Origin of the sequence: Actinacidiphila glaucinigra, from assembly GCF_035918135.1 — a bacterium.
Lineage (GTDB): Bacteria > Actinomycetota > Actinomycetes > Streptomycetales > Streptomycetaceae > Actinacidiphila > Actinacidiphila glaucinigra.
In genome coordinates this window covers 919,816-977,486 of the sequence record NZ_CP109144.1, presented here as the reverse complement: position 1 = coordinate 977,486, position 57,671 = coordinate 919,816, and the positions used below count along the sequence as shown (strand labels likewise).

Annotated in this window: 33 protein-coding genes (2 of these 33 only partly in view); 17 read left to right on the top strand and 16 right to left on the bottom strand. The window is 73.7% G+C overall.

Annotation, left to right across the window (positions count from 1 at the left end; genetic code table 11):
- Positions 1-209: the end of an MFS transporter gene (locus tag OIE69_RS04170; RefSeq protein WP_326570559.1), read on the top strand. 1,525 nt of this gene lie to the left of the window's left edge; 209 of the gene's 1,734 nt are visible here — the last part of the coding sequence; its start codon lies off the left edge, out of view; the stop codon is at positions 207-209.
- A gap of 47 nt (positions 210-256) precedes the next feature.
- On the opposite strand, the gene OIE69_RS04165 is transcribed toward OIE69_RS04170, so the two are convergent.
- Complete coding sequence (locus OIE69_RS04165) at positions 257-1,243, bottom strand: ArsR/SmtB family transcription factor (protein ID WP_326570558.1); 987 nt, start codon at positions 1,241-1,243, stop codon at positions 257-259.
- 158 nt (positions 1,244-1,401) lie between these two features.
- On the opposite strand from OIE69_RS04165, the gene OIE69_RS04160 reads away from it, so the two are divergent.
- Positions 1,402-2,826 (top strand): alpha/beta fold hydrolase, encoded by a 1,425-nt coding sequence (locus tag OIE69_RS04160; protein ID WP_326570557.1) that lies wholly within the window; start codon positions 1,402-1,404, stop codon positions 2,824-2,826.
- 148 nt (positions 2,827-2,974) lie between these two features.
- Here the strand turns inward: OIE69_RS04160 and OIE69_RS04155 are convergent, their stop codons facing one another.
- From OIE69_RS04155 to OIE69_RS04145, 3 genes are all read right to left on the bottom strand, one after another.
- Positions 2,975-3,313 carry a hypothetical protein gene (locus OIE69_RS04155; RefSeq protein ID WP_326570556.1) on the bottom strand — a complete coding sequence of 113 codons (339 nt, stop codon included), beginning with the start codon at positions 3,311-3,313 and terminating at the stop codon, positions 2,975-2,977.
- A gap of 142 nt (positions 3,314-3,455) precedes the next feature.
- Entirely contained in the window at positions 3,456-4,454 is a 999-nt protein-coding gene (gene gap / locus OIE69_RS04150; protein WP_326570555.1) for a type I glyceraldehyde-3-phosphate dehydrogenase, read from the bottom strand.
- A gap of 125 nt (positions 4,455-4,579) precedes the next feature.
- Entirely contained in the window at positions 4,580-5,530 is a 951-nt protein-coding gene (locus OIE69_RS04145) for a GlxA family transcriptional regulator (protein ID WP_326570554.1), read from the bottom strand.
- Between the two features lie 219 nt (positions 5,531-5,749).
- Here OIE69_RS04145 and OIE69_RS04140 point away from each other — a divergent pair, with 219 nt between their 5' ends.
- Both OIE69_RS04140 and OIE69_RS04135 read left to right on the top strand, forming a co-directional pair.
- The gene (locus tag OIE69_RS04140) at positions 5,750-6,544 is read left to right on the top strand and encodes an SGNH/GDSL hydrolase family protein (RefSeq protein ID WP_392567455.1); all 795 of its coding nucleotides are present in this window, start codon (positions 5,750-5,752) and stop codon (positions 6,542-6,544) included.
- 331 nt (positions 6,545-6,875) lie between these two features.
- Positions 6,876-9,071: a TIGR03767 family metallophosphoesterase gene (locus tag OIE69_RS04135; protein WP_326570553.1), complete on the top strand. Its 2,196-nt coding sequence runs from the start codon at positions 6,876-6,878 to the stop codon at positions 9,069-9,071.
- 167 nt (positions 9,072-9,238) lie between these two features.
- On the opposite strand, the gene OIE69_RS04130 is transcribed toward OIE69_RS04135, so the two are convergent.
- Positions 9,239-13,045, bottom strand: a complete 3,807-nt coding sequence (locus tag OIE69_RS04130) for a GH92 family glycosyl hydrolase (RefSeq protein WP_326570552.1) — start codon at positions 13,043-13,045, stop codon at positions 9,239-9,241.
- A 582-nt stretch (positions 13,046-13,627) separates the two neighbouring features.
- Here OIE69_RS04130 and OIE69_RS04125 point away from each other — a divergent pair.
- Positions 13,628-14,170 (top strand): hypothetical protein, encoded by a 543-nt coding sequence (locus OIE69_RS04125; RefSeq protein WP_326570551.1) that lies wholly within the window; start codon positions 13,628-13,630, stop codon positions 14,168-14,170.
- A 76-nt stretch (positions 14,171-14,246) separates the two neighbouring features.
- Here the strand turns inward: OIE69_RS04125 and OIE69_RS04120 are convergent, their stop codons facing one another.
- Entirely contained in the window at positions 14,247-16,283 is a 2,037-nt protein-coding gene (locus OIE69_RS04120) for a S9 family peptidase (protein WP_326570550.1), read from the bottom strand.
- Positions 16,284-16,565: 282 nt separating this feature from the next.
- Here OIE69_RS04120 and OIE69_RS04115 point away from each other — a divergent pair, with 282 nt between their 5' ends.
- From OIE69_RS04115 to OIE69_RS04095, 5 genes are all read left to right on the top strand, one after another.
- The gene (locus OIE69_RS04115; RefSeq protein ID WP_326570549.1) at positions 16,566-18,071 is read left to right on the top strand and encodes an FG-GAP repeat protein; all 1,506 of its coding nucleotides are present in this window, start codon (positions 16,566-16,568) and stop codon (positions 18,069-18,071) included.
- A gap of 147 nt (positions 18,072-18,218) precedes the next feature.
- On the top strand, positions 18,219-19,103 hold the full coding sequence (locus OIE69_RS04110) for a hypothetical protein (protein WP_326570548.1): 885 nt from the start codon (positions 18,219-18,221) through the stop codon (positions 19,101-19,103).
- Complete coding sequence (locus tag OIE69_RS04105) at positions 19,100-19,321, top strand: hypothetical protein (RefSeq protein WP_326570547.1); 222 nt, start codon at positions 19,100-19,102, stop codon at positions 19,319-19,321. The genes OIE69_RS04110 and OIE69_RS04105 overlap by 4 nt, the downstream gene beginning before the upstream one ends.
- Positions 19,322-19,667: 346 nt before the next feature.
- Positions 19,668-20,864 carry a phosphatidylinositol-specific phospholipase C1-like protein gene (locus tag OIE69_RS04100; protein ID WP_326570546.1) on the top strand — a complete coding sequence of 399 codons (1,197 nt, stop codon included), beginning with the start codon at positions 19,668-19,670 and terminating at the stop codon, positions 20,862-20,864.
- A 77-nt stretch (positions 20,865-20,941) separates the two neighbouring features.
- On the top strand, positions 20,942-21,235 hold the full coding sequence (locus OIE69_RS04095; protein ID WP_326580967.1) for a DUF5959 family protein: 294 nt from the start codon (positions 20,942-20,944) through the stop codon (positions 21,233-21,235).
- A gap of 365 nt (positions 21,236-21,600) precedes the next feature.
- Here the strand turns inward: OIE69_RS04095 and OIE69_RS04090 are convergent, their stop codons facing one another.
- Positions 21,601-22,572, bottom strand: coding sequence for an SDR family NAD(P)-dependent oxidoreductase (locus tag OIE69_RS04090; RefSeq protein WP_326570545.1), 972 nt, complete (start codon positions 22,570-22,572; stop codon positions 21,601-21,603).
- 219 nt (positions 22,573-22,791) lie between these two features.
- Here OIE69_RS04090 and OIE69_RS04085 point away from each other — a divergent pair, with 219 nt between their 5' ends.
- On the top strand, positions 22,792-23,367 hold the full coding sequence (locus OIE69_RS04085; protein ID WP_326570544.1) for a TetR/AcrR family transcriptional regulator: 576 nt from the start codon (positions 22,792-22,794) through the stop codon (positions 23,365-23,367).
- A gap of 29 nt (positions 23,368-23,396) precedes the next feature.
- Here OIE69_RS04085 and OIE69_RS04080 read toward each other — a convergent pair whose 3' ends face one another.
- The 3 genes from OIE69_RS04080 to OIE69_RS04070 form a co-directional block, all read right to left on the bottom strand.
- The gene (locus OIE69_RS04080; RefSeq protein ID WP_326570543.1) at positions 23,397-23,789 is read right to left on the bottom strand and encodes a hypothetical protein; all 393 of its coding nucleotides are present in this window, start codon (positions 23,787-23,789) and stop codon (positions 23,397-23,399) included.
- Between the two features lie 207 nt (positions 23,790-23,996).
- Positions 23,997-24,716 carry an FAD binding domain-containing protein gene (locus tag OIE69_RS04075; protein WP_326570542.1) on the bottom strand — a complete coding sequence of 240 codons (720 nt, stop codon included), beginning with the start codon at positions 24,714-24,716 and terminating at the stop codon, positions 23,997-23,999.
- A 194-nt stretch (positions 24,717-24,910) separates the two neighbouring features.
- The gene (locus OIE69_RS04070; RefSeq protein WP_326570541.1) at positions 24,911-25,732 is read right to left on the bottom strand and encodes a siderophore-interacting protein; all 822 of its coding nucleotides are present in this window, start codon (positions 25,730-25,732) and stop codon (positions 24,911-24,913) included.
- Positions 25,733-25,810: 78 nt separating this feature from the next.
- On the opposite strand from OIE69_RS04070, the gene OIE69_RS04065 reads away from it, so the two are divergent.
- From OIE69_RS04065 to OIE69_RS04055, 3 genes are read left to right on the top strand one after another with little or no spacing between them, the layout of a single operon-like run.
- Entirely contained in the window at positions 25,811-26,683 is an 873-nt protein-coding gene (locus OIE69_RS04065) for an ABC transporter ATP-binding protein (RefSeq protein WP_326570540.1), read from the top strand.
- Positions 26,680-27,645 carry an iron-siderophore ABC transporter substrate-binding protein gene (locus OIE69_RS04060; RefSeq protein ID WP_326570539.1) on the top strand — a complete coding sequence of 322 codons (966 nt, stop codon included), beginning with the start codon at positions 26,680-26,682 and terminating at the stop codon, positions 27,643-27,645. The genes OIE69_RS04065 and OIE69_RS04060 overlap by 4 nt, the downstream gene beginning before the upstream one ends.
- 5 nt (positions 27,646-27,650) lie before the next feature.
- Entirely contained in the window at positions 27,651-29,717 is a 2,067-nt protein-coding gene (locus OIE69_RS04055) for an iron ABC transporter permease (RefSeq protein WP_326570538.1), read from the top strand.
- Between the two features lie 46 nt (positions 29,718-29,763).
- On the opposite strand, the gene OIE69_RS04050 is transcribed toward OIE69_RS04055, so the two are convergent.
- Entirely contained in the window at positions 29,764-30,459 is a 696-nt protein-coding gene (locus OIE69_RS04050; protein WP_326570537.1) for a hypothetical protein, read from the bottom strand.
- Positions 30,460-30,779: 320 nt separating this feature from the next.
- Positions 30,780-32,123 (bottom strand): lysine N(6)-hydroxylase/L-ornithine N(5)-oxygenase family protein, encoded by a 1,344-nt coding sequence (locus OIE69_RS04045; RefSeq protein WP_326570536.1) that lies wholly within the window; start codon positions 32,121-32,123, stop codon positions 30,780-30,782.
- A gap of 82 nt (positions 32,124-32,205) precedes the next feature.
- Between OIE69_RS04045 and OIE69_RS04040 the strand changes: the two genes are divergently transcribed.
- Together OIE69_RS04040 and argB are read left to right on the top strand one after the other, a co-directional pair.
- Positions 32,206-33,153, top strand: a complete 948-nt coding sequence (locus OIE69_RS04040) for a methionyl-tRNA formyltransferase (RefSeq protein WP_326570535.1) — start codon at positions 32,206-32,208, stop codon at positions 33,151-33,153.
- Positions 33,150-34,010 carry an acetylglutamate kinase gene (gene argB / locus OIE69_RS04035; RefSeq protein ID WP_326570534.1) on the top strand — a complete coding sequence of 287 codons (861 nt, stop codon included), beginning with the start codon at positions 33,150-33,152 and terminating at the stop codon, positions 34,008-34,010. Before OIE69_RS04040 ends, argB begins: the two co-directional genes overlap by 4 nt.
- Before the next feature lie 246 nt (positions 34,011-34,256).
- Here the strand turns inward: argB and OIE69_RS04030 are convergent, their stop codons facing one another.
- From OIE69_RS04030 to OIE69_RS04015, 4 genes are all read right to left on the bottom strand, one after another.
- Positions 34,257-34,514 carry a hypothetical protein gene (locus tag OIE69_RS04030; protein ID WP_326570533.1) on the bottom strand — a complete coding sequence of 86 codons (258 nt, stop codon included), beginning with the start codon at positions 34,512-34,514 and terminating at the stop codon, positions 34,257-34,259.
- Between the two features lie 405 nt (positions 34,515-34,919).
- Positions 34,920-35,777 (bottom strand): ABC transporter ATP-binding protein, encoded by an 858-nt coding sequence (locus tag OIE69_RS04025; RefSeq protein ID WP_326570532.1) that lies wholly within the window; start codon positions 35,775-35,777, stop codon positions 34,920-34,922.
- 4 nt (positions 35,778-35,781) lie between these two features.
- Positions 35,782-36,843 carry a FecCD family ABC transporter permease gene (locus tag OIE69_RS04020; RefSeq protein WP_326570531.1) on the bottom strand — a complete coding sequence of 354 codons (1,062 nt, stop codon included), beginning with the start codon at positions 36,841-36,843 and terminating at the stop codon, positions 35,782-35,784.
- Between the two features lie 2 nt (positions 36,844-36,845).
- Entirely contained in the window at positions 36,846-37,811 is a 966-nt protein-coding gene (locus OIE69_RS04015) for a FecCD family ABC transporter permease (RefSeq protein WP_326580965.1), read from the bottom strand.
- Positions 37,812-38,072: 261 nt separating this feature from the next.
- Here OIE69_RS04015 and OIE69_RS04010 point away from each other — a divergent pair, with 261 nt between their 5' ends.
- A protein-coding gene (locus OIE69_RS04010) for a non-ribosomal peptide synthase/polyketide synthase (RefSeq protein WP_326580963.1) crosses the window boundary here: on the top strand, positions 38,073-57,671 show its 5' portion. It continues 2,268 nt past the right edge of the window; 19,599 of the gene's 21,867 nt are visible here — the first part of the coding sequence; its start codon is at positions 38,073-38,075; its stop codon lies beyond the right edge, outside the window.

Sequence of the window (57,671 nt, the reverse complement as noted above, 5' to 3'; positions counted from 1 at the left end):
CCCTCATCGACCGCCGCGGCCGGCAGGCCGGCGCGACGCTCTCCGCGGAGGACGGCAGCTACGCGCTCGCCGTCCCGGCCGCAGGCCCGTACGTGCTCGCCGCCCTCGCCACGGGGCACGGCCCCCTCGCCTCGGCGGCCACGCACGCCGGGGACGAGCGGCTGGTCGACCTCGACCTCGCGCTGCCCGGGGAGACCGTCCCGGCGTGACCGGTGCGTGCCCCCGGCCCGCCGTGGCGCGGGTCGGGGCGCCGGGATCAGTTCCTGCCCGTCAGACGTGATCCGGCGGGTGTACGCCGGTACAGCACCGTCCGTCCCGACCGGGTACGGGTCACGAGCCCGGCCCGGTGCAGCACGCCCAGGTGGTACGAGACCGTCGCCGCACTGAGGAAGTGGCGCGCCGCGAGCTGCGTGGTGGACGCCGGCCGCGCCAGCGCCCCGAGGAGCCCCGCGCGGGTGGGACCGAGCAGCCCGGCCAGCTCGGCCGAGGGGGGCACCGGTGCGACGGGCCGGTCCCGCACCGGATAGGCCACCATCGGCGGCCGCCGTCCGCCGGGCACCGGGTCCACGACCACCGCCGGCCCCGTCGCCACCAGCGACGGCACCACGATCACCAGGGGAACGGGGATCCCCACCGTGAAGCGGCTGTCGACGCGCAGCGTGCCGCCGGCCCACCGGATCCCCGGGTGCAGCGAGTTGAACAGCCCCGCGGCGCCCTGCCGGGCCAGCACCCCCGCGCAGCGGTCGACCTCCGCGTCGAGCGCGGCCTTCGCGTCGGGCCAGTGCGGGGCGAAGGCGAGTTCCCAGTACCGCCGCAGCTCCTCCGCGACCTGCCGGGCGACGTGTCCGCCGCCCCGCGTCATCGCGCGCCGCACTCCGGGCGGCAGCTCCGCTCCGGCCAGCCCGTTGCAGGGGCGGCCGTTGCGCAATGCCTCCAGCTCGTCGAGGACGCGGCCGGGCGGCGTGGCACGGACCCGGTCCAGTTCCTCCTCGACGGTGGGCGAGGGGCCGGACGGATGCGGGCTGAGGAAGTCCGGCAGGTAGCCGCCGCCGTCGAGCGCCAGTTCGGACAGCAGCGGCAGCCGTGCGCGGCGCAGCACACGGCGGGCGCGGGCCACCCAAGGATCGGCCTCCGGGTCCGGGCGCAGGCCCCAGGGCAGCAATGTCGCCGCGACCTCGTGCAACGGCGAGACGGCGAAGTGGGAGCGTGCCAGCCCGGCCGCGTCCACGGTGAGTTCGATCATCCTTCTGCCTGCCGCCCCTTACCCCGGGTTGCTTTCGAACGTGCTCGAATCGTGGCACGGAGTCTCGCCGCGGCGAGCCCTGTTGGCACAGTCTGATGGCCGACGGACGACAGGGGCACGGAGAACGCCGGAAGGCGGGGGTGCGTGTGATGCGGGCGATGCGCAGGGCCGGAAAGGCACGGGGGGCGCGGAGGTCCGGAGCACGCGCCGCGGTGGCGCTGGCCGCCGCCGGCCTGCTGATGGTGTCGGGCACCTGTACGTCGTCGGCCCAGGACCGGGGCGCCGCGGGGCCGTCCGGGGGGAGCGGGGGGCTCTCCGGCACCGCGGCGTGCCCCGGCCTGGAGGGCTTCAGTTGCGCCACGCTGACGGTTCCGCTCGACCACAGCGGCGCGGTGCGGGGCCGGCTGGGCCTGAAGGTCGCCATGGGGGACAACGCGAACGCTCCCAAAGGCGTCCTGCTGTTCCTGACGGGCGGCCCCGGGCAGCCGGGCGTCCCCTTCGTGGAACGGATCGCCAAGGCCATGGAGCCGGTGCTCAAGGACTACCGCCTCGTCATGATCGACCAGCGCGGCACCGGCGGCAACGCCCTGCAGTGCCCCGAACTGCAGGCGCAGATGGGGTCGTCCGACCTCACACCGCCCACCGCGGACGCGGTGCGGGACTGCGCCGCTGCCATCGGCACCGACCGCCGCTTCTACAGCACCGGCGACACGGTCGCCGACCTGGAACTGCTCCGCCGCGCGATGGGCGTGCGGAAGCTGACCCTCGACGGGGTCTCGTACGGCACGTACACCGCCGAGCGGTACGCACTCGCCCACCCAGGGCGCGTTGCCCGGATGGTGCTGGACTCGGTGGTGCCGCAGACCGGTTACGACCCGATGGACCTCGCCGCCATGCGGGCCGCGCCGCGCGTGCTGACGGCGGCGTGCGAGAGCATCGGCTGCACCACCGACCCGGCGGCCGACCTCGCCGAGGTCGTGGACACCTACGACAACGGCGTCGACGTGCTGGACGCCCTGACCACCTGGGAGTTCGTCGACCCGGACTACGCGGAGATGATCGACGCCCTCCACCAGGCCGCCGAGGGGGACCCCGGACTGCTGGGCGGCCTCATCCAGGGTGTACGGCAGGGCAGCGCGGCGAGCGCGGAGGAACTCAGCCAGGGACTCCACGCCTCGACGCTGTGCCTCGACGGCCGCTACCCCTGGGGCCGGTCGGACGCCCCGGTCGCCGGCCGCCGCGCCGCGCTGGAGAAGGCGGGCGCCGAACTCACCCCGGCCGACCACGGCCCCTTCGACGCCGCCACGGCGACCGGCCTCGGCTCCATGCTCAGCTGCCTCGACTGGCCCCGCACCCCCGCCCCGCCCCTGCCCGCCGCGCACCGCCGCCTCCCCGGCGTCCCGGTGCTGCTGCTCGGCGGCGACCGGGACCTGTCGACACCCGTGGAATGGGTGTACGACCAGAAGAAGCTGACCCCGTGGGCCCGGGTCGTCGTGGTCGCCGGCGCCGCCCACTCCGTCCAGAGCCGCGCGGCGAGCGACGAGGGCCGCCGGGCGGTCCACGACTTCCTGCTCGGTCGCTGACGGCCGCGCGGGCCGTCCCCGGCGCCGCGTCCGGCAATCCGGATGCGGCGCCGCGGCGGTCCGTGGTCCGTGGCTTCCGCACCCGATGACCGAGCCGTCGTCGCGCGAGCGCAGCGCGTGCGGGCGGTGGCGGGCGGGGCGGGGCCGCTCAGCCGTGGGGGTGGTCCGGGGCGCCGTCGACCCGGCGGGAGCCGCGGGCGTCGTCCATCCAGGCCGGGCGCGTCCGGAGGAAGGAGAGGTCCTCGGCGAACGGGTCGGCCGCGTCGCGGAGACGTTCGCCCTCTTCGGTGGTGAGCCGGGTGTACCAGGTCGTCAGATCGCCGCCGCCGCCGGTCCAGTCGGGGTACTCGTTGAAGCGGTGGAACCAGAAGGCCCGGCAGGCCGAGCAGCGCAGCAGGGACTCCTGGTCGTGGTGGGACTCGTACAGTGTCCGCACCCAGGCGAGTTCGGGTCCGGCGCAGCAGTCGATGAAGATCGGGGTCGCCACGGCGCGTGATCCTATCCCCCGGCGCGGGACCCCCGCGGAGCGATCCGTACTTCCCCCGCCCTCCGCGGGATCACCCTCGCCGGCCTTCTCCCGACCGGGGGCGGCCCGGGGCCGGCACCCTCGGGCGGCCCCCCGCCGACGGTCAGGCGCGGGCGAGGAGTTCGAGGGTGTCGACGACGCGGTTGGAGAAGCCCCACTCGTTGTCGTACCAGGCCACGACCTTGATGTGGCGGCCCTCGACGCGGGTGAGGGCGGCGTCGAAGATCGACGAGGCCGGGTGGCCGGTGATGTCGCTGGAGACCAGCGGCTCGGTGGCGTAGTCGAGGACGCCCTTCAGCTTGCCCTCGGCGGCGGTGCGGTAGGCGTCCAGCACCTGCTCGAGGGTCACCTCGCGGGAGACCGTGGTGTTGAGCTCCACGATCGAGCCCACCGGCACGGGCACACGGATCGAGTCGCCCGAGAGCTTGCCGTCGAGGTTCGGCAGCACCTTGCCGATGGCCTTGGCGGCCCCGGTGGTGGTGGGGACGATGTTCACGCCGGCGGCACGGGCGCGGCGCATGTCGCGGTGCGGGCCGTCCTGGAGGTTCTGCTCCTGGGTGTAGGCGTGCACCGTGGTCATGAAGCCGTGTTCGATGCCGGCCAGGTCGTCCAGCACGGACGCGAGCGGGGCCAGGGCGTTCGTGGTGCACGAGGCGTTCGACACGATGACGTGCCGGGCCGGGTCGTACTCGTCGGTGTTGACGCCGTACGCGAGGGTGACGTCCGCGCCGTCGGAGGGGGCGCTCACCAGGACCCGCCTGGCACCGGCGTCCAGGTGCGCGCGGGCGGCCTCCGCCGAGGTGAAGCGGCCGGTGGACTCCAGCACGACGTCGACGCCGAGTTCGGCCCACGGCAGCTTGGCCGGTTCGCGCTCGGCGAGCACCTTGATCCGGTGGCCGTCGACGACCAGATCGGATCCGTCCACCTCGACGGTGCGGCCCAGCCGGCCGAGGGAGCTGTCGAACTTGAGCAGGTGCGCGAGGGACTCGGGCGCGGTGAGGTCGTTGACGGCGACCACTTCGAGGTCGCTGCCCCGCTCGACGAGGGCGCGGAGGGTGTTGCGTCCGATGCGGCCGAATCCGTTGACGGCGATGCGGGTCATGGGGGGTTCCTTTCGTTGCCGTCTCCATGCTCCGCAGCGGGGCGCCGCTTCGGCAGTGGCCTGAACGACAGCATGCGCAAGGATCTCGCCGGACCTTTCGCCATCGCCCGCAAGGATCCCGCCACTCAGGCGGAGAAGGTGTTCCGGTACTCCGTGGGGGAGGTGCCGAGGATGCGGTGGAAGTGCAGGCGCAGGTTCGCGCCGGTGCCGAGGCCGACGCGGTCGGCGATCTGCTCCACGCCCAGGTCGGTGCGTTCCAGGAGTTCGCGGGCGAGGTCGACGCGGGCGCGGAGCACCCACTGCATCGGCGTGTAGCCGGTGTCCTCCACGAACCGCCGTGAGAAGGTGCGCGCCGACACCCGGGCGTTGCGGGCGAGGGCGTCGAGCGTGAGCGGTTCGGCGAGGTGCGCCAGCGCCCACTCGCGCGTGCTCGCGAACAGGTCGCCGAGCGGCTCGGGCACGCTCCGGGGGACGTACTGGGCCTGACCCCCGCTGCGGTAGGGCGCCGCCACCAGCCTCCGCGCCACGTGGTTGGACAGGCCGACACCGTGGTCGCGTCGCACCAGGTGCAGGCACAGGTCGATGCCGGACGCCGCTCCGGCCGAGGTGAGCACGTCGCCCTCGTCCACGAACAGCACGTTCTCGTCCACCCGTACCAGCGGATGCCGCTCGGCGAGGGCCTTGGTGTAGTGCCAGTGCGTCGTGGCCCGCTTGCCGTCGAGCAGGCCGGTCGCCGCCAGCGCGAACGCCCCGGTGGAGATGGCCGCGAGGCGGGTCCCGCGTTCGTGGGCCGCCATCAGCGCGCCGACGACGGCCGCCGGAGGTGCGGTGCCGGCGGGCTCCCGGTAGCCGGGGATGAAGACGGTGTCGGCGTCCTCGAAGGCCTCCAGGCCCTCCGCCACGTGGTACGACAGCCCGTCCCCGCCGGTCACCGGGCCGGGTGCGGCACCGCACACCCGCACCTCGTAGGGCATGCTCGGCCGGCTGGAGAACACCTGCGCCGGGATCCCGACGTCGAGCGGCTTGGCGCCCTCCAGCACGAGTACGACGACCTGGTGGTTCTTCCCGCGGCTCAACGGGCCTCCTCCTGCTCTCCCGCCCGGTGGCGTGTCCGGGCGCTACCGCAAGCATCCTGCCATCGGCCGCCCGGCGCCGCTCCGGCCGTGGGACGGCGGTGAGCCGAACACGGGATCTACGCGCGAAGAAATTTTAACATTCCATTGTCATGGACACTTCCCTGCGGGCCGGTTCCGGGGTTACCAAGTGGTAGTCAGTTTCCCGTCCAGGGAGGTTCCGTGAGACGCACCACGTCGTTGTCGGCCCTGACCACCCTGATCGTCACCCTGGCCTTCGGCCTGTTGTGGACCACCCCGGCACACGCCGCCGGGCCCGCCTACGTCGCGCTGGGGGACTCGTACTCCGCAGGCAACGGCGCGGGCAACTACGACAGCGCGAGCGGCAGTTGCCACCGGAGTTTCAGCGCCTACCCGTACCTGTGGAAGAACGCCCACGCCCCCTCCTCCTTCGCCGACACCTCCTGCTCGGGTGCGGTGACCACGGACGTGACGAACGGCCAGCTCGGCCCGCTGAACGCATCCACCGGTCTGGTCTCGCTCACCATCGGCGGCAACGACGCGGGCTTCTCCGACGTCATGACGACCTGCGTGGTGGGCTCCGACACCGACTGCGTCAACCGGGTCAACCAGTCGGAGACCTACGCCCGCAACACCCTCCCCGCCCGGCTGGACGCCACCTACAACGCGATCCGCGCCAAGGCCCCCAACGCCAAGGTCGTCGTCCTCGGTTATCCCCGCGTGTACACCCTGAACGTCCTGTGCGTCGGACTCTCCGACACCAAGCACCGCAAGATCGACGAGGCCGCGGACGTCCTCGACGGTGTCATCGCCGCCCGGGCCGCGGCCCACGGCTTCGTCTTCGGCGACGTCCGGGGGACCTTCAACAGCCATGAACTCTGCTCGGGCGACGACTGGCTGCACTCCCTGGTCGTCTCGCCGAGCTGGGAGTCCTACCATCCCACCGCCAAGGGCCACTCGAGCGGCTACTACCCCGTTCTGAACGCCAACAGCTGACCGCCCGCCTCCCCGCACCCCGGTGGGCCGGCCCGGTCCGGCCCCCTCCGGCGACCCCGTACGGCCGCGCCTCAAGGCCCGTACGGGGTCGCGTCGTTGCCCTCACCGGCCACCACCGGTCGCTGGATGAGTGACAAAGTGGATGAGTGGCTGTACCACTCCTTGCGGACCGGACCCTCCCTTTGCCAGGCTTGGCGGGCCCGGTCCCGCGCTCCACGACCGGGTGTTTCGCGTGCCTCCCTCGTCCCCCCTCGCCATGCCGTGCTGCCCGCGCACGGCGGCTGACGACCGAACAGGATGCGGAATGTCTCTGACGCGCCGAAGAATGCTGATGGCGACCGCCGTGAGCGTGGTGACCGCCGCCGTCGCCCCGGGCGGCCTCGCCGGCCTCGCGGCCGCCGCCCCACGGACCGCCGCCGCCGACGGTTCCGTACCGGGCCTGTCGACCGTGGACCGCACGCTGCTGCGCGGCCCGGACCTCGGGTCCGGCTACCGCGGGATCGTCGCGGGGCCCGGCGAACCCCACCTCGTCCGCAAGGACCTGGCCAACGTCACCGCGCCCACGGTGACCCGGTCGCTGATCGCCTTCGCCCAGATGTCCGACCTGCACATCGTCGACGACCAGTCACCGCTGCGCGTCGAGTGCCTCGACCGGCTCGCCGACTACGGCCCCCCGCACTACAACTCCTATCCCACCGAGTCCGCCTACCGCGCGCACGAGTTCCTCTCGACCCAGACGACCGACGCGATGTGCCGTGCCGTCCGGCAGATCGGGCGCGGGCCGCGGACCGGCGCCTCGCTGGCCTTCACCGTCGTCACCGGCGACGCCGTCGACAACTGCCAGTACAACGAGACCCGCTGGTACATCGACCTGCTGGACGGCAACACCGTCACCCCCGACTCCGGCAACCCCGCCCTCGACGAGAGCGTCGGCAGCGGGCGGTTCGGCACCGACGTTCACTACTGGCACCCGCAGGCCCGGCAGAGCCCCGCCGACAACAACGAACTGGCCGGCTTCCCCCTCGTGACCGGTCTGCTCACCGCCGCCCGCAGGCCCTTCACCGCGGGCGGGCTGCGCATGCCCTGGTACGCCGCCTACGGCAACCACGACGGCCTCGTCCAGGGCAACGTCGCACCGGACGTCCTGCCGTTCGACCCGCTCAAGGGCATCGCCACCGGCTCGACGAAGATCACCCAGATCGAGGGCGTCCCCGACGTCTTCGACAACGGGCCCGCCTACTACATCGAGCTGCTGACGGACATCATCACCGGCGACTTCACCCTCGACACCGAGAAGGTCACCGCCGACCCCGCGCGACGCCTGCTGGAGCGGCGCGAGTTCGTCGCCGAGCACTTCCGCACCACCGGCACCCCCGCCGGGCACGGCTTCACCTCCGGCAGCGACCGGGCCTACTACGCCATACCCTCCGGCCCCTCCGACCTCGTCCAGGTCCTCGTCCTCGACACCACCAACGCGGCCGGAGGCGCGGACGGCGCCCTCGACGAGGCGCAGTGGGAGTGGCTGGACGCGCAGCTGAGGGCGAACAGCTCCCGCTACGAGACGGACCGCCCCAACGGCACGGGCCCCGGCACGGTCGTCACGCAGCCCGGGGTCAAGGACAAACTGATCGTCGTCTGCTGCCACCACACGCTCGACTCGATGGACAACACCGACGACGACTCCCCGTACAGCGGTGCCGACCTGCGCGACAAGCTGCTGCGCTTCCCGAACGTCGTCCTGATGGTGGACGGCCACACGCACACCAACAACATCACCCCGCACAAGCCCGCCTGGACCTCCGCACTCAGCCGCGGCTTCTGGGAGGTCAACACGGCCTCGCACATCGACTGGCCCGTTCAGTCCCGGATCGTCGAGATCGCCGAGGGCGGTGGCTACCTGTCGATCTTCACCACCATGGTGGACGCGGACGCGCCGCTGTCGTACGGCGGGGACACCGGCACCCCCGCCGTTCTCGCCTCACTGGCCCGCGAACTGGCCGCCAACGACATCCAGTCCGTCGGCCGCGGGATCGACCTGCGCCGCGGGACGCCGACCGCCCGCAACACCCAACTGCTGCTCCCGCTGCCCTTCGCGCTGCCCACCGGCGCCGGCACGCCCGCGCCCGACTGGCCCCTGCTGCAGCAGGGCCAGAGCGGCACCCGCGTCAGGGCCCTGCAGTACCTGCTGAACGCCCGCGGGGTCGGGCTCGCCGTGGACGGCGTCTTCGGTATCACGACCGCCGCCGGGGTCCGCTCCTTCCAGACCGCGCGCGGCCTGCCCTCGAACGGCGTCGTCGGCCCGGCGACCTGGCAGCCGCTGGTCTTCGTGACGCTGGGGCAGGGCGACTCGGGTCCCGCGGTCTCCGCCGTGCAGTACCTGCTGAACACCCGCGGCGCGGGACTGACCGTCGACGGCGCCTTCGGCACGGCGACGGACGCCGCGGTGCGCTCCTTCCAGTCCGCCCGCGGGCTGCCCGCGGACGGCACCGTCCGGACCGGGACCTGGCTGAACCTGCTGGCGCCCTGACGGCACGGAGCGGCATCCCGGTGCTCCGGCGCCGGGGTGCCGCCCGCCCTCCGGCGGTGTGTCACCGAGGGGCGCGAACGACGGCCCGGGACGCGCCGCGGGCACGCGGCGAACGGCGAGGGCGGGCGCGGAGTCCACTCCGCGCCCGCCCCCTCGCCATGGGCGGATCAGCCCAGCAACTCCACCTCCGCCAGGGTCGACTCGGTGTCCAGGACCAGGCGGTACTGGGTGTAACCGCCTGGCTTGGGGACCGAGAAGGCCCGGGTCTGACGGTCCCAGGTGAAGGACTCACCGGAGCGCTTGTCGAGGGTCTTCCAGTGCGTGCCGTCCGAGGAGCCCTGGAGCGTCCAGCCGGTGGGCGCCTTGGCGCGGTCCGCCGACGAGGTCAGCGTGTACTGGACGGCCTTGGTGCGTCCGTCGACCGGAAGGTCCACGGTCGTGACCGCCGCGTCCGTCGCCGAGGTGTTGTCGAACAGCGCGCCGTCGCCCTTGACGACGTCCGCGCGGGGCGCGGGCGCCTTGTCGTCCTGGGTGATCGACACCGGCGCGGCGTTCTTGACGGTGCCCCAGGACGAGGGCTTCGGGCCCATGTCGAACTCCAGCACGCCGCCCTTGGCGAGCAGCGAGTGCGGCAGCGAGGTGGACTTCCAGGAGCGGCCGTTGACCTTGAGCCCCTGCACGTACACGTTGCGCGTGCTGTTCTTCGGCGCCTTGACGACCAGGTCCCTGCCGTTCTCCAGGTGGACCGTCGCCTTGGTGAACAGCGGGGAGCCGACGGCGTACTCGCCGCTGCCCATCACCAGCGGGTAGAAGCCGAGCGAGGAGAAGAGGAACCAGGCCGACTGCTCGCCGTTGTCCTCGTCGCCGTGGTAGCCCTGCCCGATGTCGCTGCCGGTGTAGAGGCGGGAGAGCACCTCGCGGACGTTCTTCTGCGTCTCCCAGGGGCGCCCTGCCGCGTCGTACATGTACGTCACGTGGTGGGCCACCTGGTTGGAGTGCCCGTACATGCCCATCCGCACGTCCCGCGCCTCCGTCATCTCGTGGATGACGCCCCCGTAGGAGCCCACGAACTCCGGCGAGGCGGTCTCCGGGGTGGCGAAGTACTCGTCGAGCTTCTTCGCCAGGCCGTCCCGGCCGCCGTACAGGTTGGCCAGGCCGCGGCTGTCCTGCGGAGCGGTGAAGGCGTAGCCCCAGCCGTTCGTCTCGGTGTAGTCGTAGCCCCACACCCGCGGGTCGTACTTCGCGGAGTCGACCCGCCAGTTCCCCTGGGCGTCACGCCCCTGGAAGAAGCCGGCCTTCGTGTCGAAGAGGTTGACGTAGTCCTGCGCGCGGTTGAGGAAGTACGCGGACTCCTCCTTGTAGCGCTTCTTGCCGGTCTTCGCGTAGAGGGCCTTGCCCATCTCGGCGATGCCGTAGTCGTTGAGGTACCCCTCCAGCGCCCACGACAGGCCCTCGTGGGTGTCGGTGCTCGTGTAGCCGAGGAAGGGGGAGGTGGCCATGCCCTTGCGGCCCACGCCCGACTGCGGCGGGACGACCGTGGCGTTCTTCACGGCCGCGTCGTACGCCGCCTCGGCGTCGAAGTCCACGCCCTTGACGTAGGCGTCGGCGAAGGCGACGTCCGAGGACGTGCCCGTCATCAGGTCCGCGTAGCCGGGCGACGACCAGCGCGAGGTCCAGCCGCCGTCCTTGTACTGCTGCACGAAGCCGTCGACCATCTCACCGGCCTGGCTCGGCGTCAGGAAGGAGTACGCGGGCCATGTGGTGCGGTAGGTGTCCCAGAAGCCGTTGTTGACGTAGACCTTGCCGTCCACGATCTTCGCGCCGGTGTGGGTCGGGGTGTCGGGGCCGGGCATCGCGGAGAACGGCGACGCGTACTGGTACTTCGAACCGACCTTCTCGAAGCCCGAGTTCGGGTACAGGTACAGCCGGTACAGGCTGGAGTAGAGCGTCGTCAGCTGGTCCGGCGTGGCGCCCTCGACCTCGACGCGTCCCAGCACCTTGTCCCACTGCTTCTGCGCGCGGGACTTCACCGTCTCGAAGGAGGTGCCGTCCGGTATCTCCTGGCGCAGGTTGTCCTTCGCCTGGTCGATGCTGATCAGCGAGGTGGCCAGGCGCAGCGACACGGTGCGGTCCTCGCCCGCGTCGAAGCGCAGGTAGCCCTTCACGCCGCTCGACGTGCCCTCGGTGACGGGGGCGTCGAACTCGCCGTACAGGAACAGCCGGGTGGCGCCGGTGGACAGCCCGGACTTCACGTCGGAGTAGCCGGTGAAGGTGCCGGTCTCCTTGTCGAGCGTCAGGCCGGCCTGCTCGGTGACGTTGTCGAAGAGCACGCTCGTGTCGTCACCGGGGTAGGTGAAGCGCAGCACGGCCGCGTGGTCGGTCGGCGCCATCTCCGTCTTGAGGCCGTTCTCGAACTTCACCCCGTAGTAGTAGGGGCGGGCGGTCTCGTTCTCGTGCCGGAAGGGCAGCGCCCGTGCGCCGCGCGCCGTGTCCGGGGTGCCGGAGGCGGCGGACGGCATCACCTGGAAGGTCTGCCGGTCTCCCATCCAGGGGCTGGGCTCGTGGCTGGCGCTGAACGCCTGGATGGTGGGCAGGTTGTCGGAGTTGTTCGCCTTGGCGTAGTCGTACAGCCAGTTGAGGGTGCCCGCGTTGGTCACCGGCGTCCAGAAGTTGAAGCCATGCGGGACGGCCGTCGCCGGGAAGTTGTTGCCGCGCGAGAAGCTGCCGCTGGAGTTGGTGCCGCGGGTGGTCAGCGCGTAGTCCGACAGGTGCGCCTTCGGCTTCTGCGGCGCCAGCGGCTTCAGTGCCACGTCGTCCAGCCAGCCGCGGAACTTCGCCGGGCCCTTGGGGGAGTCGTACGCCACCAGGATGCGGTCGACGGTCTTGCCGGCGGCGACCGATCCGATCCGGGACGAGACGTCGTTCCACTGGTTCACGTAGAGGATCTTGGCGGCGCCCTGCCCCTGCGGGGTGAGCGCGAAGCCGTGCTGGTCGGTGGCGCCCAGGCGGCTGAGGTAGGTGCCGTCGGTGAAGACCAGGTCCACGGAGACGTTGGTGGCGTCGTAGTCGCGGTCGCCGTCCGCCATCGAGGGGTAGATCCGGTACGACAGCGCGGTGTCCCGGCGGACGGGCACGTCGACGTCGAAGACCTTGTTGTACGAGTACGCCCGGCCGTCGCCGGTGTGCCGGCCCGCGTAGCGCAGTGCCCGCGTACCGGTGAAGCCGGCGCCCGACTTCGCCGTCGGGGAGCCGCTGGGGCCGCGGTCGACGAGCGTGAGCATGTCCTGCGGCACGGGGTCGCCGGTGCTGCCCGTCGACAGCTGCAGGTCGGCGAGCTGCGTGATGCCGGAGGCGCCGTTGTTCCTGGTGATGTCGATCCGGAAGTGCTGGTACTCGGCGGGCTCGGCGAGGTCGTACGACTTCGTCTGGAACCGCTCGGGGAAGGACTCGCCGGAACGGGTGTCCAGGGTCTTCCAGTCCTTGCCGTCGGTGGAGCCCTGCAGGGTCCAGTCCCGCGGGTCGCGTTCCGCGGCGTCGTTGGCGGACGTCAGCGCGTAGGTGACCACCTTCGCGGGGGCGTCGAGGTCGAACTCCACCCAGCCGGTGGGCTGGAAGACCAGCCACTTGGTCCCCGGCTCGGCGTCGACGAGGTTCTCCTTGACCTCGCCCGAGTCCGCGTACTCGCCGTTGGCGCGGATGTCGGTGACGTGGTCGTTGAGGTTGCCGGGAATGCCGGTGCTGTAGCCACCGTCCACACCCGAGGCCCGCTTGGACCCGTCCGCCGCGGTGTCCACCGTGTTGCGCCAGTCGAGCGCCGGATCACCCGACTCGAACGACGACGCGAAGGTGTCGACGTGCGGCTTGGTTCCGGGAACGGCGACCGCCGCTTGCTGCGTGGCCGCGGCCAGAGCGAAGGCGGTCGCCAACACGACCGCCGAGGAACTCCATCTGTGCCGGGCAGCTCTCTGCTGCATATGCGCGAGCACCCCTTCTGCGCCTAGACAACGTTGTCAAGTTCGCTTTGCAAGGGCTAGTAGGGGGTCAAGGCACCGGTGGTGTCAAGGGTGTTGGTGTGACTTTCGGACCGGCTGGGTTCGGTTGTCCGGTCATGTCCCTGCCCCTCGGCCGGCGATGGGCCTATGTGCGGCCCGGACGGGACGCCGTCCGGGACGGGAGCCGGCGTCCCGACGGGGCGCCGTCCGATCCGGCGCTCCGAGGGCATGCACGGGGATCGCGAAGCCGGCAACCGGTGGGAGTGCTGCCGGTGAAGCCGACCGGGGCCGGGAGGGACGATGCGTCACCACATCCCCCTGGCACCCGGTTTCCGCACCCGCGACTGGCACCGCCTGATAGCCTGCGATCTTCGCCGGTCACCCGGACGGAGTCCCCGGCAGGTCCCGATGCCCCGTCCCCCGTCTCTCCCGACCGCCCTCGACGCCCTGGATCGCGCCTTCGCCTCCGAAGAGCCCTTCCCCGTCACGGGGTGCCTGTACTGCTAAGGAGAGCAGGGCCTCGCCCAACTCTCCGGGCCGCTACGCCACATATCCGACGACCTGGTGTCCTCGGTCGCCGCGGAGACGCCCGGCCACTGGGGCGACTTCCCGCGCCTTTACCGTCGACTCGTCCCGCGCATCATCCGCCCGGTCGTCACCGGCCTGTTCGGCATCGATGAGGAACTCGTCGCCTCCCGCCTGGTCCAGGCGGGCTGGACCACCTGGGACGCGCCCCTGACCGAAGCCCTCCGCGACGTCTGGGACGCCTGGTGGCAGACCACCTTGCGCACCCACCCCGGACCCGTGCCCATCCGGACGGCCCTCGCCGTCGTCACCGTCGCAACCGGCGGCCTGTCCTCCTGGCTGGACACATGGACCGGCATCCGCACCACGGCAGCCGACGCCCGACTGGCGGGCCTCGTCGACGATGTGCTGTTCGAGTCCGAGTTCACCGACCTGAGCATGGGTTTCTACGACGAATACCACGCCACCGCGGAGCTGGTGGAGTGGGTGCTCACCGATGTGCGTGACCGTGTCGCCGACGCACGTCCCGACGCCCTGTACCGCCTCGAGGCTTTCCAGACCGGCGCCCGGCACGCCGAATGACCGTGGACGCGCGGCACGCGACCGCCGGGGCCCGGACCGGACCGGGCCCCGGCGGCGCGGGTGGGACCGGGCGGCGTCAGACCAGGTCGGGGCGCTGCCACTCCTCGCCCAGGACGTGGTGCGCCAGGAAGCCCAGCACCGTGGCGTACCACAGGCGGACGTTGTTGGGCTTGACGATCCAGTGGCCCTCGTCCGGGAAGTACAGGAACTTCGCCGGGACCCCGAACCGCGCCAGGTCGTTCCAGAGCGCCAGGCCCTCGCCGATCGGCACCCGGTAGTCCTTGTCGCCGTGGATCACCAGCATCGGCGTGGTGATCTGCGCGGCCCGCAGGTGGGGCGACTCGCGCTCGTACCGCTCGGTGCTGACCAGCGGGTCGCCCTGCCGCCGCATCCAGTAGGCCGGGAAGTCGGTGACCTGGGCGAAGCTGTACATGTTCCACAGGCTCGCGTGGGTGACGATCGCCTTGAAGCGGTCGGTGCGGGTGGCGATCCAGTTGGCCATGTAACCGCCGTACGAGCCGCCCATCATCGCGGTGCGCCCGCCGTCCAGGTCGTCCCGCAGCAGCGCCGCGTCGGTGAGCGCCATCACGTCGTCGTACGGCGCGCCGCCCCAGTGCGCCCAGCCGCGCTCGTGCATGTGCTGGCCGTATCCGGTGGACAGTGCCGGGTCCGGCAGCAGCACCGCGTAGCCCGCGGCCGCCGCCACCCACGGGTTCCAGCGCCAGTGCCAGGCGTTCCAGCTGGTCTGCGGGCCGCCGTGCACCCACAGCAGCAGCGGCGCCGGGGTGTCGGCGCCCGCGCCGTCCGGCAGCACCAGCCAGGCCCGCAGCGCCGTCCCGTCCTCGGCGGTGGTGTGCACCTCGGTGAGGCGGCCCGGCAGGGCCGTGTCCTGCCCGGGGCAGGGCAGCGGAACGGGCTGCTGTCCGGCCGTCGCGGCGTCCAGGCGCACGGGGAGCGGGGGGCTGTCGACCGCGGAGCGCAGCGCGTACACGGTGCCGCCGTCCGGGCCGACCACCACGTCCGAGTACGTACCGGAGGCGGTGAGCGCCAGCAGTTCACCGCTGCCGGTCGAGAGCCGGAAGACCGGGCCGTGGCCGCCCTCGTCGGCGGTGAAGTACACCACCGGGGCGCCGTCCCGACCGGGAACCGGGGAGACGACCGGCGCGCCCGGCCACTGGCCGAAACCGGGCAGCAGGTCGCGCCCGGCGTCCCGGTCGTCCGTGGCGCTCGCCAGCCACAGCGTGACGTCACCGGGGGCGTCCCAGGTGACCCGCTGCCGGCGGGCGCACACCAGGTCCCGGCCGTCCGGGGTGAACGCCGGGGCGCCGAACTCCGCGTCGGGGGACTCCAGTATCCGCAGCGGCTTGCCCGTCTCGGCGTCCGCGACGACGACCACGGAGCGGAGTTCGTCGGGGAGGGTGCCCACCGCCGTCGCGTACGCGACCAGCGAGCCGTCGGGGGAGAGCGCGACGCCCTCGGCGAAGGCGGTGCGGCGCGCGCCGCAGTCCGTGGCGGCGGGCTCCTGCGCGGTGGCGTCCGCGACGGTGAACACGTGCGGGACGCCGGGGCCCAGGTCGTGGTCCCAGTGCCGCACCGGCACCGACTCGTGCAGGATCGCCGAGACCTTGGCCTTCCGGCGGGCCTCGCGCAGCCGCTGGTCCTGCTCGGCGTCCGCCGCGCCCGGCAGCAGGGAGGCCCCGAGGGCGATCCGGGAGGAGCCGGTGGCCGTCGCGTACTCGTCGATCCCGCCGGCCCTGGCCAGCAGTTGTGCCGCCTCGCCGCCACCCGCCGGCAGGCTCCACAGCGCCGCCTCCTGCCGGTCCTCCTCGCCCTCGCCGGGGTCGGCGGCCGGACGTGAGGACAGGAACAGCAGGGTGCCGTCGGGCAGGAACCGGGGTGCGGACTCGCCGCGCCCGGAGCGGGTGAGCCGCCGGGCCGGGCGCTCCCCGGCCGGGTCCACCTCCCACAGGGCGCCGATGAACCGGGTGCGGTCGGCGGAGAGCTCCTGAACCGCCGTCACCAGACGAGTTCCGTCCGGTGACAGCGCGAGCGAGGAGACGCGGGGCAGCGCGAGGAACGCCGCCAGGTCGTGGAACGCAGTGGATTCGGGCATGAGGATCATCCTGAATCCCGAGGGCGGCCCCGCACCAGTGGCCCCGGAGGCAAATCGCGGTCAAAGACGCAGGCGGCGCCCGCCCGGCGGTCCCGCGCGCCACAGGCCGACGGCCCGGGCCCGGAAGGCGATCCGTACGGCTGCTACAACCCTCCGCGAACACCAGGTGTCTTGTGGGTGACGGAACACCGGGCGTTGCCGCCGGAAGGTACCCGGCCGCGGGTTGACGACGCGGCGGCGGAGGACGGCGAGGGCAACCCAGGAGACCAAGGAGGTTCTTCTGTGCGTCACATCAAGAGCGCGGCCCTCATGGCCGCGGCACTCCTCACCCTGGGCGGCGGCGCCCTGCTCACGGCACCCGCCGCGCAGGCGGATGTGCCCTTCCCGTCGATCGGGTGGCAGCAGCGCAACTGCGACTTCGACGGCAACGGCCACGACGACGTGCTGATCGGCGCCCCCGGCGCCACCGTGTCCGGGGCCAAGGGCGCCGGGTACGTCACCGTGCAGTACAGCGGGCCGCGCGGCCTCAGCACCACCAAGCGGTCCGTCCTCAGCCAGAGCACCTCGGGCGTCGCCGGCGCCGCCGAGGCCGGCGACGGCTTCGGACGGGCCGTCGCCACCGGCGACCTGGACAACGACGGCTACGACGACGCGGTCGTCGGCATCCCCGGCGAGGACCTCGGCACGCTCTCCGACGCCGGCGGCGCGGTCGTCTTCTGGGGCTCCCCGACCGGACTGCACGGCGGCGACAGCTTCTGGCTGGAGGACCCCGACCAGCCGCGGGTCGGCGCGAACTTCGGGCGGGCCGTCGAAGCCGCCCGGTACTTCGCCCCGGATCCCTCGGACCCCGACGCCAACCTGCGCGACAGCATCGCCGTCCTGGAGAACGACTCCCTGCTGTTCTTCACCGCGGAGCCGGGGGCGGCCGCCGCACCGCGACTGCGGCAGGCGGACCGGGGAGTCCGCGCCCTCGAGCGCGCGGCGCAGGACACCGGCCTCGCCCTGCGGAGCCTCAGCCACGGCAACTACAACGAGGACCCCTGGGCCGACCTGGCGATCTCCGGGGTGACCACTGGCGACCGGCCCGGGATCGGCGTCACCCAGGTGCTGCACGGCGCACCCGGCGTCGAGGACCTCTCGGACGGCGGCACCTTCGAAGGCGGGCCCGCGGTCGTCTCCAGCGACTTCAACCAGGACGGCCAGGACGACCTGGCCATAGGCGACACGGGCACGGGCTCCGCGCTCGGCGGATCCGTCTCCGTCTACCTGGGCAGGGGCGACCTCTCGGGCCTCGACCCGACCCCGGCACAGATGTGGACCCAGGACTCGGCGGGCGTCCCCGGTGTCGCCGAGGCCGGCGACCGCTGGGGCGCCGAGTTGTCCTCCGGTGACACCAACGGTGACGGCCACCCGGACCTCGCCATCGGCGCCCCCGGAGAGGACATCGGCTCCGTCGCCGACGCCGGCGCGGTCTGGACGCTTCGCGGCGCACGGGGCGGCCTCACCGCGACGGGAGCGCGCAGCTTCGACCAGAACACCGCCGGCATCCCGGGCGCCGCGGAGGCCTCCGACCGCTGGGGCGGCCAGATCCGGCTGATCGACGCCGACAAGGACGGCCGCTTCGGCCTCCTCGCGGCGGCCCCGGGCGAGAACACGAACGACGGCTTCGTCTGGGTCGTCCCCGCGTCGTCCTCCGGCCTGGTCGCCAAGGGGACGTGGACGTACAACGGCGCGAACCTCGGCGCGCCGACGGCCGACGCGCAGTTCGGCGCGGCGATCGACGAGTAGGCGGACGCCGCAGGCGGCGTGTGGCGCCGCGCCCGGGAGGACCGGGTGCGGCGCCACACGCCCGCACGGACGTCGTGAGACGCGCGCGGCCCCCGCAGGACGCGGGGGGATCCCGGCGGGTGCCGCGCAGCGGCTACCATCGCGCGCATGCCGATACCCGAGGGGAGCGGTCGCGCCGAGGGGGCGGAGCCCGGTCGGTGGCGCGTCGCCGTGGTGGACCGTCACAGTGAGGTGGGGCGGCCGCCGTACCCGTCGCGGCCCGACGGACGGCCGCTGGCGCGGCGGGACGACCTGCGCATGCAGGGGGCGACCGGTGAGGTGGGCTGCGTCGACGTCTCGGGACGGACGCGCTGGACCCATGCCTTCGACGGACGCCCCAACGCCGCCCACATCTCCGGGGGCAGGGTGCTGGTCACCACGGACTCCCTCGAGTACACGCCGTGGGGATTCCTCGGTCCGGCCCTCCTGCTCGACCTTGCGGACGGCACCCTGATCGCCGAACTGCGCGGGGAGCGCGGCGCCGCGCTGCGCGGCGGACGCTTCCTGCTCGGCCTGGAGGGCTACGACTTCTTCGACACCTGGCAGCACGACCGCGACGGCGCCACCGTCGACTCATGGCGCAGTTACGGCCACTACGTCGTCGGCACCGGCGTCCGTGTCGTCGAGGCCGACCGGAGGCACCCCACCGAAAGCCGCGTGGTGCGCCTGCTGCCCGGGGGCGTGATCGAGCGGGGCCCACGCCTCACCGACCCGGTGGCACCGCGGCCGGTGGTGCTGGAGGACGGCACGATCCTGGTGCTCGACGCCGGGGTGCTCCGCGCCGTCGACCGCGGCCTGGCCGGTACCGTCCTCGCCGAACTGCTGCCGGTGGCCGCCGGCAACACGTCTCACCGCATCAGCTCGCTCCGCCTCGACGGCGACCGTCTCACCGCGGTCATCGCCGAACCCGGCCCGGGGCGGCCCACCCCGTACACCGTGCACACCTGGACCCTCGCCCTCCACCGGCGCGACGCAGCCACGAGGCACTCATGACCGACCACGCGCGGCCGCTCGAGCTCTTCCGTTTCGACGACGAAGTGCAGCGCGTCAGCGTCCGGATGGAAGGCGGTCCGCCGTCGGGCATGGGCGACGACCGGTACCTTTCCGGACGACGCCGACCTGTCTTCTGCTCGCGCATCCTGGTTGTCCCTTTCGCCTGGCCGAGCGGCATGAACGGGCGCTCTTCCCCGGTGAGTGGCGAACACATGTAAGCGATCGCCTCCTGGGCGAGTCTCGGGAGTCGCAGCACGGTCGTCCCGGACGGGCCTTCCTTGCACGCCTGCGCGCGCAGCAAGGGTCGTCCGCACGAAGAGGACTTTGTTCGCCACCTGCGCAACGGTTCGGTGTCGGCTGCCACGGGGTCAGCCGTTCATGACGTTCTCAGCCCGACCGACGAGGGTCGCCGATCACCATGCCGGCGGCGGTTCTCGAGCGGGGCGGAGACGCGTGGCCAGTTCAGGCAGGATTCATTCTGCCGGTGATCTTCCGGAGAGTGGAAGGCACCGTCGGGACACAACTGCCCTCTAGGTTACGCGGGTTGTCACTTATGGAGGACAGATGATCACCCGTGCCCGCCTGGGCGTCATACTTGCCGCCGCGTTGACGACGGTCTTCACGAGCGCCGTCGTGCCGAGTGCCGTCTCGGCGCAGCAGCCGGACCCGGCCGCTGCGAGCGCCACCGCGCACTCCGGCAAGGTCCGGATGAACGAGATCCAGTTCATGGGCGCCCACAACGCCTTCCACCGGGAGATGCAGGGCGTCGAGCTGGCCGAGTCGATCAAGATCGACCCTGGTTACCCGTCGTGGGGTTTCTACTCGCACGCGTCCGTCTCCGACCTGCTGGGCCGGCAGAACGTGCGCGCGCTCGAGTTCGACCTGCTGCCCGACCCCGACGGGGGCCTGTACCAGCACCCGCTGGCCCGCAAGCGGGCCGGTCTCGGCCCGATCGACGACCCGGCCATGGCCGCACCCGGCATGAAGGTCATCCATGTCGCCGACCAGGACTACAACTCGACCTGCCGCACCCTCGTGGCCTGCATGCAGCAGGTGAAGACCTGGTCGAAGGCCAACCCGCAGCACGTGCCGATCATCCTGCAGCTGGAGCTCAAGCAGACCGACGACCGTTGGGAGCAGCTCGGCGGCGCGGTCAGCCCGGCGTGGAGCGGCAAGCTGCTCGACGACCTCGACAAGGAGATCCGTTCGGTCTTCTCCGAGTCGCAGCTGATCACCGCTGACGACCTGCGCCGTCCCGGCCTGACGCTGGAGCAGTCGATCCTGAACAACGGCTGGCCGACCCTGGACCGGGCGCGCGGCAAGGTGATGTTCTTCTTCGACAACGGCGGCCCCGGCGCCATCCGCGACATGTATCTCGACGGGCACCCCAGCCTGCAGGGCCGGGCCGTCTTCACCCGCGGCAACCCTGGCGACGCGGATGCGGCGATCACGATGGTGAACGACCCGCGCGGCGCCAACGAGGCGACCATTCGCGACCTGGTCAAGCGGGGCTACATCGTCCGCACCCGCTCGGACGAGCCGCTGAAGACGGTCGTCAACAACGAGTTCAGCCGCGTCCAGACCGCTCTGGCCAGCGGCGCGCAGATGGTCACGACGGACTTCCCGAGCGTCGGCATGGCCGCCCGCTACAACAGCGACTTCGTCGCAGAGCTGCCCGGCAACGAGCCGGTTCGCTGCAACCCGGTGACCGCACCGCGCAACTGCCACGACGACAGGCTGGAGCCCTCGTCCACCCGATGAGCGCGCTCTGAAGGGCGGCCGTCCGATCCCGGACGGCCGCCTTTTCCTCTCCGAACCACGAACCGCGGTGCCGACGGCTGTGTCGTGGTGGAGAGCGGCTTCGTCGGCGGGCGGGTGAGCCGGCCCTCTCGCTCGAAGGCCTCGACGAGTGGGGGCGCTGCCTCGACGCACTCGCTTCCGGCGAGGGTGCCGAGTGGCCGCCCGACGAACGTACCGCGTGGCTGGACATCGTTCCGGACGACCCGGTGGAAGTGGCGGTCCACGATGCGCCGTCCACCCAGGTCGCGGTGCGGGTACCGGTCGACGTCGCCGAGGACCGGCTGGAGGCGAACCGCCTGCGCCTCGGGCGAGTGCGCCGGGCCATCGGCTGAACCGCCGGTCGGCGGCGGGCCGTCGGGGACCGGTGCGGGCGATTCGATCGCGCTGTCGCGCTGCCGTCGCGCCCTCGATCGCAAAGGAGGTGGGAACCGTGAGCCGGCCGACTCTCATGTGCTCCCACCACGTTCCGAGGGCGCCGAGGATCACAACGGGAGCGCGTCACCACCCCGAAGGACCTCGCGTGACCGATCTGTCCATCCGCCCCTCGCCGCAGGCGAGGAAACGCCTTCGAATCCCCGCCCGATCCCGGCCTTGCCCTGACCCCGCTCGCCGGAAGGCGGGGTGCGGGACCCGGGTGCACGACCGGGTCAGCACCCCGCATCCGCCCGGGGCCGTGGCCGGCGGCCGGGAGGCCGCGTCAGTACCCGAGTTCCTTCCGCGTGCCGTCCCAGAGCCGTTCGGCCGAGGCCGCGTCGATCGCCCAGGCCGCGACACCGGTCCCGCCCGCGGTGGGTTCGGGCTGGAGCGCCGCCGGGCGGCAGTCCTCGAAGTAGCGGCCGGTCACGCCCTCGACCAGCGGGGAGGCGGCGAGGAGCACCTGGGTGGCCGCGCCCTGCTGCGGGGTCTTCCAGCCCGGCGGGACGTCCAGCTTCTCGCCCGCGTCGTTCGTGGCGCCCACGAACCGCAACTGCTCGTCGCTGAGGTGCCGCTGCAGATTGGTCATGATGCCGCCGGGGTGCAGCGCGTTGGCGGTGATGCCGTCGGCCGCCCAGTGCCCGGCCAGCGCGACGGTGAAGAGGATCGCGGCCGACTTCGACTGGCCGTACGCCGTCCAGGCCTCGTAGGGGCGGTGGGCGAAGTGGATGTCGTCGAAGTCGACCGGGGCCATCAGATGGGCCGAGGAACCGACCGTGACGACCCGGGCGCCGCCGGCCGCGCGCAGCGCCCCGTGCAGGCCGAGGGTCAGCGCCGCGTGACCGGTGAGGTTCACGGCGTACTGGATCTCCCGCCCCTGCGGGGTGAGGGTGAGTTCCGGTACCGCCATGACGCCCGCGTTGTTGACCAGGATGTGCAGCGGCCCGCTCCAGCCCTCCGTGAAGGCACGGACGCTGTCGAGGTCGGCCAGGTCGGCCAGGTCGACACGGGCGACGCCGACGTCGTCCCGGCCGGTCTCCCGGCGGATGCGCTCGACGGCGGTCCCGGCCGCACGCGGGTCGCGCACGGCGAGGGTCACCTCCGCACCCGCCCCGGCCAGGGCGAGGGCCGTCTCCAGGCCGATCCCCGAGGCGCCGCCCGTGATGACGGCCCGCTTGCCGTAGAGGTCGACGTCGCGTACGACGTCCGCCGCCGTGGAACGCGCGCCGAAGGGGATGTCGGTGACGAGGGACATGAGTTGCTCCTGCTTTCGGACTTCCGGCATGCGCGTGCGGGCCACGCCTGGTGAGGGTGTCGGCTGGGCAACCAACCGGTTGGTTGCAATGTAGGCCGAGGAGTGCGGGAATGCAACCATCCGGTTGGTTGCCTGTGTGGGGCGGGAGCCTCCGGGCGGCCGCGGGCGGTGCCGCCCACCGCGGCGCCCCGCCCGACCTGGATCTCCTAGGCTGTCACCATGGCTTATGACTCCGCCGCCACGCGGGCGCGCCTCATCGAGGCCGCATACGGCGAATTCGTCGCGCACGGGCTCGCCGGTGCCCGTGTCGACCGGATCGCCAAGGCCGCGCCGGCCAACAAGCAGGCCATCTACGCCTACTTCGGGTCCAAGGACGAGCTCTTCGACGCGGTGCTCGAGGCCCGGCTCCGCGTGCTGGCGGACGTCGTGCCGTTCACCCCCGACGATCTGGCCGGGTACGCGGGCGCGCTGTTCGACGCCTTCACCGACGACCCCGACCTCATCAAGCTGACCCGGTGGAAGGCCCTGGAGCGTCCCGAGGCGTCGGTCATGGAACGGGACAACCACCTCGCCAAGGCGCGGGCGGTCGCGGACGCCCACGGTGTGGGACTCGAGGCGGGCATGGACGCGCTGATGGTCGCGCTGTCCGCCGCGCAGGCGTGGGTCACCACGCCCGCGAGCATCCGCAATCCGGGGGACGGCGAGGAAGCGGCCCGGCGCGTCCGGCACCGCGAGGCGGTCGTGGCGGCCGTGGGCGCGATGACCGAGCGCCTTCTGCCGCCGGCCGCCGGCTGACCCCGCCCGCCGGCCTCACCCGCCGGTGGTCAGAGCTCCGCCTCGCAGGCCTCCAGCCTGGCGAGCAGGCTCGCCAGGGCGCCGCTCCACCGCGCGGTCCCCCGCTGTTCCGCGAGGAGGGCGCGCAGCGCCCGGACCTCCTCGGCGGCGAAGGACTCGTGACCGGGGTTGTACTCGAACTGCAGGAACGCCACCTGCAGCTCGAAGTACCGGGAGGGGTCCGCGTCGTGGAGCCAGCGGTTCAGCGCCAGCGCCGCGGCGCCTTCCGCGCGGGCGCACCGGAGACCGACCGACGGCTCCACGACGAACTCGACCGTGGTGACGCCGTCGGGTGTGATGAGGCACATCCGCGCCGGGTCCGCCCCGCTCCGGACCATGCCGAACGCGGCGCCGCGCCGCGGGTCTTCCGGCGTGTCATCCATCTCTTCTCTCGTCTCTTCCGATCCGGTGGGGGACGGCCGGGGCCCCGCGCCGGTGTGCGGCGCGGACCCTCGCACACATCAACAACCGGGAAGGCCCGGGCATACCCGATGTGACGGAAGAGATCTCGTGGATTCCTCGCGGAGTCCCCGCGGATTCGGGGCGGGGACTGCGCCGGGACCGCGAACCGCGAGGGCGGCCGCGTGGGCTCAGGCGCCGGGGAGCCGCCCGGCGAGTCCGGTGACCTGCCGGCGCACCACTTCCCACGCCTCGGGGTGGAGCGCCGCGAGGTCCGTCTCCTGCAGCGCGTGCAGGGCCGCCCCGGTGTCGCCGCCGAACGGCGCGCTCGCGCCGAGCACTTCGTGGCCGTCACGGACCGCGACACGCAGGAGGCGTCCTTCGTCCGCGGCGTGCACGGCGGCGGCGACGACCAGGGGCGGGGGGCCGCCCGCCTCACCGGGCAGTTTGTCGTAGGTGCTGACCAGCGGCTCCCGCCAGCGGATGCCGAGCAGGAGGTGCTGCTTGGCCACGGCCTCGGCCAGATCGGTCTCGTGGGTCCGCTCAGGCTCCAGGATGATCGCGCGGGAGCCGAGGACGAGGGCGGCGGGCAGGAGGCAGCGCAGGGTGCTGCCGACGAGGTTGCCGCCGACGGTGGCCGTCCGCCGCACGGCGCCGGTGCCCACACCTGCGGCCGCCCGCCGCAGCACCTCGGGAACCCGGTCGTCGATCCGGTTCAGCACCACCGCCGCGCCCAGCGCCTCGCGTTCGATCGCGTTGGCCTCCGGCAGGTTGCGCAGTGACATGGCCCGCTCGGGGAACCCGTCGCGCTGCCAGGTGGCCCAGACGAGCGTCGCCCCGCCGACGGGCACCGCCCCCTGGGCCATGAACTCCTGTGCTTCGGGCACGGACGTGGGCAGATGCAGCAGCACGGCAGTCGACCCGCCTTCCGGGAGTCGGTGACCGGACGGCGAGTGTGCCGGTCGCATGATCGCTTGTGCTGGGCATTCTCCCCGTCCACGCGGGAGCGCGTACAGGGCTCAACTGTTCGCCTTGTGCGCCCTCCGTGCGCGACGTGCCTCCCGCGCGCGGGTCCGGGGCGACCCGGGCCCCACCGCGGCGGCGGTCAGGCGTTCTCGTGGCGCGCCTCGTGCCGCCAGAAGCCGGAGAAGGTGATGCGGTCCTTGGGGAGGCCGGCGCGGTGCAGGTGCCGGCGGCCCTTGGTGGCGAGGCTCTGCTCGCCGACGACGAAGGCGTACCCGGTGGCGTCCGCCGGGGTGTGCCCCCGCAGTTCGGCGAGTGCGACGGAGCCGGGGACGGCGTGCGGGTCGTCGCGCACGACCCAGGTGACGGCGATCCCGTCGGGGGCGTCGAGGTCGCGCCGGTCGTCGGAGGTGGGGACCTCCTGGATCAGCCGGCCCACGGTGTCGCGGGGGAGGGACCGCAGGATGCCCGTGGCGGCGGGCATCCCGCTCTCGTCGGCCACGACGAGGATCTCGGAGGCGTCCTCCGGGCAGTCGAACATGACGCCCTGGTCGAGGAGCGCCAGCGCGTCGCCGGCCCGTGCGCCGCAGGCCCATATCGCGGCACGGCCCTCGAGTTCACCGTCCGGCGTGCGGTGCACGACGAACTCGATGTCCATTTCGGCCGTTTCGGGGCGGAACGCGGCGACGGTGTAGTTCGAGTAGTGCGGACGCTCGGCCGTGGGGATGGCGAGGTAGGGCTGCCACCACCGGGCGCCGGAGAACTCGGGCAGCCGCAGGGCGTCCTGGTGGGGGAGTTGCATGAAGAGGCGGAACCAGTGGTCGTAGCCCATCCACGGGAAGTCGGCGAGGTCGGCGCCCGTCACGGTCACACGGTGCAGGGAGGGGGTGACCCGCTCGGTCCTGACGACCTCGGCGCGGAACATCCTGGGGTTCTGCGGCATGAGCCGCGGGGTCTTCGCCATGAAGGAAGGTTAGCCTAAGTTTACCGAGGCGGAAGGGGGGTGGTTCGGGCAAGAATTAGGTTAGGCTAACCTTCGTTCGTGAGTTCTACGGAAGAGACTGTCACGGCCTCCGGCGTGCGCGGTCACCGGCTGGCGGCGTACGACGTGACCGTGTCGTACGACGGGGTCGACGTCGTCCACGACGCGGCGATCACCCTCCGACCCGGTGAGGTGACCGCCCTCGTGGGCCCCAACGGCAGCGGCAAGTCGACGCTCCTGCGCACGGTGGCACGCCTGCAGCGTGCCCGCCGTGCCACGCTGACGATCGACGCGCACGACGGGACCACCGCCGACGGGCTCGCCCTGACGGCGCGTGATTTCTCCCGCCGGGTGGCCCTGCTGACGCAGGGCCGCCCCACGCCGAGCGGGCTGACGGTACGCGACGTCGTGGAGTTCGGCCGCTACCCCCACCGGGGCCGCTGGGGCCGCCCCGACCCGCACGGGCCGGCCGCGGTGGACCGCGCGCTGGCGATGACCGGTGTCGCCGACCTCGCCGCCCGCGGCGCCGAGCACCTCTCCGGCGGCCAGCTCCAGCGCGTCTGGCTCGCGAGCTGCCTCGCCCAGGAGACCGGGGTGCTCCTCCTCGACGAGCCCACGACCTACCTGGACCTGCGCTACCAGGTCGAACTGCTGGACCTGATCCGGGACCTGGCCGACGACCACGGCATCGCCGTCGGCGTCGTCCTGCACGACCTGGACCAGGCGGCCGCCGTGGCCGACCGGATCGCCCTGCTGCGGGCGGGCCGGATCGTCGCCGACGGCCGCCCCGAGGACGTGCTCACCCCGCAACGCCTCACCGACGCCTACGGGATACGGGTCGACGTCGACACCGACCCTCTGACCGGCCTGCTGCGCACCCGCGCCGTCGGCCGCCACCACGCACGCAACGAAAGGCCCGTCACCACCCCATGAGACGCTCCATCGTCATCACCGCCGCTGCCGCCGCACTCGCCCTCGCCGGCTGCGGCACGACCGAGCCGGCCGCGGACGGCGCCGCCAAGGACACCAAGGGCATCACACTCACCGACGCGAGCGGTGCGAAGGTCACCCTCGACGGGCCGGCGAAGAAGGTCGTCGGCACGGAGTGGAACGTCGTCGAGTCCCTCGTGACGCTCGGGGTGGACCCGGTCGGTGTCGCCGACGTCAAGGGCTACAGCACCTGGGACACGGCCGTCCCGCTGAAGAACCGGCCCAAGGACATCGGCACCCGCGGCGAGCCCAGCATGGACACCATCGCCTCGCTCTCCCCGGACCTGATCGTCGCCACCACCGACCTGCCGGACGCCGCCGTCAAGCAGCTGCAGAAGATCGCCCCGGTCCTCGAGGTCCGCTCCGCCGACGCCGCCGACCCGGTCGGGCGGATGAAGGAGAACCTCGACCTCATCGCCGAGGCCACCGGCACCACCGCCGAGGCCGACGAGGCGAAGAAGGCCTACGACACCAAGGTCGCCGAGGGGAGGAAGGCCCTCGCCGACGCCGGCCTGGCCGGCACGAGGATCGCGTTCGCCGACGGCTACGTCGCCTCCAACCAGGTCTCCGTCCGCCCCTACACCGCCGGCTCCCTGATCGGCGGCGTCAACACGGCGCTCGGCCTGGAGAACGCCTGGAAGATCGAGGGCGACAAGGACTACGGCCTGGCCGCCACCGACGTCGAGGGCCTCACCGGCCTCGGCGACGTGCAGTTCGCCTACATCGGCAGCGACAGCGAGGGCGACGTCTTCGCCGACGACCTCGCCAAGAACTCCGTCTGGACGTCCCTGCCCTTCGTCAAGAAGGACAAGGTGCACCGGCTGCCCGACGGCATCTGGATGTTCGGCGGCCCGCAGTCGATGGAGGCGTACGTCGACGCCCTCGTCGGCGCCCTGACGAAGTAGCGCTCGTGGCCGTCACCGCAACGACCCCCGCCACCCGTCCGCACGCGGCCGGCTCCCGGACGGGAGCGGCCGCGGTGACGGCCGCGCTCGTGCTCCTGGTCGCCGCCCTCGCGGTCGTCGACATCACCCAGGGCACCGCCGCCGTCGGCCCCGCCGAGGTCTGGAAGGCCCTCACCGGCCGGGCCGTCTCCGGCGACGCGTCCGTCGTGGTCGCCTCCCGCCTGCCCCGCATGACGGCCGGTCTGCTGGTCGGCGCAGCACTCGGCATCGCCGGGGCGGCGCTGCAGGCCGTGAGCCGCAACGTGCTCGCCGCGCCCGACACGCTCGCCGTCAACGCCGGTTCGTACCTGGCCCTGGGCGTCCTCATGGTCACCGGGACGTCCCTGCCGCTGCTCGCCTCCTCCGGCGTGGCCTTCGCCGGCGCACTCGCCGCAGCCGCCGTCGTCCTGTCGCTGTCGGGGCTGGGCGCCGGGACCGTGCGCCTGGTCCTGGCCGGCAGCGCGCTCACCCTCGGACTGACCTCCGTCACCGAGGGGCTGATCCTGCTCTTCCCGCAGCAGACCAACGGCCTCTACCAGTGGAGCCAGGGCAGCATCAGCCAGAACGGCTTCGACGGCGTGGCGCAGATGGCCCCCGTCGCCGTGGCCGGTGTCGCCGGACTGCTGCTGGTGGCCCGCCGCGTCGACGCCCTCGCACTCGGCGACGACGCCGCCCGCGGCCTCGGCGTCCCCGTCCGCGGCACCCGGATCACCGTCGTCGTGTTCGCTTCGCTGCTGTCCGCCGCGGCGGTGACCCTCGCCGGGCCCATCGGCTTCGTCGGCCTGTGCGCGCCCGCCCTCGTACGGCCCCTGGCCCGGCGCTTCCGGCCGTTGGTGCGCACCCGCTCCGGACTGCCCGTCATGGGCCTGACCGGCGCGGGCCTGGTGCTCGGCGCGGACGTCCTGCTGCGCGCCGTGGTACCGGCGCAGACCGCCGTCGCGGTCCCCACCGGGGTCGTCACGAGCCTGGTCGGCGCGGTGTTCCTGGTCGTGATGGCGCTGCGGGCCCAGGACTCCGCTGGGGTGGGAGCGCCGGACCGGATGCGCATCCCCGGCCGCGCGGCGTTCCTGGTGACCGTGGCCCTCCTCGTCGCCGTACTGGTCGGGCTGACCGTCGCCGGAGTCCTGCTGGGCGACACCAAGCTGCTCCTGGGCGACGTCGCCAACTGGACGCAGGGCAGGGCCGGTCAGGCCGTCTCCTTCGTCCTCGACACCCGCGTGCCGCGGGTGCTCGCGGCACTCCTGGCGGGGGCGGCGCTCGCCCTGTCCGGCACGCTGGTGCAGGCCGTCACCCGCAATCCGCTCGCGGAGCCCGGCATCCTCGGCGTCTCCGGCGGCGCCGCGCTCGGCGCGGTGCTGCTCGTCACGACGGTCCCGGTCGCCGGGGCGTGGGGCGTGGCGGCGGCCGCTTTCGCGGGCGCCGCGGTGACCGCGGTGCTCGTCTTCGGGCTCGCGGCGCGGGGCGGCTTCCAGCAGACCCGGCTGGTCCTCGTCGGTGTCGGCGTGTCCGCGGCCGCGACGGCCCTGATCAGCCTGCTCATCGTGCTCACCGACCCGTTCAACGCGACCAAGGCGCTCACCTGGCTGTCCGGCTCCACCTACGGACGGACCGTGCCCGACACGCTGCCTGTGGCGGCCGCCCTCGTACTGGGTCTCGCCGTCGCGGTCGCGCGGCGCACCGAACTCGACCTGCTGTCGGTCGACGACGACACCCCGGCCCTGCTCGGACTGCGCCGCGGCCCGGCCCGGCTCGGCTTCCTCGTGACGAGCGTGCTGCTCACCGGGACGGCCGTGGCCGCGGCCGGCACCATCGGCTTCGTCGGGCTGGTCGCCCCGCACGCCGCCCGGGCCCTGGTGGGCCGCCGGCACGTCCGCGTCGTACCGGTCGCCGTGCTCCTGGGCGCCGCGCTGGTCTGCGCGGCGGACCTCCTCGGACGTACCGTCATCGCCCCGGCCCAGATCGGCGCGGGCCTGATGACCGCCGTCATCGGCACGCCGTACTTCCTGCACCTGCTGCTGCGCACCCGCCGCTGATGCCGTGACCGGAGGGGTTCGCCGGGTCGCGGCGCCTGGCACGCCATCAGCTGGTCCAGGGCAGGCGGATGGCTTCGATCCCGGGGTCCGCGAGCAGTGCCTCCACCAGTGGGCGCGGGCCGCAGACCTTGGTGCCCCACAGGTCGTAGTCGGTGCAGACGACCCAGGAGCGATCCGCGGCCCACAGGTTGGACGGGGTGTACAGGATGTCCGGGTGGTCGAAGAGGGACCGGGCGTCCCCCAGGCGGCCGGAGCGGACCTGCCCCTTGTCGAAGTCCCGCGCGATGATCGGGTTGTAGTACGCCAGGCAGGGGGTCTCCGCTCCCTGGGGGCTGTGCGCGGTGAGGAACCGGATCAGCTGGTCCCATGTCGGCCTGTCGAGACTGCCCTCCGCGGGCCATTCGATGGAACCGGGCCGGATGGGCGTCCTTTCCGTGGAGGGGAAGCAACGGAGACAGGGGTACAGGCCGTGTGGCACGACCGGATCGCCGAGGCGGGCGGCCAGTTCCGCCCAGCGCAGCCGCTCCCAACCCGGGCCCGGGTGCTCGTCCCGGCTCTGGGCGTGGTTGACCGAATCCCCCGCGGTGCCCCCGCGTTCGTACATGCCGCCGAGCACCCAGGCGGCGTCCGGCCGGCCGGGTGCCTCGTAACCGGTGAGGCCGTCGTCCGAGGTGAGCCCGGCGAGCCAGTCGGTCTCGGAGGTGGGCGCGAGGGGCCACAGGGCGAGGATGTCATCGGGCATCCGGCCAGGCTACGGGCCCGGGCAGCAGTGACCGGTGCCGCGACCCGGTGAACCTTCCCGGCACCGGCACCGCGGCCGGCCGCGGGCCGCTCGATTTCCGCGCCGGGCGCGGAAAATCGCTGTCCGGTCGCCCGAGCACGGTGATGGACACCCGGAGTGGAGAAGACCCCGGGGAGGGCCCGGACGCGGCAGACGCCTCCCTGCGGGGCACGGCGGGTGAGCTGCTCCTGGCCTGGGATCCCGGGGGACAGAACCTGGGCCCGCGACTTCGGCGGACGCCTCTGAGGGCCGCCGGTCGTCCGGCGGCCCTCAGGCGCGGTTCAGGGGCGGGCCGCGGCCGTCGCGACCGGCTCGTCCTGACGGGCGGCGAGCGAGGCGACGATCTCGCCGGCCCGGACGGCGGTGGTGGACAGCAGCGTGGAGGTCAGCCCGTGCGTGTGCTCGGTGCCGCCCTGCACGTAGATCCCCGCCCGCACCTCGGGTGCGACCTCGACGCGGTGGTCGCGGCCGACGCGGAGGGCGTCGCCGTCGTCGCGCAGGCAGATCTTGGCGGACTCCCCGAGGAGGGTGCCGACGTCCTGGGAGCGGTAACCGGTCGCGTGCACGAGGACGTCCGTCTCCAGGACGTGCCGCTCACCGGTCGGCAGGAACTCCACCGTCACGTCGAGGCCGTCGTCCGCGGCGCTCACGTCCCGGATGCGGGAGACGTTGAGGAAGCGCAGCCGTTCCCGGCCCTGCACCTTCTCGCGGTAGGAGGTGGCGTACAGGGCCTCGATGAGGTCCATGTCGACCACCGAGTAGTTGGTGCTGCGGTGGTAGTCGAAGAGGGACTGCTTCACCTCGGACGGAGAGCCGAAGTAGAGGTCCACCGCCTCGGGGTCGAAGATCCGGTTGGCGAAGGGGCTGTCGTCGGCGGGCGTGTAGCCGTACTTGGCGAACACCGCGCAGATCTCCGCGTCGGGGAAGGTGCGGTGCAGGAAGTCGACCGCCTCGGCCGCGCTCTGCCCGGCGCCGAGGACGACGGCCCGGCGCACCGGGGTGCCCGTCGCGGTGAGCTCGGCGACCCTGGGCAGCAGCTGGCTGTTGTGCCACACGCGGTCCGACAGTTCGGTGCCCGGCGGCAGGTGCGGCTCGAGCCCGACGGCCACGCTGATGTTGCGGGCCCGGTGGGTGACCGTGCGCGTGGGGTCCTCGGGGTCCCGGCACATCACGTCGAGGTGGTCGACCTCTCCGTCGGCTCCGCGGACCGGTGTGACCGACAACACTTCCGAGGAGTAGTCGACGACGGGGGCGACGCGGGCGGCGGCCCACTCGAAGTAGTCGTGGAACTCGACGCGGAGCGGGAAGAGCGTCTTCTGGTTCAGGAAGTCGACCAGCCGGCCCTGCTCGCGCAGGTAGCACAGGAAGCTGAAGTCGCTGGTCGGATTGCGCATGGTGACCAGGTCCTTCAGGAACGACACCTGCATCGTCGCGTCGTCGATGAGCATGCCGCGGTGCCATCCGAAACGGGGTTGCCGTTCCAGGAAGCGGGCGTTGATCCGCCGGGAGTCCGGGACTTGTGCGTTGTGCTCCTCGATGGCTATCGCCAGAGCGAGATTTGACGGCCCGAAACCGATTCCCAGGATGTCGTGGATGGTGTCCGGCTCATTGAGCGGTGCTGTCACCGTTGCATCGCCTCCCTATGCGCGCCACATACTAGATAAGGTAAGCCTAACCTTGCAATAATCACTGAAGGAGAGGCAGCCCATGCGGGTCGTCATGTTCGGTTATCAGACCTGGGGACACCGGACGCTGCAGGCCCTGCTGGAGTCGGATCACGAGGTCGTCCTCGTCGTGACCCACCCCAGGAGCGAGCACGTCTACGAGAAGATCTGGGACGACTCGGTGGCGGAACTCGCCGAGAAGCACGGCGTTCCCGTGCTGCTGCGCAACCGCCCGGACGACGCCGAACTGCTGGAGACGATCAAGGCCGCGGCACCCGACGTCATCGTCGCCAACAACTGGCGCACCTGGCTGCCGCCGGAGATCTTCGACCTCCCGCCGCACGGCACCCTCAACGTGCACGACTCCCTGCTCCCCGCCTACGCGGGCTTCTCCCCGATCATCTGGGCGCTCGTCAACGGCGAGGAGCGGGTCGGCGTCACCGCCCACCGCATGGACGGCGAACTGGACGCGGGCGACATCCTGCTGCAGCGCTCGGTGCCCGTCGGCCCTGACGACACCGCCACCGACCTCTTCCACCGCACCTGCGACCTGATCGCACCCCTCGTACGCGAGTCGCTGGACCTGATCGCCTCCGGCCGCGCCGAGTGGACGCCCCAGGACCGCTCCCGCGCCAGCTTCTTCCACAAGCGCTCCGTCGAGGACAGCCGCATCGACTGGAACTGGCCCGCCGAGGACCTGGAACGGCTGGTACGCGCGCAGTCCGACCCCTACCCCAACGCCTTCACCTACCACCGCGGCGAGCGCATCAGGATCGTCTCCGCCGCCGTCTCGCAGGCCCGCTACGGCGGCACGCCCGGCCGCATCTTCATCCGCGAGGGCGACGGCGTCGTCATCGTCGCCGGCGCGGACGCGCGCGGCGGCCACCGCAAGGGTCTGCTGGTGCGCACCGTCCGCACCGACGACGGCACCGAGTACGCGGCCGGCGACTGGTTCCGCACCATGGGCGGCTACCTGACGACCCGTCCGTGACGACCGCACTGGCCGGCCCCGGGCCGCTGCCCGCCCTGCGCGCGCTCGGGGGCCGTACCGTCGTCGTGAAGGTGGGCGGCAACGCCATGGGCGACGGCTCCCTGCTGCGCACCTTCGCGCAGGACGTCGTCCGCATCCGGGAGGCCGGGGTGCGGGTCGTGGTGGTGCACGGCGGCGGCCCGCAGATCAGCGCCCAGCTCGACCTGGTGGGCATCGAGGCCCGCTTCGTCGGCGGGTTGCGGGTCACCACCCCCGAGGTCCTGGACGTCGCGCGGATGGTGCTGGCCGGCAAGGTCCAGCGGGACCTCGTCGGGCTGCTCAACGAGCACGGCCCGTACGCCGTGGGCCTCACCGGCGAGGACGCGCACACGCTGACCGCGGTGCGCCGCTACGCCCACGTCGACGGCGAGATCGTCGACATCGGCCTCGTCGGCGAGGTGACGGAGGTCAACACGGCCGCCGTGGACGTGCTGCTGGACCACGGCCACATCCCCGTCGTCTCCTCGCTCGGCCGGGGCACGGACGGCCAGATCTACAACGTCAACGCGGACGCGGCGGCCGGGGCCCTGGCCGCCGCGCTCGACGCCGAGGCGCTGGTCGTCCTCACCGACGTGCCCGGGCTGTACGCCGACTGGCCGCGCCGCGGGCGTGTCCTGGACCGGCTCACCGCCGCCGAACTGGAGGCGATGCTCCCGGTGCTCGGCGGCGGCATGGTGCCGAAGATGGAGAGCTGCCTGCGGGCGGTACGGGCGGGAGTCCGCACGGCCCGCGTGCTGGACGGCCGCGCCCCGCACGCGCTGCTGCGCGCGCTGACCGCGGGGCCGGGCGGGGCCGGCACGACCGTCCTGCCGGGCTAGGCCGTGTCGTCACGTGAGCCCCCGGCCGGCGCTGGGGGAAAGCCCCAGGCGCGGTGCGGTGCGTCGCAGGGCGGAGAGTCGAGTCGACAACTCCCCGGGCCGACGGCCGGGGAGTGCCGCTGAGTGGGGCACCCCCGGCCGGAGGTTGTTCGCCGGGGGTTGTTCGCCGGGGGTGGCCGGCTCGCGGTCGCCCGTGCCCGTCCGCCCCGGCGGATGTCCCGGAACGGGTCAGCCGGCCCCTGCCGGTCAGTCGCCCTCGTCCCCCGGCTCGGGCAGGATGCGGCCTCCCTCGGCGGCGAACCGGGCGGGGCTGTCCTTGATGATCACGAGGATGCGCGACTCCGGTACGCCGGTCACCCTGCTGCCGGCGGCCGAGATGTCCATGGCCGGCTGTGTCTTCTCCGCGTCCGCGTGGCCCGCGCGTGTGGTCGCCTCGATCAGAAGGGGACGTGAGGGGGCCGAATCCGTGAAGACGCTGTCCTCGGGCAGTTCGGCGAACGTCACGTGCACGAAGGAGGTGGGCGCCCCGGTGATCGACGCGTGAGACGCGTGAACTCCGCCGCCAACTCGGCCTTCTGCTCCGCCGAGACGGTGTTCTGCGTGGTGACCACATGGTGGACAGGCATGGACCGCTCCGATCACCCGTGCGGAGGCCGCCCTACCGACACCGTAGGTCGCCGTCGCGGGTGCCGCAGGTCGATGACGGCCCGTCGGGCGGGGGCCGCGCCACTGCGGGCTCACAGGCGCAGGCGTAGAGGACTCGGCCCCGGCGTCGTACTGCGGTCCGGCGCCCTTGCCGGCCTCAGTGAGGGGACGCCCGTGGTCGACGGGCCGGGCACGCGCGGTGGCGCCTAGCCCGTACCCCGTGCACCGGCGGGCGGGAAGGCGCGGCGCCATGGTGCCGCCCGGTCACTCGGCCGCGACGGGTACCGCCTCGTGGTGGCGGCCCATGGGGATCACCAGCGGGGTGCCGCTGACCGGGTCGGTGGTGACCTGGCAGCGCAGGTCGAAGACGTCCGCGACGGTCTCCGCGGTGATCACCTCGTCCGGCGGGCCCTCGGCGGCGATCCGCCCCGCCTTCATCGCGATGACGTGGTCGGCGTAGCGGCAGGCCTGGTTGAGGTCGTGCAGGACCATCACCACCGTGCGGCGCTCACGGCGGTTGAGGTCGGTGACGAGGTCGAGGACGTCGATCTGGTGGGCCAGGTCGAGGTAGGTGGTCGGCTCGTCCAGCAGGAGGACGGGGGTGCCCTGGGCGACGGCCATGGCGATCCACGCCCGCTGGCGCTGGCCGCCGGACAGTTCGTCCACGGGCCGGTCCGCGAGGTCGGCCATGCCGGTCGCCGCCAGTGCCTCGTGGACGGCCAGCTCGTCGGCCTTGGACCACTGCCGCCACCACGTCTGGTGCGGCGAACGGCCGCGGCTGACCAGGTCGATCACCGTCAGCCCCTCCGGGGCCACCGGGGTCTGCGGCAGGATGCCCAGCTGCTGGGCGAGTTCCCGGGTCGGCACCGACCGCAGGGCGCGGCCGTCCAGCTCGACGACACCCTGGCGGGGCGCGAGCAGCCGGGCCAGGGCGCGCAGGAGGGTGGACTTGCCGCAGGCGTTGGCGCCGACGATGGCGGTGATGCGGCCGGAGGGTATGACGAGGTCGAGGTCCTCGACGACCAGCCGGTTGTCGTATGCCAGGTGCAGTCCGCGCGCCCGCAGGTCGGGGCCGGTGGCGGTGGGGGCCGCGGCGGTGGGGGCGGGGTCGGTGGTCGCCATGGGTTCAGCCTCCTGAGCCCGCGCGGTTGGCGCGGATGAGCAGCCAGAGCAGGACCGGCGCGCCGATGACGCCGGTGACGATCCCGACGGGCAGTTCCGTGCCGGGGATCGCTTCACGTGCGATGAGGTCGGACCCCAGGACGACCAGCGCGCCGGTCAGTCCCGAGGCGGCCAGGGGCGGCCACGCCGTGCCGGCCATTCGCTGGGCGATCTGCGGGGCGGCCAGCGCCACGAAGGCGACCGGGCCCGCCGCGGCCGTGCCGAAGGCGATCAGCCCGACGCCGAGGAGCAGCAGGGCCAGCCGCACCGGCTGCACGGGGGTGCCGAGGCCGGCCGCCACGTCGTCGCCGAGCTGCAGGATCCGCAGCCGGCGGCCCATGCCGAGGGCGAGCGGCACGAGCACGGCCATGGCGACCGCGAGCTGCGTGACCTGGTCCCAGGTGCGGCCGTTGAGGTTGCCCACCAGCCAGCCCAGGGCGGCCTGCGCCTCGAAGCGCTCGCCGCGCGCGACCAGGTAGTCCGTGGCGCTGGTGCACATCCAGGACACGCCGATGCCGACCAGGATGATGCGGTAGCCGGTGGGGCCGCCCTTCCAGGCCAGCGCGTAGACGAGCAGCGCCGTGACCAGCGCTCCGAGCAGGCCGAGGCCCTGGGTGCCCAGGCCGCCGTCCCAGCCGAGCACGATGCCCGCGACCACGGCGGTCCCCGCGCCCTCGGTCAGCCCGATCATGTCGGGGCTGGCCAGCGGGTTGCGGGTCATCGTCTGGTAGAGCGCGCCGGAGATGCCGAAGGCGATGCCGACCAGCAGTCCCACGAGTGCGCGCGGCAGGCGCAACTCCCGTACGACGAGCACCGTTCCGGGGTCGCCGGCGCCGGTCAGGGCCTTGACCACGTCGGTGAACCCGATGGGGTAGTCCCCGAGGGTCACGCCCCAGCAGAAGAGCAGGAACACCGCGGCGACCAGGGCGGCGCACAGCGCGACCAGTCGCGGCCGGAGCACTCCGGAGACCGGCGGGGCCGCCAGCCGGAAGGGCCGGCGGCCGCGGAGCGGGGCGAGGGCGGTCACGGTCAGACCTCCGCGAGTTTGCGCCTGCGGACCAGGGCGATGAAGAACGGGCCGCCGATGAAGGCGACGAGCACCCCGGCCTGCACCTCGGTGGGCCGGGCGACGACCCGGCCGAGGATGTCGGCGGTGAGCAGCAGGCACGGTGCGAGCACCGCCGACAGCGGCAGCAGCCAGCGGTGGTCGGGGCCGATGCCCGCGTACTGGGCGAGCACCCGGGCGACGTGCGGCACCACCAGGCCGAGGAAGACCACCGGGCCGATCACGGCGACCGACGCGCCGGTCAGCAGCATCACCGCCACGACCCCCTGCAGGCGTACGAGGCCGAGCCGGCGGCCGAGCGAGGCGGCCACGTCGTCGCCCAGGGCCAGGCTGTTGAGCGCGGGGGCGGTGGCGAGCGCGAGCACCGCGCCGACCGCCAGGAACGGCAGGATGCTCCGGACCACGGCGCCGTCCTGGTCGGCGAGGGTGCCCGCGGACCAGAAGCGGTAGCGGTCCAGGGCGTCGGGATCGGTGAGGACGATCGCGTTGGTCAGCGAGAACAGCAGGAAGGTGACGGCGATTCCGGCCAGCGCGAGCTTCACCGGCGTCGCGCCCGAGCGGCCCGTCCGGCCGAGCAGGAAGACCAGCACGCTGGTGCCGAGCGCGCCGGCGAAGGCGAACCAGATCGTGCCGTACAGCGAGCCGATCCCGAACAGGGCGATGGCGAGGACGATCCCGAAGGACGCGCCCGCGCTGACGCCGAGGATGCCGGGGTCGGCGAGCGGGTTCCGGGTGAGGGCCTGCATGAGCGCGCCGGACATCCCCAGGGCCGCGCCCGCGGTGAGACCGAGGACGGTGCGCGGTACGCGGACGGTCCAGACGATGTTCTCGACGAGCTCGCTGGAGGGGTGGCCGAAAAGTGCCCGGACGACCTGGTCCGGGGGGATGTCGACGGCGCCCAGCCCGATCGAGAGCACGCACAGCGCCATGAGGGCGGTGGCGGGCAACACGACGAGCAGGGCTGGGCGCAGGCTTCTGCGCGCGGTCACCGGCCTGGCTCCACGGCCACCATCCTTAGGTTAGGCACACCTTAACCCTACCGCCGTGAGCTGTGCGGTCACGCCCAGCGGGCAGGGCTATCAAGTTAGGTAATGCTTACCTTAATATGGCGAGCGGTCGCGGCTCGTCCGAGTCGGATCCGCACGTCTGGGGAGGCACGGGCACCTGTGTCGGGTAACGAAGAACTGGTGATGACGGCAAAGGACTTCTGGCGTGAGCGGCTGATTCCGCTCGCACAGGAGACCGTCCTCCCCATCGACCTCCCCTATCCGCAAGGCCCCGCGGGACCCACCGCGGTCCGCTCCCGCGCGCTGCCCGGCACGGCCGCGGCGGAGGAACGGCACCTGGCGGCGTACGTCGCCCTGCTCCACCACTACGGCGGCGGCGCCACCGACCTCGTCCTCGCCCACGACGGGCTGCCGCTGCGCGTCGCCCTCACCGCGGACACCACCTTCACCGGGCTCACCGCGCGGGTCTCCGAGGCCGCGGAGCGGGCCCGCGCCCACCGCGTCCCCGCCGACGCCCTCGCCGCCGAACTGGGCGCCGCGGCGACCCGCGGCGGCGGTCTCCTCTGCAACACCGGTTTCGCCGCCGGCGACTGGGCCGGCGGCCCCCTCGACCTCGAACTGCGGGTGACACCCGGCGAGGTCCACGCGTCGTACCACCCCGGCCTCTTCGAGACGTCGACCGTCGACCGGATCCTCGGCCACTACGCCGCCCTGCTCGCCGACGCCACCGCTCACCCCGGCCGCGCCGTCGCCGACCTCGTGCTGCTGGACGGGTCGGAACGGCACCGCGTCCTCCACGAGTGGAACGACACCGGGCACGATGTACCGCTCGCCACCTGGCCCGCCATGTTCGCCGAGCAGGTCCGCACCCGGCCCGACGAGACCGCCCTGGTCTTCGAGGACGTCCGCCTCACGTACGCCGAACTCGACGCCCGCGCCAACCGGCTGGCCCACGCCCTGACCGCCCGGGGCGCCGGCCCCGAGACGGTGGTGGCGCTGGCCGTGCCGCGCTCGGCCGAACTCATCGTCGCCGAGGTCGCCGTGCTCAAGTCCGGCGCCGCCTACCTGCCGGTCGACACCGACTACCCCGCCGACCGCGTCGCCTACATGCTCACCGACGCCGCGCCCGTCTGCCTCCTCACCACCGCCGAGGTCGCCGCCGAACTGCCCGGCGAGGTGCCCACGCTGGTCGTCGACGCCCCGGACACCGTCGCCGAACTCGCCGGGCTGCCGGACCACGCCCCCGACCTCGGCGGCCGGCTGACCGTCGCCAACGCCGCCTACGTCATCTACACCTCGGGCTCCACCGGCCGGCCCAAGGGCGTCGTCCTCTCCCACGCGGGTGTCGCCAAGCTCGTCGCCACCCAGAGCGAGCGCTTCGGCATCGGCCCGCACAGCCGGGTGCTGCAGTTCGCCTCCCCGAGCTTCGACGTCGCCTTCTGGGACCTGTGCCTCGGCCTGCTCTCCGGCGGACGGCTCGTCGTCGTGCCCTCGGAGCGGCGCGTCCCGGGGCCGGCGCTCGCCGACTACGCGAACGCCAACGGCATCACCTTCATGATCCTGCCGCCCGCGCTGCTCGCCGCCATGCCCGACGACGTGCACCTGCCCGCGGAGGCGACGCTGCTCGCCGGCACCGAGCGGGTCTCGCCCGAACTCGTCGGCCGCTACGCGCGCGGCCGCATGATGTTCAACGCCTACGGCCCGACCGAGGCGACCACCAACTCCACCCTCGGCCTGTGCGACCCCGACACCCCGGCCGGCACCATCGTCCCCATCGGCGTTCCCGACCCCGGCACCCGTGCCTACGTGCTCGACGCCCGGCTGCGTCCGGTCCCCGCAGGCGTCGCGGGAGAGCTCTACCTCGGCGGCGCCGGACTCGCCCGCGGCTACCTCGGGCGCCCCGACCTGACGGCCGAGCGCTTCGTCGCCGACCCGTTCGGCGAGCCGGGGGAGCGGCTGTACCGCACCGGCGACCTGGTGCGCTGGAAGGCCGACGGGCGCCTGGAGTTCCTCGGCCGCGTCGACAGCCAGGTCAAGATCCGCGGCTTCCGCATCGAGCCCGGCGAGATCGAGTCCGTGCTGCGCGCCCACCCCGCCGTCGCCCAGGCCGCCGTCGTCGTCCGCGAGGACCGGCCCGGCGACCGGCGGCTGGCCGCGTACGTCGTGCCGTCGCTCGACGGTGAGGCCGAGGTCGCCGAGTGGAAGGACCTGCACGAACTCCTCTACTCCGCCGCGGGCTCCGAGGGCTTCCAGGAGAACTTCGCCGGCTGGAACAGCATGTACGACGGGCTGCCCATCCCGCTCGCCGACATGCGCGAGTGGCGGACCGCCACCGTCGAGCGCATCGCCGCGCTCGCGCCGCGCCGCGTCCTGGAGATCGGCGTCGGCAGCGGCCTGCTCCTGTCCCGCCTGGCCCCCGGCTGCGAGGCGTACTGGGGCACCGACGTCTCCGAGGAGGCCGTCGCCGCGCTGCGCGCCCAGATCCGCGGCGTGCCGGAACTCGCCGGTCGCGTGGAGCTGTCGGCCCGCCCCGCACACGACACCACGGGGCTGCCCGAGGGGCACTTCGACGTCGTCGTCATCAACTCCGTCGCCCAGTACTTCCCCGGCGCGGACTACCTCGAGGACGTGCTGCGCAAGGCCGCCGCGCTGCTCGCGCCCGGCGGCGTCCTCTTCGTCGGCGACGTCCGCAACCTGCGGCTGCTGCGCACCCTGCGCGCCGCCGTGGAGAGCCGCCGCGGTGCGGGCGGCGGGGCCGAGGAAGGCGCCGCCGACGACAAGGAGGCGCTGCGCGCCGCCGTCGACCGCTCGGTGGCCTGGGAGGGCGAACTCCTCGTCGACCCCGACTGGTTCGCGGGCCTCGACGGCTTCGCCGCGCAGGTGCGTGTCAAGCGCGGTACCCACCACAACGAGCTGACCCGCTACCGCTACGACGTCGTGCTGCGCCCGGCGGCGGACGCCGCCCCTGACGCGGCCGAGGAGATCTCATGGGCCGCCCTCGGCGGCCTGGACGCCCTGGACGCCCTGGACGCCCGGCTCGCCGCGCGCCCGGAGCGGCTGCGCGTCACCGCCGTGCCCAACGCCCGCCTCACCGAGGACCTCGACGCCCTCGCCGTCCTCGACGACAGCAGCCGTCCCGGCGCCGACGGCGCCGGCAGCGTCGATCCCGAGTCGCTGCACGAACTCGCCGCGCGGCACGGCCTGTCCGCCGCCGTCACCTGGACCGGCGACGCCGACGACGGCAGCATCGACGCCGTCTTCGTCCCCGAGGGCGCCGACCCCGGACCGCTCTACCGGCCCGGCGGCGGCCGCCCGCCCGCCAACCGGCCCGCCCCCTTCCGGGACGTCACCGCGCTGATGCGGACGCTGCGCGCGCACGCCGCCGAATTCCTGCCGGAGTACATGGTCCCCGCGGCCCTCGTGCCCCTGGACCGGCTGCCGGTCACGCCCAGCGGGAAGCTCGACGGCGCCGCCCTGCCCGTCCCCGACTACGCCGCCCTCAGCTCGGGCCGCGCCCCGCGCGACGGCCGCGAGGAACTGCTGTGCGCCCTGTACGCACGGGCCCTCGGCGTGCGGACCGTCACGATCGACGACGACTTCTTCGCCCTCGGCGGCGACAGCATCGTCGCGATCCAACTGCTCGTGCTCGCCCGCCGCGCCGGGCTGCGGCTCACCCCGCGCGACGTGTTCCGGCACCGCACCGTCGCCGCGCTCGCCGAGGTCGCCCGGGAGGGCGGCCCGGACGACGCCGCCACCGGGGGCGAGGACACGCCCCTGGTGTCGCTGACGGACGCCGAACTGGCCGCCGTACGCGGCGACCTGACGGTCACCGTCGACGAGCTGCTGCCGCTCGGCCCGCTGCAGGAGGGCTTCTTCTTCCACGCCCTCGTCGACGGCGCCGACCACGACACCTACGTCGTCCAGCAGGCCGTCGAGCTGTCCGGCCCCGTCGACGGCGCCGCGCTGCGCCGCGCCATGGAACGGCTCCTGGAGCGGCACGCGCCACTGCGCGCCTGTTTCCGCCAGCTCCCCGACGGCCGGCCCGTCCAGGTCGTCACCGGCGGCGCCGTGCTGCCCTGGCGCGAGGTCGACCTGTCCGCGCAGGACGGCGACGTGCGCCGCGGCCTCGCGGACGCCGTCGCCGCCGACGAGCGGTCCCGCCCCTTCGACCTCGCCCGGCCGCCCCTGCTGCGCTGCGCGCTCGTCCGCCTCGGCGCGGACCGCAGCCGCCTGCTGCTGACGTTCCATCACATCATCGCAGACGGCTGGTCGCTGCCCGTTCTGCACCGCGAGCTGATGGCCCTGTACGCCCCCGACCCGGCGCCCCTGCCCGAGGTCCCCGCCTACGCCGCCTACCTTCGCCGCGTCGCCGCCGCCGACCGGGACGCCGCCCGCGCGGCGTGGCGCTCCGCGCTCGCCGGGCTGGAGGGCCCGACGCGCCTGGTGGACGCGCCCGCAGACGGCGGCCCGGTGGAGCCCGCCCAGATCCGCGTCGAGCTCTCCGAGCGTGCCACGGCCCGCCTCGCGGCCCGCGCCCGAGAACTCGGCGTCACCCTCGGCACCGTCGTGCAGGGCGCCTGGGGCCTGCTGCTGGGCCGGCTGACCGGACAGCAGGACGTCGTCTTCGGCACCACCGTCTCCGGCCGGGACGTCGCCGTCGACGGCATCGACTCCATGGTCGGCCTCTTCATCAACACCCTGCCGACCCGGTTCGCCTGGGACCCGGCCACCGGCCTCGGCGAACTGCTGCGCCGCCTGCAGGACGAGCAGAGCGCACTGCTGGACCACCAGCACCTCGGCCTCGCCGAGATCCAGCGTGCCGCCGGGCACGCGGGCGGCGGCGAACTCTTCGACACCCTCGTCGTCTTCGAGAACTACCCCGCCGAGACCGGACTCGCCGACCCCTCCGGCACCGTGCGCGTCACCGGCCACGCCTTCCACGACACCGTGCACTATCCGCTCGCGCTCATCGTGAAGCCCGGCCGCCGCATGGACCTGCGGCTCAAGCACCACGCGCGCAGGATCGACGCCGACGCCGTCCGCGCCCTCGGCGGCCGGCTCACGCTGCTGCTGGAGGCGATCGCCGACGACCCCGGCCGCCCGGTGGCCTCCGTCGACCTCCTCACCCCGCGCGAGCACGACACCGCCCACCTGGAAGGCGCCGTCCGCGCCGTCCCCGTCACCACGCTGCCCGCCGCCATCGCCGGGCAGACCGCCCGTACGCCCGACGCGACCGCCGTCGTGTACGGCGACACCACCCTCACGTACGCCGAACTCGACGCGCGAGCCGAGGCGCTGGCCGCGCGGCTGCGCGCCCGCGGCGCGGGTCCCGAGCGCTTCGTGGCCGTCGCGGTCCCGCGCTCGGCGGAGCTGATGGTCGCGCTGCTCGGCGTCCTCAAGTCCGGCGCGGCCTACCTGCCGGTCGACCTGGACTACCCGGCGGAGCGCGTCGCCTACATGCTCGCCGACTCCGGCGCGGCCACCGTCGTCACCACGGCGGCCGACGCCCCGCGGCTGCCCTCCGTGGAGGGCCTGACGCCACTGCTGGTCGACGCCCCCGCCGAGGACGACGCCGAGGACGACGCCGAGACCGCCGCGGTCGACGCGGCCGGGCCCGACGACCCCGCGTACCTCATCTACACCTCCGGCTCCACCGGCCGCCCCAAGGGCGTCGTCGTCACCCACCGCGCCATCGTCAACCGCCTCGCGTGGACGCAGGGCGAGTACGGCCTGACGGCCGACGACCGCGTCCTGCAGAAGACCCCGTCGAGCTTCGACGTCAGCGTGTGGGAGTTCTTCTGGCCACTGTGCGAGGGCGCAGCCGTCGTCCTCGCCCGGCCGGACGGACACCGCGACCCGGCCTACCTCGCCGGGCTCGTCCGCGAACAGCGGATCACCACCATGCACTTCGTGCCCTCCATGCTGGAGGCGTTCCTCAGCACCCCGGAGGTCACCGCCGACGCGTCGTGGGCGGCCGGCCTGCGCCGCGTCCTGAGCAGCGGCGAGGCCCTGCCCGGCGGTGCCGCCGCGCGCTGGCGGGCACTCACCGGAGTGCCGCTGCACAACCTCTACGGCCCCACCGAGGCCGCCGTCGACGTCACCCACCACCCCTTCGACGGCGCCCCGGACACCACCGTGCCCATCGGGCGCCCCGTGTGGAACACCGGACTGCGGGTGCTGGACGCCTGCCTGCACCCCGTGCCGGAGGGCGTGCCCGGCGAGCTCTACCTGACGGGCGTGCAGCTCGCCCGCGGCTACCACGGCCGCTCGGCGCTCACCGCCGAGCGTTTTGTCCCGGACCCCTACGGCGCCCCGGGCACCCGCATGTACCGCACCGGCGACCTCGTGCGTCGCCGTGCCGATGGTGTCGTGGAGTACCTGGGCCGCACCGACCGCCAGGTCAAGCTGCGCGGCAACCGCATCGAGCCCGGCGAGTCCGAGGCCGCCCTCGTACGGCTCCCGGAGGTCGCCCAGGCCGCGGTGACGGTGCGCGGGCAGCGCCTCGTCGCGTACGTCGTGCCGTCCCACGGCGCCCGACCGGACACCGCAGCCCTGCGCGCCGCCGTGGCCGACGTGCTGCCCGCGCCGCTCGTCCCGGACGCCCTCGTCGTGCTGGACGCGCTGCCGCTCACCCCCAGCGGCAAGCTCGACCGCTCCGCGCTGCCCGCGCCCGAGGCCGAGCGCGCCCCCGCCCGGGCCCCGCGCACCGACCGCGAGCGGACGCTGACGGAGGTCTTCGCCGCCGTCCTCGGCCTGCCGGACGCCGGTCCCGACGACGACTTCTTCCTCCTCGGCGGCGACAGCATCAGCTCCATCGGCGTGGCCAGCCGCGCCCGCGCCGCCGGCCTCGAACTGACCCCGCGCGACGTCTTCGAGCACCGCACCCCCGCCGCCCTCGCCCTGGCCGCCCGCACCGGCGCCGCGGCCCGGGACCGCACCGGGCCCGTCCGCCCGGAGCTGACGCCCGAGGAGACCGAGCGCGTCCACCGCACCGCCGGGGGAGCGGTTGCCGAGATCTGGCCGCTCGCCCCGCTCCAGGAAGGCCTGTTCTTCCACTCCGCCTACGACGACGGCGCCCTGGACGTCTACACCGTCCACGAGACCTTCGACTTCGCCGAGCGCCTGGACGAGGGCCGGCTGCGCGCCGCCGCCCGCACCCTGCTCGCCCGCAACCCGGGCCTGCGCGCCGGGTTCACCAGCGACGGGCAGCGCCAGCCCGTGCAGTTCATCGTCGCCGAGCCCGCGGTGCCGCTGGAGACGGTCGACCTGTCGGCCCTGCCCGCGGCCGAGCAGGAGACGCGGCTGCGCGCCCTGATGGACGAGGAGCGCACCCGCCGCTTCGACCTGTCGGCGCCGCCCCTGTTCCGCATGCTGCTCGTACGCCGCGGCGCGGAGCACGGCGACCGCCTCGTCATCGGCCGCCACCTGATCCTGTGGGACGGCTGGTCCGCCTGGCTCTTCCTCGACCAGCTCTTCGCCCTCTACGCGACGGGCGGCGACGACACGGGCCTGCCGCGCCCCGGCTCCTACGGGGACTACCTGGCCTGGCTCGGCACCCAGGACGACGCCGCCGCGACCGCCGCCTGGCGCACCGCCCTGGCGGGCCTGGAGGAGCCCACCCTGCTCGTCCCGGCCGTCGCCGACACCGGCCTGGAACCCGTCATCCCCGAGCAGCTGGACACGCTGCTGCCCGCGGAGCTCGGCGACCGCCTCCGCGAGCGGGCCCGCGCCCACGGCCTCACCCTCAACACGGTGCTCAACGCCGCCTGGGGCCTGACCCTGGCCTCCGCGACCGGCCGCGCCGACGTCGTGTTCGGCACCACCGTCGCGGGCCGGCCCACCGAAGTTCCGGACGTCGAGAACGTCATCGGCATGTTCCTCAACACCGTCCCCGCCCGGGTCGCCCTCGACCCGGCGGAGACCGTCCTCGACCTGCTGCGGCGCATCCAGGGCGAACGGCTGGAACTCATGCCGTACGAGTACCTGGGCCTCGGCGTCCTGCAGGCCGAGACCGGCCACCGGCGGCTGTTCGACACCCTCTTCGTCCTGCGCAACAACGACACCGAGGACCGGCTGGAGCGGCTGCGCACCGAGCACGGCGCCACCGCCGTCGCCAACGTGGACGCCACGCACTACCCCGTCAACCTGATCGTGACGCCGGGACAGCGCGTCCTCGTCACGCTCGCGCACCGGCCCGACGTCGTCCCGCACGAGTCCGCCCGCGCGCTGCTGGACCGCTTCACCCTGCTCCTGGAGCGCATGGCGGAGGACCTGACGGCCCCCGTCGGCCGCCTCGACCCGCTGCTGCCCGCCGAACACGCCGCCCTGGAGCGGGAGTGGGACGGCAGCCGGGTTCCCGAGCCCACCGAGACCGTCGCCGACCTGCTCGCCGCGCAGGCCGCCCGGACCCCGGACGCCACCGCGCTCGTCTTCGGCGAGCGCACCCTGACCTACGCCGAGCTGGACGCGGCCGTGAACCGCACGGCCCGGCTGCTGCTCGCCCGCGGCGCGGGACCGGAGAAGGTCGTCGCGCTGGGCCTGCCGCGCTCCCTGGACATGGTCGTGGCCCTCTTCGCCGTGCTGCGCACCGGCGCCGCCTACCTGCCGCTGGAACTGGACCACCCTGCCGACCGGCTCTCCCTGATGCTGGAGGACGCCCGGCCGCTGCTGCTCCTGACCAACGCAGCCGTCTCCGCCACTCTGGACGCCGGCACCCCGCGCGTCCTCCTCGACGACCCGGCCGTCGCCGCCGAGCTGGCGGAGCTGTCCGACGCCCCGGTCGTGGCGAGCTTCAGCCTGGAGCACCCCGCGTACGTCATCTACACCTCGGGCTCCACCGGCCGCCCCAAGGGCGTCGTCACCCCCTACCGGGGCCTGACGAACATGCAGCTCAACCACCAGAAGGAGATCTTCGAACCGGCGATCGCGTCGGCGGGCGGGCGGCGGCTGCGCGTCGCGCACACCGTCTCCTTCGCCTTCGACATGTCGTGGGAGGAACTGCTGTGGCTCGTCGAGGGCCACGAAGTGCACGTCTGCGACGAGGAGCTGCGGCGTGACGCCCAGGCCCTGACCGCGTACTGCGAGCGGCACCGCATCGACGTCGTCAACGTCACCCCGACCTACGCCCGGCTGCTCATCGAGGAGGGGCTGCTCGAAGGGCACGTCCCGCCGCTGGTGCTGCTCGGCGGCGAGGCCGTCCCCGAGACGGTCTGGACGCGGCTGCGCGACACCGAGGGCACCTACGGCTACAACCTGTACGGCCCGACCGAGTACACCATCAACACCCTCGGCGGCGGCACCCACGACAGCGCCACCCCGACCGTGGGCCGCCCGATCCGCGGCACCCGGGCCCACATCCTCGACGCCTGGCTGCGCCCGGTGCCGGACGGCGTGCCCGGCGAGCTGTACATCGCGGGCATCGGCCTGGCCCGCGGCTACCTGGACCGGCCGGGGCTGACCGCCGAGCGGTTCGTCGCCGACCCCTTCGGCGAGCCCGGCGAGCGGATGTACCGCACCGGCGACCTCGTGCGGCGGGGCCGGGATAGCAACCTGGACTTCCTCGGGCGCACCGACGACCAGGTCAAGATCCGCGGCTACCGCGTCGAGCCCGGCGAGATCGAGAGCGCCCTCAGCCGCCACCCGCGTGTGTCGCAGGCCGCCGTCGTCGTCCGCGACGACCGGCTGGTCGGCTACGTCGTCCCGGCCCCCGCGGACGCCGCCGAGCGCGAGTCCACCGAGCGCGCCCAGGTCGGCGAGTGGCAGGAGATCTACTCCGACGAGTACGAGGAGATCTCCACCGCCGTCTTCACCGAGGAGTACGCGGGCTGGGACAGCTCCTACGACGGGCAGCCCATCCCCTTCGACGACATGCACGAGTGGCGCGAGGCCACCCTCGCCCGCATCCGCGAACTGCGCCCGCGCCGCGTCCTGGAGATCGGCGTCGGCTCCGGCCTGCTGCTGTCCCGGCTGGCCCCGGACGCGGAGGCCTACTGGGCCACCGACTTCGCCGCCCCCGTCATCCGCAAGATCGGCGAGGAGCTGCGGCGCGACACTGAGCTGGCGGCGAAGGTCGAGCTGCGCTGCCGGCCCGCCGACGACCTGGAGGGGCTGCCCACCGGGTACTTCGACACGGTCGTCATCAACTCCGTCATCCAGTACTTCCCCAGCGCGGCCTACCTGGAGTCGGTCGTGCGCGGCGCCATGGAGCTGCTCGCCCCCGGTGGCGCGCTCTTCGTCGGCGACGTCCGCAACCTGCGGCTCGTCCGCACCTTCCACACCGAGATCCAGCGCGCCCGGGGCACCGACGGCGCGGAGTTCGAGCGGGCCGTGGAGCGCGGTCTGCGCCTGGAGAAGGAACTCCTGGTCGACCCCGACTTCTTCGCGCACCTCGGGTACGGACTCGACCTGCGCACCAAGCGCGGACACCACCACAACGAGCTGACCCGGCACCGCTACGACGCCGTGCTCTACCGGGCGGAGCCCTCCCTCCGGCTCGGCGACGAGCCCGAGGCGGCCTGGTCGCCCGGGCTTCCCGAGCGCTTGCGCGAGGAGCGCCCCGAGCGGCTGCGCGTCACCGGCGTGCCGGACGGCCGCGTCCGGCCGGACGGCGTCGACCCCGAGGCCCTGCACGACCTGGGCGCCGGTCTCGGATACCGCGTGCTCACCACGTGGGGTGCCGAGACGGGCACATACGAGGCCGTGTTCGTCCCCGCCGGCGCCACCGGCACGACCGCCGGGCTGTACCGGGCGGGCGGCGGCAGCGCACCCTACGCCAACGAACCGGCGGCGGCCCGCGACGCGAGCGCCCTCGTGCGCGTGCTGCGCGAGGACCTCAAGCGCGAACTGCCCGAGTACATGGTCCCGGCGGCCTTCGTCACCCTCGACCGGCTGCCGATGAACGCCAACGGCAAGCTCGACGTCCGGGCGCTGCCCGACGCGGAGCCGGCCGTGGCCCTCGGCGGCGGACGAGGACCGCGCACCCCGCAGGAAGAGGTGCTGTGCCGCCTGTTCGCCGAGGTGCTGGGCCTGCCGTCGGTGGGCGCCGAGGACGGCTTCTTCGACCTGGGCGGCCACTCGCTGCTCGCCACCCGCCTGGTCAGCCGGGCCCGCACCGAACTCGGCGCCGAGCTCGCCATCCGCGACCTCTTCGAGGCCCCGACGCCCGCCCTGCTCGCGGTCCGCGCGGACGCCGGACGCCCCGCCCGCCCCGCGCTCACCGCGGCCGCCGAACGGCCGGGGCGTGTTCCGCTCTCCGCCGCGCAGCGCCGCCTGTGGCTGGTGGAACGCCTCACCGGCGGCGGCGCGGCGTACAACTTCCCCCTCGTCTTCCGGCTGCGCGGCGCCCTCGACACCGACGCCCTGCGCCTGGCCCTTGGCGACGTCGCGGGCCGCCACGAGGCGCTGCGCACCCTCGTCGGCGAACAGGACGGCGAGCCCTTCCAGCGGATCGTCCCCGCCGGCGAGGCACTGCCCGAGTTCACCGTCGCCGAGTGCGCCGAGTCCGGCCTCCCGGGGCTGATCGAGGCCGCGCAGCGCCGCCCCTTCGACCTGGCGCAGCAACTGCCGCTGCGCTGCGAGGTGTTCCGGGTCGGCGAGGACGACCACGTGGTGGCCGTCGTGCTGCACCACATCACCACCGACGAGTGGTCCGACCGCCCCTTCATGGCGGACCTGACGGCCGCCTACGCCGCCCGCGCCGCGGGCTCCGCCCCGGCCCGGCAGCCGCTGCCCGTCCAGTACGCGGACTACACCCTCTGGCAGGAGCGCCTCCTCGGCACGGTCGGCGGCACGCAACTCGCCTACTGGACCGAGCGGCTGCGCGACCTGCCCGAGGAGCTGAGGCTGCCGCTCGACCGGCCGCGTCCCGCCGCGCCCACCGGCGCCGGGGCCATCGTGCGCGGCGCGGTCCCGGTGGACCTCGGCCGGGAGCTGCGGGAGCTGTCCACCGCGACCGGCACCAGCATGTTCATGCTGTTCCAGGCCGCCACCGCGGCTCTGCTGCACCGCCTCGGCGCGGGCGAGGACGTGCCGCTCGGCGCGCCCATCGCGGGCCGCACCGACAGCGGCCTGGACGACCTCGTCGGCTTCTTCGTCAACACCCTCGTGCTCCGCACCGACCTGTCAGGCGACGCACTGACGTTCCGTCAGCTGCTCGGCCGGGTCCGTGAGTCCGCGCTGGCGGCCTTCGAGCACCAGGACATGCCCTTCGACCGGGTCGTGGAAGCGGTGAACCCGCCGCGCGCGGCGGGCCGCAACCCGCTGTTCCAGGTGATGCTCGGCTACCACCACCGCCCGGACGGGGACCCCGAGGTCTTCGGGCTGCCCACCGAGTGGTTCGACATGGACACCGGCACGGCCAAGTTCGACCTCGACTTCACCTTCGTCGACCACGGCGAGGCGCACCCGCTGGCACTGCTGCTGGAGTACGCGACCGACCTGGCCGACGAGGCCACCGCCGCGCTGCTCGTCGCCCGGCTGGTCCTGCTGCTGCGGCAGGCCGCGGCCCACCCCGACCTCCCGCTGGCGGAGTTCGACCTGCTCACGCCCGCCGAGCACGAGGCCGCGGCCGTCGCCTGGAACGACACCGCGCGGCACCCCGCCGAGACCCGCGCGGTGCCGGAGATCCTCGCCGACACCGTCCGGGCCCACCCGGAGCGGACGGCGCTGGTCACCGCCGAGGGCGCGCTGACCTTCGCCGCACTGGGCGAGCGGGTCGACGCCATCGCCGGGCTGCTGCGCGGTCACGGCGCCGCCGAGGGGACCGTCGTCGGCCTCGCGCTGCCGCGGCACGCCATGGTCCCCGCGATCCTCGGAGTGCTCGCCTCGGGCGCCGGCTACCTGCCGCTGGATCCCGCACTGCCCGCCGAGCGCCTGGAGTTCATGCTCCGCGACGCGGGTCCGGTCTGCCTGCTGACCACCGCGGAACTCGCCGAACGCCTCCCGGCCGTGCCGGGCGCCGCGCGGCTGCTGCTCGACGGGCCGCTGCCCGAGGCCGAGTTCGTACCCCCGGCCGGGTACCCGGCACCGAGCGCCGCGTACACGATCTACACCTCCGGCTCCACCGGCACCCCCAAGGGGGTCGTCGGCACCCACCGGGGCCTGTCCAACCTCTTCGGCGCGCACCTGCGCGACATGATCGAACCGGCCGTCCGCGCCACCGGCCGCGTGGTCCTGAAGGCCGCGCACACCGCCTCGTTCAGCTTCGACGCCTCCTGGGACCCGCTGCTGTGGCTGCTCGCGGGGCACGAACTGCACGTCGTCGACGAGACGACGATGACGGAGCCCGCCGCGCTCCTGGCGCACCTGGAGGCGCAGGCCGCCGACTACGTCGACCTCACCCCGACCTACCTGGGTGAGCTCATGCACCACGGCTTCCTCGCCCCGGGCGGCCACGCGCCCGCCGTCCTGACCGTCGGCGGCGAGGCCACCCCGCCCGCCCTGTGGCAGCGGCTGGCGGCGCTCCCCGGTACCGAGGTGCACGACCTGTACGGGCCCACCGAGTCGTCCGTCGACGCCTACGGACGCCACAGCGGTCGCCCCGAGTGGGCGGCGCCGCTGGACAACACGCGCGCGTACGTCCTCGACGAGCGGCTGCGCCCGGCGCCCCTCGGCGTGCCCGGCGAGCTGTACCTCGCCGGTGCGGGCCTGGCCCGCGGCTACCTCGGCCGGCCGGACCTGACGGCCGAGCGCTTCGTCGCCGATCCGTACGGCACCCCCGGCGAGCGCATGTACCGCACGGGCGACCTGGCACGACGCAGGGCCGACGGCTCGTTGGAGTACCTGGGCCGCACCGACGACCAGGTCAAGATCCGCGGCTTCCGCGTGGAGCCCGGCGAGATCGAGTCCGTGCTCACCGCCGCTCCCGGTGTGTCGGCGGCCGCCGTCCTCGTCCGCGAGGACACCCCGGGCGTGCCGCGCCTGGTGGCGTACGTCGTCGCCGCCCCCGGCCACGCCCCCGACCAGGCCGCGCTGCGCGCCCGCGTCGCCGCCGCGCTGCCCGAGCACATGGTGCCCGCGGTGTTCGTGGACCTGGCGGCCCTGCCGCGCACCGTCAACGGCAAGCTGGACCGGGCCGCGCTGCCCGCGCCCGACCTCTCCTCGGCCGTCGGCGGCCGCCTGCCCCGCACCCCGCGCGAGGAGCTGCTCGCCGAGCAGTTCGCCGTCGTGCTGGGCCTGGAACGGGTCGGCATCGACGACGACTTCTTCGTCCTCGGCGGTCACTCGCTGCTCGCGATGCGCCTGATCAGCCGCATCCGCACCGCGCTCGGCGTCGAGGTGACGCTGCGGGCCGTCTTCGACGCGCCCACCGTCGCCCGGCTCGCCGCCCTCCTCGACGGCCCGGGCGCCGGGGAGCGCCCGGCCCTGACCGCCGGCCGCGCCGTGCCCGAGCGGCTGCCGCTGTCCTCCGCCCAGCACCGGCTGTGGCTGCTGCACCAGGTCGACGCCGCCGACCCCTCCTACAACCTCCCGGCCGCCTGGCGCCTCACCGGAGCCCTCGACCGTGCCGCGCTCGAGGAGGCGCTGAACGACCTCGTCGCCCGCCACACCACCCTGCGCACGGTCTTCCCGGCCGTGGAGGGCGTGCCCCAGCAGCACGTCCTGGCCCCGGAGCAGGCGCGCGTGACACTCGGCGGCGCTTCGCCGGACGAGCTGCCCGCGATCGCCGCCCGGCCGTTCGACCTGGAGCGCGAACTCCCGCTGCGCGCCGCCCTGGCGGCGACCGGGCAGGACGAGCACGTGCTGCTGCTGGTGCTGCACCACATCGCCACCGACGAGTGGTCGGACCGGGCCCTGCTGGCCGGCCTCGGCACCGCCTACGCCGCGCGCGCAGCCGGCCACGCCCCCGACTGGGCGCCGCTGCCGGTGAGTTACGCCGACTACACGCTCTGGCAGCGCGAGCTGCTGGAGCACTCCGGCGACGACCTGCTCGCGTACTGGACCGAGACCCTGCGCGGCCTCCCCGAGGAACTGGCGCTGCCCACCGACCGGCCGCGCCCCCAGGAGTCCTCCCACACCGGCGGCACCGTGGGCTTCACGATCCGGCCCGAACAGGAACGCGCCCTGCGCGCGCTCGCCCGCCGCGAGGGCGCCAGCATGTTCATGGTCTCCCAGGCCGCCGTCGCCGCCCTGCTCCACCGGCTCGGCGCGGGCGACGACATCCCGCTCGGCGCGCCCGTCTCCGGGCGCGGGGACGAGCGCCTGGAGGACCTGGTCGGCTTCTTCGTCAACTCCCTCGTGCTGCGGACCGACCTGTCCGGCGACCCGGGCTTCGCCGAGCTGGTGCGCCGCGTCCGGGCGGCCGACCTGGCCGCGTACGAGCACCAGGAACTGCCCTTCGAGCGCCTGGTCGAGGCACTCAACCCGGGCCGCTCCCTGGCCCGCCACCCGCTGTTCCAGGTGATGGTCGTCCACCTCGCCGAGCGTGCCGGCGTGCCCGTGCTGCCGGGACTCACGGCGCGGCCGGAGCCGTTCGCCCAGGACACCGCCAAGTTCGACCTCAGCTTCGACTTCGTCGAGCAGGGCGAGGGCAACGGCATCCAGGGCTGGATCGAGTACAGCGCCGACCTCTTCGACCGGCCGACCGCCGAACTCCTCGCCCGCCGCATGGAACGCCTGCTGGAGCAGGCCGCCGCCGAACCCGAGCGGCCGGTCGGGCAGCTCGACGTACTGGACGACGGCGAACGCGCCCGCGTCCTGGGGGAGTGGAACGCCACCGGTCACGCCGTGCCCGGCCTCACCCTCCCCGAGCTGTTCCGCGCCCAGGCCGCGGCGACCCCGTCCGCGCCCGCGCTGCTGGTGGAGGACACCGCCGTCGGGTACGCGGAGCTGGACGCCCGCGTCGAACGCCTCGCGCACGTCCTCGCCGGCGCCGGCGTCGGCCCGGAGACCACGGTGGCGGTCGCGCTGCCCCGCTCCGCGGCCCTGGTCGTCACCCTGCTCGCCGTCCACCGCGCGGGCGGCGCCTACCTGCCACTGGACACCGGCTACCCCGCGGAGCGGCTGGCGTTCATGCTCGCCGACGCCCGCCCGGCGTGCGTGGTGACCACCGACGGCGTGGCCCTGCCGGACACCGGCGCGCCGCGCCTCATGGTCGACGCCGACGGCACTTCGGCGGCGGACGCCCCCACCGGCCCGCTCCCGCAGGCGTACGACCCGCGCCGTCCCGCCTACGTCATCTACACCTCCGGCTCGACCGGCCGCCCCAAGGGGGTCGTCGTACCGCAGGAAGGCATCGTCAACCGCCTGTTGTGGATGCAGGACGCCTACGGCCTGACCGCCGAGGACCGCGTGCTGCAGAAGACGCCGGCCGGCTTCGACGTGTCGGTCTGGGAGTTCTTCTGGCCGCTGATCACCGGTGCGACACTCGTCGTCGCCCGCCCCGAGGGCCACAAGGACCCCGCCTATCTGGCGCAGCTGATCCAGCGGGCCGGCGTCACCACGGCGCACTTCGTGCCGTCGATGCTGCGCGCCTTCCTCGACGAGCCTGCCGCGGCCGGCTGCACGGGCCTGCGCCGCGTGATCTGCAGCGGCGAGGCGCTGCCCGCCCCGCTCGCCACCCGCTTCCACGAGGTGCTGCGCACGGCCGGGCTGCACAACCTGTACGGCCCCACGGAGGCGTCCGTCGACGTCACCGCCCACCAGGTCACGCCGGGGGCCGCCACCGTCCCCATCGGCCGCCCGGTGTGGAACACCCGCGCCTGCGTGCTGGACGCCTCGCTGCGCCCGGTTCCCCCGGGCGTACCGGGTGAGCTGTACCTCGCCGGCGTCCAGCTGGCGCGGGGCTACCTCGGCCGGTCCGACCTGACCGCCGAGCGTTTCGTCGCCGACCCGTACGGGGAGCCGGGGAGCCGCATGTACCGCACCGGCGACTTGGCCCGCTGGACCCGCGACGGGGTGCTGGAGTACCTGGGGCGCGCCGACGACCAGGTCAAGCTGCGCGGCTTCCGCGTCGAACCGGGCGAGATCGAGGCCGCGGTGACCCGGCATCCCGCGGTCGCCTCGGCCACCGTCCTGCTCCGCGACGAGCGCCTGGTCGCCTACGTCGTCCCCGCCGCCGGGCAGGAGCCCGACACGGCTGCCCTGCGTGCCGACGCCGCCGCCGCGCTCCCGGAGCACATGGTGCCCGCCGCCTTCGTCGTCCTGGACACCCTCCCGCTGACGCCGAACGGCAAGCTCGACCGCGCTGCCCTGCCCGCGCCGGACTTCGCCGCCCAGGTCACCGCGACCGCGCCGCGCACTCCGCGCGAGGAGCTGCTGTGCCGGCTGTTCGCCGACGTCCTCGGCCTCGAACGGGTGGGCGCGGACGACGACTTCTTCACCCTGGGCGGAGACAGCATCGTCGCCATGCAGCTCGTCGTCCGGGCCCGCGCCGCCGGGCTGACGATCACGCCGCGCGACGTCTTCCGCCACAAGACCCCCGCGGGTCTGGCGGCCGTCGCCGCCGACACCGTCCGCCGCGGCACGGCAGCCGGCAGCGAACTGCTGCCCGGCCTCACCGACGCCGAACGCGCCGAACTACCCGGCGCCGCAGCGGCCGAGGCGCTGCCGCTCTCCCCGCTCCAGGCAGGCCTGCTCTTCCACGCCTCCTTCGACTCCGGCGACCAGGGCCCCGACGTTTACACCGTCCAGGTGTCGTACGACATCCAGGGCGCGCTCGACCCCGAGCGGCTGCGCGCCGCCGGGCAGGCCCTGCTCGACCGGCACGAGAGCCTGCGCGCGGGCTTCCGCTACCTCTCCTCCGGCCGCCCCGTGGCCGTGGCGCCGCGCTCGGTGCCGCTGCCGTGGCGCCACGTCGACCTCACGGCCGCCCCGGACGCCGAGGCGGAGTGGGAACGCCTCCTCCTGCAGGAACGCCGCCGCTTCGACCCCGCGGAACCGCCGCTGCTGCGCCTGCTGCTGGCCCGGACCGGCGACGGCGGCCACCGCCTCGCCCTCTCCCACCAGCACCTGCTGCTCGACGGCTGGTCGGTGCCCCGCCTGATGGCGGAACTGACCGCCCTCCACGACGGGACCACCCCGCCCGCCACCGCCCCCTACCGCGACTACCTGCGCTGGCTCGCCGAGCAGGACACGGCGGCCTCCGCGGCCGCCTGGGCCGCGGCCTTGGACGGACTGGAGGAGCCCACCCACCTGGTGCCCGCCGACGCCAACCGGGCGCCGGTCGTGCCGCGCACCCACACGGTGGAGGCGGACGAGGAGCTGACGCGGGCGCTCGGCGCGCTCGCCCGGCGCCGCGGCCTCACCGTCAACACGCTCGTACAGGCCGCCTGGGGAGTCGTGCTGTCCCGGCTGACCGGCCGCGACGACGTGGTGTTCGGCGCCACCGTGGCCGGACGCCCGCCGGAGCTGGACGGCGTCGAGTCCATGATCGGCCTGTTCATCAACACCGTGCCGGTCCGCGTCCGGCTGCGCCCGCAGGAGCCGGTCGGCGCCCTGCTGGACCGCCTCCAGGACGAGCAGTCACGCCTGCTGCCGCACCAGCACCTCGGCCTGGCCGACATCCAGCGCGGCGCCGGGCTCGGCGACCTCTTCGACACGCTGATGGTCTTCGAGTCCTACCCGGTCGCGGACGGCACCGACGACGCGGGCCTGAGCCTGTCCGTGCGCGAACACGAGGACTCCACGCACTATCCGTTCGCCTGGGCCGTCGAGCCCGACGAGCGCCTGCGCCTCACGGCGGAGTTCCGCCCCGACCTGTTCACCCCGGCCGCCGCCGGCCGCATCGCCTCGGCGATGCTCTCCGTCCTGGCGGCGATGGCCGCCGACCCGGACACCGCCGTCGGCCGCGTCGACATCCTCAGCGACGCCGACCGGCGCCTGCTGCTGGAGACCTGGAACGACACGGCCCTGCTCCCGCGGGCCGCCGACTCCACCGTCCCCGCCCTGTTCGCCGCGCAGGCGGCGGCGTCCCCGGACGCGGTCGCCGTCACCGACGCCTCCGTGACGTGGACCTTCGCCGAACTCGCCGCGCACACCGACCGGCTGGCCCGCGTGCTGGCCGGCGCGGGCGCGGGCCCCGAGGGAATCGTGGCGCTGGCGCTGCCGCGCAGCGCCGACCACATCACGGCGATCCTCGCCGTCATGACGGCGGGCGCCGCCTACCTGCCGATCGACCCCGACCTGCCGGCCGACCGCGTCCTGGACATGCTCGCGGACGCCAGGCCGAGGCTGATCCTGACCACACGGGAACTCGCCGGGTCGCTCCCCGCGACCGACGTCCCGGTGCTGCGCCTGGACGCCCTCGACGGGCTGCCCGAGGCGGACCCGCGGGCCCCGGCGCCCGACCACCCGGCATACGTCATCTACACCTCCGGCTCGACGGGCCGCCCCAAGGGCGTCGTCGTCACCCAGCGCAGCCTCGCCAACCTCTTCCACAGCCACCGCCACGACCTCCACGACCGCGCCAGGGAACTGACCGGCCGCCGCCACCTGCGGGTCGGCCACGCCTGGTCGTTCTCCTTCGACGCCTCCTGGCAGCCGCAGCTGTGGCTTCTGGACGGCCACGCGCTGCACATCGTGGACGACGAGACGCGCCGCGACGCGGAGCGCCTCGCCGCCCTCATCCGCGCCGAGGGGCTGGACTTCATCGAGGTCACCCCGTCACTGCTGGCGCAGATGGCCGACGCGGGCCTGATCCAGGGCGGGCACTGCCCGCTGGCGGTGGTCGGCGTCGGCGGCGAGGCCGTACCCGACGCCCTCTGGTCGCGCCTGGCGGCGCTGGAGTCCACCGAGGCCTTCAACCTCTACGGGCCGACCGAGGCCACCGTCGACGCCCTCGTCGGA

Excerpts from the sequence above, each read along its gene's own strand:
- OIE69_RS04165 (WP_326570558.1), bottom strand. The coding sequence starts at position 1,243 with ATGATCGAACTCACCGTGGACGCGGCCGGGCTGGCACGCTCCCACTTC.
- OIE69_RS04070 (WP_326570541.1), bottom strand. The coding sequence starts at position 25,732 with ATGGCGAAGACCCCGCGGCTCATGCCGCAGAACCCCAGGATGTTCCGC.
- OIE69_RS04090 (WP_326570545.1), bottom strand. The coding sequence starts at position 22,572 with ATGTCCCTCGTCACCGACATCCCCTTCGGCGCGCGTTCCACGGCGGCG.
- OIE69_RS04015 (WP_326580965.1), bottom strand. The coding sequence starts at position 37,811 with ATGGCGCTGTGCGTGCTCTCGATCGGGCTGGGCGCCGTCGACATCCCC.
- OIE69_RS04040 (WP_326570535.1), top strand. The coding sequence starts at position 32,206 with ATGCGGGTCGTCATGTTCGGTTATCAGACCTGGGGACACCGGACGCTG.
- OIE69_RS04110 (WP_326570548.1), top strand. The coding sequence starts at position 18,219 with ATGCCGATACCCGAGGGGAGCGGTCGCGCCGAGGGGGCGGAGCCCGGT.
- OIE69_RS04050 (WP_326570537.1), bottom strand. The coding sequence starts at position 30,459 with ATGCCCGATGACATCCTCGCCCTGTGGCCCCTCGCGCCCACCTCCGAG.
- OIE69_RS04080 (WP_326570543.1), bottom strand. The coding sequence starts at position 23,789 with ATGGATGACACGCCGGAAGACCCGCGGCGCGGCGCCGCGTTCGGCATG.
- OIE69_RS04160 (WP_326570557.1), top strand. The coding sequence starts at position 1,402 with ATGCGCAGGGCCGGAAAGGCACGGGGGGCGCGGAGGTCCGGAGCACGC.
- OIE69_RS04025 (WP_326570532.1), bottom strand. The coding sequence starts at position 35,777 with ATGGCGACCACCGACCCCGCCCCCACCGCCGCGGCCCCCACCGCCACC.
- OIE69_RS04105 (WP_326570547.1), top strand. The coding sequence starts at position 19,100 with ATGACCGACCACGCGCGGCCGCTCGAGCTCTTCCGTTTCGACGACGAA.
- OIE69_RS04130 (WP_326570552.1), bottom strand. The coding sequence starts at position 13,045 with ATGCAGCAGAGAGCTGCCCGGCACAGATGGAGTTCCTCGGCGGTCGTG.
- OIE69_RS04085 (WP_326570544.1), top strand. The coding sequence starts at position 22,792 with ATGGCTTATGACTCCGCCGCCACGCGGGCGCGCCTCATCGAGGCCGCA.
- OIE69_RS04060 (WP_326570539.1), top strand. The coding sequence starts at position 26,680 with ATGAGACGCTCCATCGTCATCACCGCCGCTGCCGCCGCACTCGCCCTC.
- gap (WP_326570555.1), bottom strand. The coding sequence starts at position 4,454 with ATGACCCGCATCGCCGTCAACGGATTCGGCCGCATCGGACGCAACACC.
- OIE69_RS04135 (WP_326570553.1), top strand. The coding sequence starts at position 6,876 with ATGGCGACCGCCGTGAGCGTGGTGACCGCCGCCGTCGCCCCGGGCGGC.
- OIE69_RS04120 (WP_326570550.1), bottom strand. The coding sequence starts at position 16,283 with ATGCCCGAATCCACTGCGTTCCACGACCTGGCGGCGTTCCTCGCGCTG.
- OIE69_RS04100 (WP_326570546.1), top strand. The coding sequence starts at position 19,668 with ATGATCACCCGTGCCCGCCTGGGCGTCATACTTGCCGCCGCGTTGACG.